Origin of the sequence: Kitasatospora papulosa (assembly GCF_000717245.1) — a bacterium.
Lineage (GTDB): Bacteria > Actinomycetota > Actinomycetes > Streptomycetales > Streptomycetaceae > Streptomyces > Streptomyces papulosus.
This window is the reverse complement of the sequence record NZ_JNYQ01000003.1, coordinates 514,428-569,654: the sequence shown is the minus strand read 5'-3', so window position 1 is coordinate 569,654 and position 55,227 is coordinate 514,428. Positions and strand designations below refer to the sequence as shown.

General features: G+C 71.9%; 58 protein-coding genes (2 of these 58 running past the window's edge). 31 read left to right on the top strand and 27 right to left on the bottom strand.

Annotated features, from left to right (window positions below):
* The 3 genes from IA22_RS0111025 to IA22_RS0111015 all read left to right on the top strand — a co-directional run.
* Positions 1 to 239: the 3' portion of a hypothetical protein gene (locus tag IA22_RS0111025; RefSeq protein WP_234318549.1), read on the top strand. The gene continues 253 nt to the left of window position 1, outside the view; the window shows 239 of its 492 coding nt (coding positions 254-492); the start codon falls outside the window, past its left edge; its stop codon occupies positions 237 to 239.
* Positions 240 to 454: 215 nt separating this feature from the next.
* Positions 455 to 1,966 (top strand): FUSC family protein, encoded by a 1,512-nt coding sequence (locus IA22_RS0111020; RefSeq protein ID WP_030123498.1) that lies wholly within the window; start codon positions 455 to 457, stop codon positions 1,964 to 1,966.
* Between the two features lie 90 nt (positions 1,967 to 2,056).
* Positions 2,057 to 3,127: a lactonase family protein gene (locus IA22_RS0111015; RefSeq protein WP_030123497.1), complete on the top strand. Its 1,071-nt coding sequence runs from the start codon at positions 2,057 to 2,059 to the stop codon at positions 3,125 to 3,127.
* A gap of 99 nt (positions 3,128 to 3,226) precedes the next feature.
* On the opposite strand, the gene IA22_RS0111010 is transcribed toward IA22_RS0111015, so the two are convergent.
* Complete coding sequence (locus IA22_RS0111010; RefSeq protein ID WP_106973247.1) at positions 3,227 to 4,150, bottom strand: sirohydrochlorin chelatase; 924 nt, start codon at positions 4,148 to 4,150, stop codon at positions 3,227 to 3,229.
* Between the two features lie 138 nt (positions 4,151 to 4,288).
* Positions 4,289 to 5,281, bottom strand: coding sequence for an N-acetylglucosamine kinase (locus IA22_RS0111005; RefSeq protein WP_030123495.1), 993 nt, complete (start codon positions 5,279 to 5,281; stop codon positions 4,289 to 4,291).
* A gap of 189 nt (positions 5,282 to 5,470) precedes the next feature.
* On the opposite strand from IA22_RS0111005, the gene IA22_RS0111000 reads away from it, so the two are divergent.
* The 4 genes from IA22_RS0111000 (at position 5,471) to IA22_RS0110985 (ending at position 9,806) form a co-directional block, all read left to right on the top strand.
* A complete protein-coding gene (locus tag IA22_RS0111000) occupies positions 5,471 to 6,148 on the top strand; it encodes a uracil-DNA glycosylase (protein WP_030123494.1) in 678 nt (225 codons plus the stop codon).
* Between the two features lie 401 nt (positions 6,149 to 6,549).
* Entirely contained in the window at positions 6,550 to 7,770 is a 1,221-nt protein-coding gene (locus IA22_RS0110995) for a saccharopine dehydrogenase family protein (protein ID WP_030123493.1), read from the top strand.
* A gap of 124 nt (positions 7,771 to 7,894) precedes the next feature.
* Positions 7,895 to 9,388 carry an APC family permease gene (locus IA22_RS0110990; protein ID WP_030123492.1) on the top strand — a complete coding sequence of 498 codons (1,494 nt, stop codon included), beginning with the start codon at positions 7,895 to 7,897 and terminating at the stop codon, positions 9,386 to 9,388.
* 1 nt (position 9,389) lies between these two features.
* On the top strand, positions 9,390 to 9,806 hold the full coding sequence (locus IA22_RS0110985) for a universal stress protein (protein ID WP_014157723.1): 417 nt from the start codon (positions 9,390 to 9,392) through the stop codon (positions 9,804 to 9,806).
* Positions 9,807 to 9,889: 83 nt separating this feature from the next.
* Here the strand turns inward: IA22_RS0110985 and IA22_RS0110980 are convergent, their stop codons facing one another.
* From IA22_RS0110980 to IA22_RS0110970, 3 genes are all read right to left on the bottom strand, one after another.
* Entirely contained in the window at positions 9,890 to 10,975 is a 1,086-nt protein-coding gene (locus IA22_RS0110980; RefSeq protein ID WP_030123491.1) for a WD40/YVTN/BNR-like repeat-containing protein, read from the bottom strand.
* Between the two features lie 151 nt (positions 10,976 to 11,126).
* The gene (locus tag IA22_RS0110975; RefSeq protein ID WP_015576086.1) at positions 11,127 to 11,666 is read right to left on the bottom strand and encodes a GNAT family N-acetyltransferase; all 540 of its coding nucleotides are present in this window, start codon (positions 11,664 to 11,666) and stop codon (positions 11,127 to 11,129) included.
* Positions 11,667 to 11,674: 8 nt separating this feature from the next.
* On the bottom strand, positions 11,675 to 12,736 hold the full coding sequence (locus IA22_RS0110970; RefSeq protein ID WP_014157726.1) for a LacI family DNA-binding transcriptional regulator: 1,062 nt from the start codon (positions 12,734 to 12,736) through the stop codon (positions 11,675 to 11,677).
* A gap of 215 nt (positions 12,737 to 12,951) precedes the next feature.
* On the opposite strand from IA22_RS0110970, the gene IA22_RS0110965 reads away from it, so the two are divergent.
* The 8 genes from IA22_RS0110965 to IA22_RS0110925 all read left to right on the top strand — a co-directional run bounded on the left by IA22_RS0110965 (position 12,952) and on the right by IA22_RS0110925 (position 21,624).
* Positions 12,952 to 14,196: an extracellular solute-binding protein gene (locus IA22_RS0110965; protein WP_030123489.1), complete on the top strand. Its 1,245-nt coding sequence runs from the start codon at positions 12,952 to 12,954 to the stop codon at positions 14,194 to 14,196.
* 2 nt (positions 14,197 to 14,198) lie between these two features.
* On the top strand, positions 14,199 to 15,128 hold the full coding sequence (locus tag IA22_RS0110960; protein ID WP_015576084.1) for a carbohydrate ABC transporter permease: 930 nt from the start codon (positions 14,199 to 14,201) through the stop codon (positions 15,126 to 15,128).
* Positions 15,129 to 15,132: 4 nt separating this feature from the next.
* The gene (locus tag IA22_RS0110955; protein ID WP_030123488.1) at positions 15,133 to 16,032 is read left to right on the top strand and encodes a carbohydrate ABC transporter permease; all 900 of its coding nucleotides are present in this window, start codon (positions 15,133 to 15,135) and stop codon (positions 16,030 to 16,032) included.
* A gap of 51 nt (positions 16,033 to 16,083) precedes the next feature.
* Positions 16,084 to 18,486 carry a beta-xylosidase/alpha-l-arabinosidase gene (locus tag IA22_RS0110950; protein WP_015576083.1) on the top strand — a complete coding sequence of 801 codons (2,403 nt, stop codon included), beginning with the start codon at positions 16,084 to 16,086 and terminating at the stop codon, positions 18,484 to 18,486.
* 274 nt (positions 18,487 to 18,760) lie between these two features.
* The gene (locus IA22_RS0110940; RefSeq protein ID WP_030123487.1) at positions 18,761 to 19,180 is read left to right on the top strand and encodes a hypothetical protein; all 420 of its coding nucleotides are present in this window, start codon (positions 18,761 to 18,763) and stop codon (positions 19,178 to 19,180) included.
* 132 nt (positions 19,181 to 19,312) lie between these two features.
* Positions 19,313 to 20,413, top strand: coding sequence for an NADH:flavin oxidoreductase/NADH oxidase (locus IA22_RS0110935; protein ID WP_014157732.1), 1,101 nt, complete (start codon positions 19,313 to 19,315; stop codon positions 20,411 to 20,413).
* 29 nt (positions 20,414 to 20,442) lie between these two features.
* Positions 20,443 to 21,171, top strand: a complete 729-nt coding sequence (locus IA22_RS0110930; protein ID WP_014157733.1) for a class I SAM-dependent methyltransferase — start codon at positions 20,443 to 20,445, stop codon at positions 21,169 to 21,171.
* 21 nt (positions 21,172 to 21,192) lie between these two features.
* Complete coding sequence (locus IA22_RS0110925) at positions 21,193 to 21,624, top strand: ArsR/SmtB family transcription factor (protein ID WP_202432886.1); 432 nt, start codon at positions 21,193 to 21,195, stop codon at positions 21,622 to 21,624.
* Here IA22_RS0110925 and IA22_RS0110920 read toward each other — a convergent pair.
* Together IA22_RS0110920 and IA22_RS0110915 are read right to left on the bottom strand one after the other, a co-directional pair.
* A complete protein-coding gene (locus tag IA22_RS0110920) occupies positions 21,589 to 22,962 on the bottom strand; it encodes an FAD-dependent oxidoreductase (protein WP_015576080.1) in 1,374 nt (457 codons plus the stop codon). The genes IA22_RS0110925 and IA22_RS0110920 overlap by 36 nt on opposite strands.
* Positions 22,963 to 23,065: 103 nt before the next feature.
* Complete coding sequence (locus IA22_RS0110915) at positions 23,066 to 23,722, bottom strand: DUF305 domain-containing protein (protein WP_030123486.1); 657 nt, start codon at positions 23,720 to 23,722, stop codon at positions 23,066 to 23,068.
* A gap of 181 nt (positions 23,723 to 23,903) precedes the next feature.
* Between IA22_RS0110915 and IA22_RS0110910 the strand changes: the two genes are divergently transcribed.
* Complete coding sequence (locus IA22_RS0110910; RefSeq protein ID WP_014157737.1) at positions 23,904 to 25,394, top strand: LVIVD repeat-containing protein; 1,491 nt, start codon at positions 23,904 to 23,906, stop codon at positions 25,392 to 25,394.
* Positions 25,395 to 25,576: 182 nt separating this feature from the next.
* Here IA22_RS0110910 and IA22_RS0110905 read toward each other — a convergent pair whose 3' ends face one another.
* From IA22_RS0110905 to IA22_RS0110890, 4 genes are all read right to left on the bottom strand, one after another.
* Positions 25,577 to 25,756: a hypothetical protein gene (locus IA22_RS0110905; protein WP_030123485.1), complete on the bottom strand. Its 180-nt coding sequence runs from the start codon at positions 25,754 to 25,756 to the stop codon at positions 25,577 to 25,579.
* 142 nt (positions 25,757 to 25,898) lie between these two features.
* A complete protein-coding gene (locus IA22_RS0110900; protein ID WP_014157739.1) occupies positions 25,899 to 26,594 on the bottom strand; it encodes a phosphatase PAP2 family protein in 696 nt (231 codons plus the stop codon).
* A 34-nt stretch (positions 26,595 to 26,628) separates the two neighbouring features.
* On the bottom strand, positions 26,629 to 27,564 hold the full coding sequence (locus IA22_RS0110895) for a M56 family metallopeptidase (protein ID WP_014157740.1): 936 nt from the start codon (positions 27,562 to 27,564) through the stop codon (positions 26,629 to 26,631).
* A gap of 87 nt (positions 27,565 to 27,651) precedes the next feature.
* Positions 27,652 to 28,239 carry a DUF5134 domain-containing protein gene (locus IA22_RS0110890; RefSeq protein ID WP_030123484.1) on the bottom strand — a complete coding sequence of 196 codons (588 nt, stop codon included), beginning with the start codon at positions 28,237 to 28,239 and terminating at the stop codon, positions 27,652 to 27,654.
* Positions 28,240 to 28,413: 174 nt separating this feature from the next.
* On the opposite strand from IA22_RS0110890, the gene IA22_RS0110885 reads away from it, so the two are divergent.
* A complete protein-coding gene (locus tag IA22_RS0110885; protein WP_030123483.1) occupies positions 28,414 to 28,962 on the top strand; it encodes a GNAT family N-acetyltransferase in 549 nt (182 codons plus the stop codon).
* 39 nt (positions 28,963 to 29,001) lie between these two features.
* Here the strand turns inward: IA22_RS0110885 and IA22_RS0110880 are convergent, their stop codons facing one another.
* The gene (locus tag IA22_RS0110880) at positions 29,002 to 29,652 is read right to left on the bottom strand and encodes a glycerophosphodiester phosphodiesterase (protein ID WP_030123482.1); all 651 of its coding nucleotides are present in this window, start codon (positions 29,650 to 29,652) and stop codon (positions 29,002 to 29,004) included.
* Between the two features lie 280 nt (positions 29,653 to 29,932).
* Between IA22_RS0110880 and IA22_RS0110875 the strand changes: the two genes are divergently transcribed.
* From IA22_RS0110875 to IA22_RS0110865, 3 genes are read left to right on the top strand one after another with little or no spacing between them, the layout of a single operon-like run.
* Positions 29,933 to 31,330 (top strand): DUF6421 family protein, encoded by a 1,398-nt coding sequence (locus IA22_RS0110875; RefSeq protein ID WP_015576074.1) that lies wholly within the window; start codon positions 29,933 to 29,935, stop codon positions 31,328 to 31,330.
* 26 nt (positions 31,331 to 31,356) lie between these two features.
* Positions 31,357 to 32,121 carry an SDR family NAD(P)-dependent oxidoreductase gene (locus tag IA22_RS0110870; RefSeq protein ID WP_014157745.1) on the top strand — a complete coding sequence of 255 codons (765 nt, stop codon included), beginning with the start codon at positions 31,357 to 31,359 and terminating at the stop codon, positions 32,119 to 32,121.
* A complete protein-coding gene (locus tag IA22_RS0110865; RefSeq protein WP_014157746.1) occupies positions 32,100 to 33,182 on the top strand; it encodes a threonine aldolase family protein in 1,083 nt (360 codons plus the stop codon). Before IA22_RS0110870 ends, IA22_RS0110865 begins: the two co-directional genes overlap by 22 nt.
* A gap of 163 nt (positions 33,183 to 33,345) precedes the next feature.
* On the opposite strand, the gene IA22_RS0110860 is transcribed toward IA22_RS0110865, so the two are convergent.
* The gene (locus tag IA22_RS0110860) at positions 33,346 to 34,068 is read right to left on the bottom strand and encodes a lysophospholipid acyltransferase family protein (protein WP_014157747.1); all 723 of its coding nucleotides are present in this window, start codon (positions 34,066 to 34,068) and stop codon (positions 33,346 to 33,348) included.
* A gap of 219 nt (positions 34,069 to 34,287) precedes the next feature.
* On the opposite strand from IA22_RS0110860, the gene IA22_RS0110855 reads away from it, so the two are divergent.
* From IA22_RS0110855 to IA22_RS0110835, 5 genes are all read left to right on the top strand, one after another.
* On the top strand, positions 34,288 to 34,614 hold the full coding sequence (locus IA22_RS0110855) for a TlpA family protein disulfide reductase (protein WP_015576073.1): 327 nt from the start codon (positions 34,288 to 34,290) through the stop codon (positions 34,612 to 34,614).
* A 196-nt stretch (positions 34,615 to 34,810) separates the two neighbouring features.
* Complete coding sequence (locus IA22_RS0110850) at positions 34,811 to 35,317, top strand: flavin reductase family protein (RefSeq protein WP_014157749.1); 507 nt, start codon at positions 34,811 to 34,813, stop codon at positions 35,315 to 35,317.
* Between the two features lie 201 nt (positions 35,318 to 35,518).
* Entirely contained in the window at positions 35,519 to 36,304 is a 786-nt protein-coding gene (locus IA22_RS0110845) for an electron transfer flavoprotein subunit beta/FixA family protein (protein ID WP_014157750.1), read from the top strand.
* Positions 36,305 to 36,362: 58 nt separating this feature from the next.
* On the top strand, positions 36,363 to 37,325 hold the full coding sequence (locus IA22_RS0110840; RefSeq protein ID WP_014157751.1) for an electron transfer flavoprotein subunit alpha/FixB family protein: 963 nt from the start codon (positions 36,363 to 36,365) through the stop codon (positions 37,323 to 37,325).
* A gap of 170 nt (positions 37,326 to 37,495) precedes the next feature.
* Entirely contained in the window at positions 37,496 to 38,794 is a 1,299-nt protein-coding gene (locus IA22_RS0110835) for a DUF6986 family protein (RefSeq protein WP_030123481.1), read from the top strand.
* 7 nt (positions 38,795 to 38,801) lie between these two features.
* On the opposite strand, the gene IA22_RS0110830 is transcribed toward IA22_RS0110835, so the two are convergent.
* Positions 38,802 to 39,830, bottom strand: coding sequence for a LacI family DNA-binding transcriptional regulator (locus tag IA22_RS0110830; protein WP_030123480.1), 1,029 nt, complete (start codon positions 39,828 to 39,830; stop codon positions 38,802 to 38,804).
* 183 nt (positions 39,831 to 40,013) lie between these two features.
* On the opposite strand from IA22_RS0110830, the gene IA22_RS0110825 reads away from it, so the two are divergent.
* Positions 40,014 to 40,982, top strand: coding sequence for an ROK family protein (locus IA22_RS0110825; RefSeq protein ID WP_030123479.1), 969 nt, complete (start codon positions 40,014 to 40,016; stop codon positions 40,980 to 40,982).
* A gap of 156 nt (positions 40,983 to 41,138) precedes the next feature.
* On the top strand, positions 41,139 to 42,182 hold the full coding sequence (locus IA22_RS0110820; protein WP_014157755.1) for an NUDIX domain-containing protein: 1,044 nt from the start codon (positions 41,139 to 41,141) through the stop codon (positions 42,180 to 42,182).
* A gap of 226 nt (positions 42,183 to 42,408) precedes the next feature.
* Here IA22_RS0110820 and IA22_RS0110815 read toward each other — a convergent pair whose 3' ends face one another.
* Entirely contained in the window at positions 42,409 to 43,773 is a 1,365-nt protein-coding gene (locus IA22_RS0110815; protein ID WP_030123478.1) for a dipeptidase, read from the bottom strand.
* Positions 43,774 to 43,967: 194 nt separating this feature from the next.
* Between IA22_RS0110815 and IA22_RS0110810 the strand changes: the two genes are divergently transcribed.
* Entirely contained in the window at positions 43,968 to 45,233 is a 1,266-nt protein-coding gene (locus tag IA22_RS0110810; protein WP_030123477.1) for a geranylgeranyl reductase family protein, read from the top strand.
* Here IA22_RS0110810 and IA22_RS0110805 read toward each other — a convergent pair.
* A complete protein-coding gene (locus IA22_RS0110805; RefSeq protein ID WP_014157758.1) occupies positions 45,217 to 45,672 on the bottom strand; it encodes a nitroreductase/quinone reductase family protein in 456 nt (151 codons plus the stop codon). The genes IA22_RS0110810 and IA22_RS0110805 overlap by 17 nt on opposite strands.
* Positions 45,673 to 45,799: 127 nt before the next feature.
* Between IA22_RS0110805 and IA22_RS0110800 the strand changes: the two genes are divergently transcribed.
* Positions 45,800 to 46,528 (top strand): TetR/AcrR family transcriptional regulator, encoded by a 729-nt coding sequence (locus tag IA22_RS0110800; protein ID WP_030123476.1) that lies wholly within the window; start codon positions 45,800 to 45,802, stop codon positions 46,526 to 46,528.
* 87 nt (positions 46,529 to 46,615) lie between these two features.
* On the opposite strand, the gene IA22_RS0110795 is transcribed toward IA22_RS0110800, so the two are convergent.
* The 5 genes from IA22_RS0110795 to IA22_RS0110775 all read right to left on the bottom strand — a co-directional run bounded on the left by IA22_RS0110795 (position 46,616) and on the right by IA22_RS0110775 (position 49,030).
* Positions 46,616 to 46,912 carry a DUF6332 family protein gene (locus IA22_RS0110795; protein WP_030123475.1) on the bottom strand — a complete coding sequence of 99 codons (297 nt, stop codon included), beginning with the start codon at positions 46,910 to 46,912 and terminating at the stop codon, positions 46,616 to 46,618.
* A 97-nt stretch (positions 46,913 to 47,009) separates the two neighbouring features.
* A complete protein-coding gene (locus tag IA22_RS38225; protein WP_030123474.1) occupies positions 47,010 to 47,198 on the bottom strand; it encodes a hypothetical protein in 189 nt (62 codons plus the stop codon).
* A 14-nt stretch (positions 47,199 to 47,212) separates the two neighbouring features.
* A complete protein-coding gene (locus IA22_RS38220) occupies positions 47,213 to 47,335 on the bottom strand; it encodes a hypothetical protein (RefSeq protein ID WP_318259834.1) in 123 nt (40 codons plus the stop codon).
* A gap of 23 nt (positions 47,336 to 47,358) precedes the next feature.
* Positions 47,359 to 47,727, bottom strand: a complete 369-nt coding sequence (locus tag IA22_RS0110780) for an SCO4225 family membrane protein (protein WP_030123473.1) — start codon at positions 47,725 to 47,727, stop codon at positions 47,359 to 47,361.
* A 79-nt stretch (positions 47,728 to 47,806) separates the two neighbouring features.
* Positions 47,807 to 49,030, bottom strand: a complete 1,224-nt coding sequence (locus tag IA22_RS0110775; RefSeq protein ID WP_030123472.1) for an MFS transporter — start codon at positions 49,028 to 49,030, stop codon at positions 47,807 to 47,809.
* 121 nt (positions 49,031 to 49,151) lie between these two features.
* Here IA22_RS0110775 and IA22_RS0110770 point away from each other — a divergent pair, with 121 nt between their 5' ends.
* A complete protein-coding gene (locus IA22_RS0110770) occupies positions 49,152 to 50,366 on the top strand; it encodes an ROK family protein (RefSeq protein WP_015576064.1) in 1,215 nt (404 codons plus the stop codon).
* A gap of 45 nt (positions 50,367 to 50,411) precedes the next feature.
* Here IA22_RS0110770 and IA22_RS0110765 read toward each other — a convergent pair whose 3' ends face one another.
* The 5 genes from IA22_RS0110765 to IA22_RS0110745 form a co-directional block, all read right to left on the bottom strand.
* The gene (locus tag IA22_RS0110765) at positions 50,412 to 51,302 is read right to left on the bottom strand and encodes a phosphotriesterase family protein (protein ID WP_030123471.1); all 891 of its coding nucleotides are present in this window, start codon (positions 51,300 to 51,302) and stop codon (positions 50,412 to 50,414) included.
* Entirely contained in the window at positions 51,299 to 51,880 is a 582-nt protein-coding gene (locus IA22_RS0110760; protein ID WP_030123470.1) for a DUF4865 family protein, read from the bottom strand. Before IA22_RS0110760 ends, IA22_RS0110765 begins: the two co-directional genes overlap by 4 nt.
* A gap of 31 nt (positions 51,881 to 51,911) precedes the next feature.
* On the bottom strand, positions 51,912 to 52,502 hold the full coding sequence (locus IA22_RS0110755) for a TetR/AcrR family transcriptional regulator (RefSeq protein WP_030123468.1): 591 nt from the start codon (positions 52,500 to 52,502) through the stop codon (positions 51,912 to 51,914).
* Positions 52,503 to 52,664: 162 nt separating this feature from the next.
* Positions 52,665 to 53,192 (bottom strand): ATP-binding protein, encoded by a 528-nt coding sequence (locus tag IA22_RS0110750; RefSeq protein WP_179831144.1) that lies wholly within the window; start codon positions 53,190 to 53,192, stop codon positions 52,665 to 52,667.
* Between the two features lie 214 nt (positions 53,193 to 53,406).
* Positions 53,407 to 53,694: a hypothetical protein gene (locus tag IA22_RS0110745; protein WP_030123465.1), complete on the bottom strand. Its 288-nt coding sequence runs from the start codon at positions 53,692 to 53,694 to the stop codon at positions 53,407 to 53,409.
* 320 nt (positions 53,695 to 54,014) lie between these two features.
* On the opposite strand from IA22_RS0110745, the gene cds1 reads away from it, so the two are divergent.
* Positions 54,015 to 55,148: an L-cysteine desulfhydrase Cds1 gene (gene cds1 / locus IA22_RS0110740; protein WP_014157769.1), complete on the top strand. Its 1,134-nt coding sequence runs from the start codon at positions 54,015 to 54,017 to the stop codon at positions 55,146 to 55,148.
* 28 nt (positions 55,149 to 55,176) lie between these two features.
* On the opposite strand, the gene IA22_RS0110735 is transcribed toward cds1, so the two are convergent.
* Positions 55,177 to 55,227 carry the final stretch of an SRPBCC family protein gene (locus tag IA22_RS0110735; RefSeq protein ID WP_014157770.1) on the bottom strand. Its footprint extends 384 nt past the window's final position, so the window shows 51 of its 435 coding nt (coding positions 385-435); its start codon lies beyond the right edge, outside the window; it ends in the stop codon at positions 55,177 to 55,179.

Genomic DNA, 55,227 nt, shown 5'->3' with positions numbered 1-55,227 from the left:
GCAAGCGCTCCGGCGCCCCTGCCGGGCCGGCGGCCGCGGTGGTTCCGCCGGCCCGCGCGGAGGCCCGGGACCGGCCGCGACACGTGATTCCCGCCCGCACCGCGCCGCCGCGCCGCGCGGGAGTGCCCCTCCGGCCCCAGCCGCGGCGCACCTACGACATGCGCACCGTCTGCGCGACGGGTCAGGGGGTCGCGTCCTCCGAGGTCGTCGATCTGTGCCGGACGGCGTACGGGCGCTGACGGACGCGCGGGGCGGCCCACTCGCCCGGCGGGGAACGCGCGGCCGGCCCCGGCCATTGGCCGATCCCTGGCTCGCGTGTGCGCGAATCCGCTGTACCAATGGCACAGTCCTGCGGGCATCTGTTGAGCCAGGGGTCGGCGTCGTGGTGTGATGACACGGTCGATGGCGCTGCGGATTCCGTGGCGCCCTTTTTCGTGTGAAGGGGCGGGAAACTGTGCTGAAGAGGGCGTTCGTGGCACCGGATCCGGGGTGGCTGCGGCTGCGCCACGCGACCAGGGCCGTCCTCGGTATCGGGCTGGCCGTGATCGTGTGCGGGCTGGCCGGGCACTCGCTCGTCGGCGCCGTCACCGGTGGCCTCGCGGCGCTGCTGGCCCTCTTCACCGTGACCGATCCCACCGTGCGCGGGCAGGCGGTCACGACGGCGCTGCTGCCGGTCGTGGGGCTCCCCGTCCTCGCCCTCGCCGCCGTGCTGCACGATGTCCCCGTGGCCCGCGATCTCGCGTTCCTCGCGGTCATGGGCGCGGGTGTGTACGCCAGGCGCTGGGGGCCGCGAGGTCACTCGCTCGGGGTGTTCGCGTTCATGGCGTTCTTCATCACGCAGTTCCTCCACACCCTGCCGGGGCAACTGCCCGAGCTGTACGCCGCCGTCCTGCTCTCCCTGCTCGCCGCCTCCGCCGTCCGCTTCGGGCTCTGGTGCTACGAGCGACGGCTGCCCGCCGCCCCCGTCCTCGCACCGGCTGCCGCTCGCGGGCTGGCCCGGGCGACCACCCGGCAGGCCGTCCAGGCGATGGTGGGAGGGGCTCTGGCGCTGCTCGCGGGCCAGTTCCTCTCCGGCGAGCGCTGGTACTGGGCCGTGGGCGCCACCTGGTGGGTCTTCGTCAACACCACGTCGCGCGGCGAGACCCTGGTCCGGAGTTTCCGCCGCGTCCTCGGGACGCTGGCGGGCATCCCCGTCGGGCTGCTCGTCATCGCGCCGCTGCACGGCTCGGCGCTGCCCTCGGCGGTCCTGGTGGCGCTCGGCGTCTTCGGGATCTTCTACACGGCCGCCGTCTCCTACACCTGGATGATGTTCTCGGTGACGGTCCTGGCGGGGACGTTGTACGGGCTGCTCGGCGTGCTCGACCCGGCGCTGCTCGCGCTGCGCCTCGTGGAGACCGGCGCCGGGGCGCTCGGCGCCACGGTGGCGGTGCTCCTCGTCCTGCCGGTCACGACACACGCCACGACGGACGCCTGGATCCAGCGCGCCCTTCGCTGCGTGCACGCCTGCACCGCCGAGGCCACCGCCCGGCTCGCCGGTTCGCCGACCGCCGACCCCGCCCCCCGTGTCGCCGAGCTGGAGGCGCTGCTCGGACGGGTGCGGCTGTCGCTCGGCCCCCTCGTACATCCGCTGAGCCCCTTCCGCGCCCGCCGGGCCCGGGCCGGACAGGTTCTCGCGCTGCTCGACGTCTGCGTACGGGAGGTGCGCGGGCTGGCCTCCGTCGCGGCGGACCCGGAGGCGTCGCACGACGCCCGGCTGGCCGCCGCCTGCTGGCGTGTGGAGGCATCGGTGGAGACGCTGACGTCGCGGGTGCGCAGGTACCGCGCGGCGGCCGCCGTCGAAGGCGCCCTCGCGCCCGTCCATGTCGCCGAACCCGCGCTGGCCCACCTCCACAGTCTGGAGAGGGCGCTCGCGGAGCTTGCCGCGCCCCTGCACAGCTCCCCGCGTTCTCCGCTGGTCGGCGCCTGACCCGGTCGTCCGTTTCCGGCCCGGCCCGTAAACCGCTGCCTGCTACCGTCGGCCGGGAAGATCGGGACGGACGTGAAGAGGGGTAGCGCGATGAGCGCCGACCACGCACAGCGGGCATTCATAGGATCGTTCACGTCGGCGGGCGGCCGCGGTGTCACCGTCGCCGCCGTCGACCGGGACACGGGCGCGCTGTCACTCCTCGCGTCCACGGACGCCGTGGCCGATCCGTCCTTCCTCGCGGTCGGCCGCGCTCCGGGGGCGGACACGACCGTGCTCTACGCGGTGAGCGAGACCTCGGACGGTGCCGTCGCGGCGTTCGGGGTGGACGACGACGGCACGCCGCGGCTGATCGGTGAGGTGCGGCCGGTCGACGGGAGCAGTCCCACTCATCTGTCCCTCGCCGCCGGTCACCTGCTCACGGCCAACTACGGTTCCGGCGGTGTCACCGTGCTGCCTCTACGGGAGGACGGTTCACCCGGTCCGGCCGCCGGGCGGCTGGCCCACGAGGGGCACGGCCCCGACGAGGGCCGCCAGTCGGGCCCGCACGCGCACCAGGTCCTGGCCGACCCCTCGGGGACGTGGGTGCTGAGCGTGGACCTCGGTACGGACTCCGTACGTGTCTGCGCCCTCGACCCCGGCACCGGCTCCCTGCGGCTGCACACCGAGACGGCTCTCCGGCCGGGTACCGGGCCCCGCCATCTCGCCTTTCACCCTGCCGGGGGACACCTGTACGTCCTGAACGAGCTGGAGCCGACCGTCACCGTGTGCCGCTGGGGCGCCGCGGAGGGTGTCCTCGAACCGCTCGGCGAGACGCCGGTGCTGCCGCACGACCACGACGAGGGCGACGCCCCGCGGACGTACCCGTCGGAGGTGGTGGTCTCGCACGACGGCCGGTTCCTGTGGACGGCCAACCGCGGGCACGACAGCATCTCGGTCCTGACCCTCGACGAGACGGCCGAGAAAGCCGTCCTGGCGGCGGCCGTGGGCTGCGGCGGACGCTGGCCCCGCGACCTCACCCTCGACCCCACGGGCCAGTGGCTGTACGCCGCCAACGAGCACTCGGGGAACGTCAGCTGGTTCGCCGTGGACGCGGAGACGGGCATCCCGGTCCACGCGGGGTCCGTCGAGGTCCCGGCCGCCTCCTGCGTGGTCCTGGCCTGACGGCGTCGGACACGACGGATTTCCTCCGGTACGCCGACGGGGCGCGGACAGGTTCTGCCTGTCCGCGCCCCGTCGGCGTACCGGAGGCCGCGGCGCACGTCAGTGCGCCTGCGCCCCCTGCGGAGTCGCCGGGGTGATCCCCAGGGTCGTCGCGTACAGCGAGAGGACGAGCTTGCCGATGGCCGGGTAGGCGCCGAGGGGCTCGGCGGTCGCGCAGCCGGCCTCCTTGGCCGCGGCGTCCAGGAGCGCGGCGTCGATCTCGGGGCCCACCAGGTACGGCGCGAGCGCGAGCTGGGTGGAGCCGGAGTCCTGGAGCTGTGCCGCGATCGAGGCGACCGAGCCCTCCACGTCCAGGGCCGCGGCCATCACCGGCACGGCGAGACGGGCGGCCAGCAGCATTCCGGTGATGCCGGCGGCCTGCACGGCCTCCTCGCCGCCCACCGTGGCCAGCACGATGCCGTCGGCGGCGGTGGCCACGGTGAAGAGCCTCGCGCGGTCGGCGCGGGCCAGACCTGCCTCCGAGAGGCGCACGTGCAGCGCCTCGGCGAGCAGCGGGTGCGGACCCAGCACATCGGTCAGCTCGGCCTGTGTGCCGCTGTCCATGACCGTCTGCCGTATCCGCCGGATCATCGCGCTGTCCGGGCCGGCGAGCAGCGGCACCACGACGGCGGACGGGCCCGAGGGCTCGGCGACCTCACGGCCCGCGGCGGTGGCCTGCTCGTAGCGCGCGGTGCGCTCGGCTGCGGCATGGGTGAGTACGGAGGCAAGGGTGGGATATTCGGCGTCGTCGCCGTCGAGATAACCGATCTGCGCGTTCAGGCCGGGCAGTTCGGAACGGGCGATGCTGATGACTTCCTCGGCCAGGCTGCGCGAGGCCGGGGAAGGGGTACCGGGAAGGGCGAGAACGAGCGCGGCGGCGCCCTCAGGTGCGACCACGGGCTCCGGGCGGCGGTGCCGTCCGGACTGGCGAGGTCGCGGCATTCGTACAGGCAGGCCGGAAGCGGGCCCAGTGGGGGTGCTCATGGCGCCGCATGCTACTGGTTTTGGGTGCCCCCCTGTTCGGGGAGGGGGCGGTCAGGCGTTATCTGTCCGTATATGTCTGTTGGGCGGCATGGATGGTGACTGGCCTGCTCTGTCCCGACAGCCGAGCGGTCGAATCGCCTACGTTACTCCCGGTACGAACAGCAGGGTCGGGTGGTGCGGCAGTCGCAGCCCCGGGCCGGCGAGGCTCCGGGCGATCTCCAGGGCGCCGTGCAGCGGGTCGCTCTCCGCCGGGACCACGCGCGCGTGCGGAACCTGCCGGGCCAGCTCCCCGCGCAACGGCCCGAGGAGGGGCTCGCCCATGCGGAACAGCCCACCGGTCAGAGCTACTTCGCAGCCGTCGGTACCGGAGCCGGTGGGGCCTGGGCACACCGCGGCCGCCGCCTCCGCGATGTGCGCCGCCGCCTCCCGCAGGATCCTGGCCGCGACCTCGTCACCGGCGGCACAGGCCCCTACCTCCGGGGCGAAGGAGGCCAGCAGCGCGGGGCGGTCCGTGCGCGGGTACAGGAGACCCGGCAGCCCGGTCGCCGGACCGAGGACCGCCTCGAGCCGGGCCAGCAGCGCCGGCGAACCACCGCGCCGTCCGTCGTGGGCCCGCATCGCGGCATCGAGCCCGGCCCGGCCGATCCAGGCGCCGCCACCGCTGTCCCCCAGGAGGTGGCCCCAGCCGTCCGCCCTGCGCCACGCGGTCAGGTCGGTGCCGAGCGCGATCATGCCCGTGCCGCCCGCGACGACCGCTCCGGGCCGACCGCCCAGGGCTCCGGCGTACGCCGTCACGGCGTCTGCGGCCAGGGCCACCCGCCGTACGCCCAGCGAGTCGGCGAAGGCCTTCGGTAGCTCGGCCCGCAACCGGTCGCCGAGGGTCGCCATTCCGGCCGCTCCGACGGCCGCGGCGTCGACGACCGCTCCGGGGCCGGCCTCCACCAGCAGTCCGCCGGTAGCGGGCAGCACCTGTTCCAGGAGATGTCCGGCGTCGATGCCGTCCGCACCCGTCCGCACCGGCTCGGCGCAGACGGTGGTGAAGGCCGCGCGTCCCGTGTCCGCCGGTGCGAGCGCCACCCGCAGCCCGGAGCCGCCCGAGTCGATGCCGAGGACGAACCTGCCGGCGCTCACGGCAGCCACCGCCGTACCCGGCCGACGCGGATCACGGGTCCCGTTGTCGGCGGACGAACGCCTGCGCGCCTCATGCGTGGTCTCCGGGGGAGTGGGGGGACTGACGACGACCGGCACCCTACCGCCCGGTTCCGCCCGGTGGGGGCCTCATGATCACTCGGGGCCGTGTGGGCCGGTAGAGTGACGCTCGTGGCAGCGCGACCGTTGAGCGAACTTGTGGAGCCCGGCTGGGCGAAGGCGTTGGAGCCCGTTGCGGGCCGCATCGCCGAGATGGGCAACTTCCTGCGTGCGGAGATCGGGGCGGGCCGTACCTATGTTCCGGCGGGGACGAACGTGCTGCGCGCCTTCCAGCAGCCCTTCGACGACGTACGTGTCCTGATCGTCGGTCAGGACCCTTACCCGACACCGGGAATGGCCATCGGGCTCAGTTTCGCGGTGGCGCCCGACGTCCGGCGGCTGCCGGGCAGCCTGGAGAACATCTTCAGGGAGCTGCACTCCGACCTCGGTCTTCCCCGGCCGTCCAACGGGGACCTGACACCGTGGACGCGGCAGGGAGTGCTCCTGCTCAACAGGGCGCTGACCACGGCACCGGGCAAGCCCGCGGCCCATCGCGGCAAGGGCTGGGAGGGAGTGACCGAACAGGCCATCCGAGCCCTGGTGGCACGGGGCAAGCCCATGGTCTCGGTGCTGTGGGGACGGGACGCACGCAACATCCGGCCGCTCCTCGGCGATCTGCCCGCCGTCGAGTCCGCCCATCCGTCGCCGATGTCGGCGGACCGGGGCTTCTTCGGTTCGCGCCCCTTCAGTCGTGCCAACGACTACCTGGAGCGTGCGGGGGAGAAGCCGGTGGACTGGCGTCTGCCGTGAGCGGTGCCGCGCGGAACGTGACGCAAGCCCGTGCCGCGCGGAACCGGACACATCCCGGGCTCCCGGCCCGGCGTCTCGCATAGGTCCCCGCTCCAGGGGCAGAAGACCCCTTGACCCGAGCTCCTGAGGCACACCCCCTCCCGTGTCTCCGCGAGCACCCGGCCCCACCGGCACCCCCCCCGCCGGTGGGGCCGGCCTCTTCTCCGGCGGCGCGACGATCCCGGACCGCCCGGGCCGGGAGTCCGTACGGGTGGCGGTGCCCGGCGCGGATGGACCGGACGCGGGACACCGCCCCGACGAGTCGTCCACCGCAGGGCGGCGCGGCTGTTAGCGTCCCCACTCCACCGGACCGGCCGGGCGGCCCCGTCGCCGCGGCGGAAGCAGCAGAGGAGTGGTGTCCCATGCGTGTCCTCCTGGTCGGCGCAGGGGGCGTGGGTACGGCGATCACCCGGATCGCGGCCCGTCGCCCCTTCTTCGATTACATGGCGGTCGCCGACTACGACATGGCCCGGGCGGAGAGCGCCGTCGCGGCGCTCGGGGAGAGCGGCGCCCGCTTCGGCGCACTGCGGCTGGACGCCTCGGATCCGGCGGCCGTGCGCGCCGCCCTGGAGGAGCACCGCTGCGACGTGCTGCTCAACGCCACCGATCCCCGGTTCGTCATGCCCCTGTTCGAGGCGGCCCTCGCCCACCGCGTGCACTATCTCGACATGGCCATGTCCCTGTCCCGGCCCCATCCGTCCCGCCCCTACCAGGAGTGCGGTGTCAAACTCGGGGACGCGCAGTTCGACCGGTCCGCCGACTGGGAGGCCGCCGGACGGCTCGCGCTGGTCGGGATGGGGGTGGAGCCCGGCCTGTCGGACGTGTTCGCCCGCTACGCCTCCGACGACCTGTTCGACGAGATCGATGAGATCGGAATCCGTGACGGCGCCGATCTGACGGTGGACGGCTACGACTTCGCGCCGTCCTTCAACATCTGGACGACCATCGAGGAGTGCCTGAACCCGCCGGTCGTCTACGAGAAGGGGCGGGGCTGGTTCACCACCGAGCCCTTCAGTGATCCGGAGGTCTTCGACTTCCCGGAGGGCATCGGGCCCGTCGAGTGCGTCAACGTCGAGCACGAGGAGGTGCTGCTCGTCCCGCGTCGGCTCGACGCCCGGCGCGTCACGTTCAAGTACGGGCTGGGCGACGAGTTCATCGGGGTGCTGCGCACACTCCACAAGCTGGGCCTCGACCGTACGGAACCGGTGTCGGTGAAGAGCGGTGCCGGCGACGTCATGGTCTCGCCCCGCGACGTCGTGGCGGCATGTCTGCCCGACCCGGCCGGACTCGGGGAGCGCATGCACGGGAAGACGTGCGCGGGCACCTGGGTGAAGGGCGTCAAGGACGGGAGGCCCCGAGAGGTCTACCTGTACCACGTGGTCGACAACCAGTGGTCGATGCGCGAGTACGGCTCCCAGGCCGTGGTCTGGCAGACGGCGATCAACCCCGTCGCCGCCCTCGAACTCCTCGCCGGCGGTGTCTGGGGCGGCAGCGGGGTGCTGGGGCCGGAGGCCATGCCTCCCCGGCCGTTCCTCGACCTGCTGACCGAGTACGGAACTCCGTGGGGCATGCGCGAGCAGTGACGCCGGCCGCGTGCGTCCGGCCCGGAGCGGCCGGCACCGGACGTGCGCACCGGAACCGGCCTCCCTAGCATGTGGAAGGAAATATTCCGCCTTTACTTCAGGCCTGTGACCCGAGCGAGGGAGCATGGCAGAGGACCGTGCCGGATCAGCGCCGCCGGCTAGCTTGAAGCCGGACGCGATCGGTTTCGTCGACGCGCTGGTCATCGGACTGAACGCCACGTCCCCCGCCTACTCCGTGGCCGCGGTGATCGGTCCGATCGTCGCCCTCGTGGGCATCTACGCACCCGGGGTCCTCTTCGCGTCCTTCGTGCCGATGCTCTTCATCGCCTCGGCCTTCTACTACCTGAACAAGGCCGACCAGGACTGCGGGACGACGTTCTCCTGGGTGACGCGGGCCATGGGGCCGTGGGCCGGATGGCTCGGCGGCTGGGCGATCGCGATGACCGGTGTGCTCGTGGTGGGCTCGCTGGCGGACATCGCCGTCAGCTTCGGGCTCCTCGCCGTCGGACTCGACAGCTGGGCGGAGAACACCTTTGTCCGCCAACTGCTCACCGTGCTGCTGATCGTGGTGATGACCGGTCTGTGTGTCATCGGGACCGAGCTGTCCGCCAAGGTCCAGAACGTCCTGATCCTGGCCCAGGTGGCGTTCCTCCTGGTGTTCGTGATCGTCGCCCTCTACCGCGTCTACGCGGGCACGACGTCGTTCGACTCCGTCAGACCCTCGGCCGAGTGGCTCAACCCCTTCGGGGCGGGCGGCGCGGCGCTGACGAGTGGTCTGCTGCTGGGTGTGTTCATCTACTGGGGCTGGGAGTCGGCCGTCAACCTCACCGAGGAGGTCGAGGACTCCGCGAGCGCCCCCGGGAAGGCCGGCGTGTGGTCGACGGTCATCCTGCTGGTGACCTACCTGTCCGTCGGCTTCGCGGTCGTCGCGTTCGCCGGAACCGCGTACCTGGCGGAGAACGCGGGGGAGGAGGAGTTCATCTTCGCCCTGCTCGCCCGCGAGGTCATGGGGGGCTGGGACTGGATCGTGCTGCTCGCGGTCGCGACGTCGGCGCTCGCCTCGACGCAGACCACCATCATCCCCGCGTCGCGCACCGCGCTCTCCATGGCCCGGCGCCGTGCGCTCCCCGCTCACTTCGCCCGGATCAGCCCACGGTTCCGCACACCGGACGTGAGTACGTGGTGGGTGGCCGCCATCGCCATCGCCTGGTATCTCGTCGTCAGCCAGATCAGCGAGAACGCCCTCTTCGACTCGCTGACCGCGCTGTCCCTGCTCATCGCGTTCTACTACGCGCTCACGGGGGTGGCCTGCGCGGTCTACTACCGCCGCCATCTGACGGAGAGCATGCGAAACTTCCTCCTCATCGGCCTCGGCCCCGTGGTCGGCGCCGGTCTGCTGACCTGGCTGCTCGTCCGGTCGATCATGGACATGTCCGACCCGGCGAACTCCTACAGCGGAACCTCCTGGTTCGGGCTCGGCCCACCGCTCGTCATCGGTATCTGCATCAGCCTCATGGGCGTGGTGATCATGGTCGTGCTGCGCTTCCGCACGCCGTCGTTCTGGCACGAACGCCGAGGTGTCGTCGACCCCGGCCTCGTGCACGGCAAGGAGTCCTGAGATGTCCGTGGTCCTCGGCTACGACGAGTCCCCGGGTGCCGCGCGTGCCCTGCGGGTGGCGATCGACGTGGCCGCCGCGTTCGACGAGCGGCTGGTCCTCGTCTACGGAGCGGCGCCCCCCGGCCCCACCGGCGAGGAGTACCGGGCCCACTACGAGGCCATCGCCCAGGCCGGGCGCGCGGGACTGGAGCACGGCGTCGCCTCTGCCGAGGCGGCAGGCGTGTCCGCCACGGTCGAGGTCATCGACCTGAGCCCGGCCCAGGCCCTGATCGAAGCCGCCTCGCGGTACGGGGCCAGGGTCATCGTGGTGGGCAGCTGGGGCGAGAGCCCGATCCGGGGGGCGCTGCTCGGCTCCACCCCGCACAAGCTCCTGCACCTGTCGACCGTGCCGGTGCTCTGCGTACCGACCGAGGCGTGAGGCGCGGAGGGGCGGGCCGGGCCGGGTGCGCCGGTCCTCCGACCGCGGTGCTCGCCCCGCCGGCCGGCCTGCGCCCCGCCTCGTCAGCCGATCACCGCCGCCCGCACGCACAGCACGTCGGGCAGGTGCGAGAGGAGCTGCTGCCAGCTGTCGCCGTCGTCCGCGCTCGCGTACACCTCGCCGTTGCGGTTGCCGAAGTAGACGCCGGCCGGGTCGGCGTCGTCCGTGCAGAGTCCGTCGCGCAGCACCGTGCCGTAGTGGTCGCCGTCCGGAAGGCCGCGGGTCAGCGGCTCCCAGGTCCCGCCCGCGTCCCGTGTGCGGTAGACGCGGCAGCGATGGCCGGCCGGGACGCGGTCGGCGTCGGCGTTGATCGGGAAGACGTAGCAGGTGTCCGCGCGGTGCGGGTGCGCCGCGGCGGCGAAGCCGAAGTCCGACGGCAGGCCGGCGCCGATGTCCTTCCAGCGCTTCCCGGCGTCGTCGCTGCGGAACACGCCCCAGTGGTTCTGCAGGTAGAGACGGTCGGGGTCGGCGGCGTCCCGGGTGACCTTGTGGACGCACTGGCCGAACTCGGGATCGGGGTCCGGCAGGAACACGGCGGAGACGCCCTTGTTGGACGGGTCCCAGCGCTCCCCGCCGTCCTCGGTGCGGAACACGCCCGCCGTGGACACGGCCACGGTCACCGCCCGGGCGTCCCTCGGGTCGGTCAGGATCGTGTGGAGGCCCTCACCGCCCCCGCCCGGAACCCACCTGGAACGGGTCGGGTGCTCCCAGAGCGGTCTGACCAGCTCGAAGGACTCGCCGCGGTCGTCCGACCTGAAGAGCGCGGCCGGTTCGGTCCCCGCGTAGACGACGTCGGGGGCCTCCGGGCCCGCGGGGTGCAGCTGCCAGACCCGCTCCAGCGACGCGTCGGTGAACCGCGGGAACCTCACCGCGGGTTGCTTCGGCTCCACCCAGCTCGCGCCCAGGTCGTCCGAGTGGAAGACGGACGGGCCCCAGTGCGCGCTGTCCCCGCCGACCAGGAGCCGGGGTGTCGCGCCGCGGGTGTCGATCGCGATCGAGTAGATCGCCTGGGCGTTGAAGTGCGGATCACCGAACTCCCACTGCCCGCCGCGCCTGCGGCCGAGGAAGAGCCCCTTGCGGGTGCCCACGGTGAGCAGTACGTCGGTCATGACAGGACCTCCCGAGACGCCTTTGTGCCGGACACGGGTCAGTCTGCACCCCGCCACTGACAACGGTCCGCAGCGACGGCACCGGCCCGGGCCGGTGCCGTCGCTGCGGGGTACCGGCCGTGCGGGGCGCCTCGTCCGCGGGGCCGGGGACTCACCGGCCCGGCGCCTCCTCCGGGGCGGTTTCGCCGCGTGACCGGGTCAGCAGCCGGGTGGTGCTCCCGTCGGCCTCCGTGAGGTCCCGCACCCACCGGAAGCCGATGCGGCGCAGCAGCCGCGACGAGGCGTCGTTCTCCGCGGCGACCGTGGCGTGCACGGCCCGCAGGCCGAGCGGGCCGAATCCGTAGCCGACCAGAGCCGTGGCGAGCTCCGTGCCGAGCCCCCTGCCCCAGAGGGCGGGGGCGAGCGCGTAGACGATCTCGTGACCGCCCGACTCCCGCGTCGGTTTGATCTCGGCGTGACCGACGATCCCCGGCGCGGTACGGAGGCGCACCGCCCATACGTCGAACCGCTCCCGCGGGTACACGTCGGTGAAGATCCGCCGGAACAGCGCGCGGTCCTCGGCCGCGGCGGAGACACCGTCCCCCATCCAGCGGGAGACGCGCCCGTCCTGGAACAGTGCGACGAACTCCTCCTCGTCGGCCGGGACGTACGTGGTCAGCTCCAGCCGTTCCGTGAGCAGGCGGGGAGTCATACCGCGTCCTACCGCTGTGCCGGCGGAGCGGTGCTGCTGCGGACCACCAGGCTGGTCGCCAGGTCCACGCGGGTGGTCGCGGGCTGCCTGCCGCGGCCGAGGTCCAGGACCAGCCGGGCCGCGGTCTCCGCCATCTCTATGAGCGGCTGGCGCACCGTGGTGAGGGGCGGACCGATCCAGCGGGTGAGGGGCAGGTCGTCGAAGCCGACCACGCTGAGGTCCTCCGGGATGCGCAGCCCCAGCTCGCGCGCCGCCTCGTAGACACCGAGTGCCTGGAGGTCGTTCCCGGCGAAGACCGCCGTCGGCGGTTCGGGCAGCCGCAGCAGTTCCAGGGCCGCCGTGTAGCCGTCCTCGTGGTTGAACTCGCCCTCCCGGACCAGCTCGGGATCCATCGGCACACCGGAGGTCTCCAGGGCGGCGCGGTAGCCGTCCAGGCGCGCGCGGCTGCACATCATGCGGGCCGGCCCGCCGATGATGCCGACGCGCCGGTGCCCCAGTCCCGTCAGATGCCGGGTGGCCGCGAGCCCGCCCTGCCAGTTGGCCGCCCCGACCGACGGGATGTCGTCCCCCGGGTCGCCCGCCGGATCGACGACCACGAAGGGGATGGAGCGGCTGGTCAACTGGGCGCGCTGGGCCGCGTCGAGGTCCGAGAGCACCAGGATCACCCCGGCCGGGCGACGGGCCAGGACACCGTCCACCCACGTCTGTCCGGGGGTGAGCCGGCCCGCGCTCTCCGAGAGGACCAGACTGAGGCCCTCCTCCCTGGCGACGTTCTCGACGCCCCGGACGACCTCCATGGCCCAGGCGCTGTCCAGCTCGTGGAAGACCAGGTCGATGAGCTGGGACTGCTGGGAGGCGCCACGCCTGCGGCGGTAGCCGTGGCGCAGCAACAGTTCCTCCACCCTCGTGCGTGTACCGGGGGCGACGTCGGCGCGGCCGTTCAGCACCTTCGAAACTGTCGGAGCCGAAACTCCGGCCGCTCGGGCGATCTCCGCCAGCGTGGCGGTGCTCTCCGACGGCTCGTCGACGGACGCCTTCTCCTGTGGGGGCTGGACCTTTGCAGGGCTCATGCATGAATCGTAGCCCCCCGGACGCCCTGGGAACGCGTGTGGACAGGGTTCATAAAACCTTGCTCCTGCCCCCTTGACGGGTCCGAAACGCGACCGTACGGTTCCGGCAACATTCGAAAGGCAAGCCGAAACATTCGACAGAGGGTGCGGTCATGCGGTCGGGGATATTCACTCAGGGCACACGTACGACGAGATGGGCCGCGGCGGGTGCGGCAATGGTCATGGCCGGAGTGCTGGCCGGCTGCGGATCGGGAAGCGGCGGGAGCGACAGCGGCACCCTCACCGCCTACGTGTACGGGGATGACGCCGTCAAGGTTCAGCAGGCCGCGGTCGACACCTTCAACAAGACCTCGAAGGTCAAGGTGAAGCTGGTGTCGGTCCCCGGCACCGACTACGTCAACAAGCTGCGCAGCGCGATGGGTTCGCCCAGCGCCCCCGACGTCTTCTTCAACTGGGGCGGCGGTTCCATCAAGCCGTACGTCGACTCCGGGGACCTGGTGGACCTGACGTCCACGATCGAGAACGACGCCACCCTCAAGGACGGCTTCCTCCCGTCGATCATGACCGCGGGCGGTCTCGAGGGGAAGGTCTACGGGGTACCCATGCGCGGCATGCAGCCCGTGATGCTCTTCTACAACAAGGCCCTCTTCGCCGAGCACAAGATCGAGCCGCCCAGGACCTGGGAGGAGCTCCAGGCCGCCATCAAGACCTTCAAGGACGCCGGAATCACCCCGTTCGCACTCGGCGGGTCCGACAAGTGGCCCGAACTGATGTGGATGGAGTACCTGCTGGACCGGATCGGCGGCCCCGAGGTGTTCCGGAAGATCCAGGACGGCGACACCCAGGGATGGGGCGACCCGGCGGTGCTCAAGACGGCTCGGACCGTCAAGGAGCTGATCGACGATGGCGCGTTCGGCAAGAACTTCAACTCGGTCGACTACGGCAACGGCGGCGCCCCGACCCTGCTGAACAAGGGCAAGGCCGCCATGCACCTCATGGGCTCGTGGGAGTACTCGACCCAGCTGGGCAAGGCTCCCGAGTTCGCGAAGAAGGACCTCGGCTGGACCGCCTTCCCGACGGTCGCCGGCGGAGTGGGGGATCCCGCGAACGTGGTGGGCAACCCCACCAACTACTGGTCGGTCAACGCCCGGACCAAGCACAAGGACACCGCCGTCGCGTTCCTGAAGACGATGGCGTCGCAGACCTACGCCCAGGCCCTCGTCGACAACGGTGACGTCCCCACCACCTCCGGCGCCGCCTCGATGCTGAGCGGTTCCCCCAACCCGCAGTTCGCCACCGACCAGTACGACATGGTGCGGAAGGCCCCGAGCTTCACCCTGTCGTGGGACCAGGCACTCGAAGCCCAGTACGCCACGCCGCTGCTCACGGAGATCAGCAAGCTGTTCGCCGGCAAGACCACCCCCGAGCAGTTCGTCGAAGCGATGAAGGCCGCGAAGTAACCATGCCGCACCCCACTCCGGTCGCGAAGAGGCGGGGAGCCGGAAAGGCGGCCGTCGGCGACGTCGGCCGCCCGCCGGTCGCCTGGGCCGTCCCGGGCATCCTCTTCTTCGCCGTCTTCGCGATCGTCCCCCTGGCGATCGCCGTCTACCTCTCCTTCTGCACCTGGGACGGGCTCGACTCCCCGACCCTGACAGGGCTGGACAACTGGACCCGGCTCTTCAAGGACTCCGAGTTCGGCCAGGCCGCCTGGCTGAGCCTCCTGCTCACCACGATCAGCTGGCTCTTCCAGACCCCGGTGGCCCTGCTGCTGGGCGTGTGGGCGGCGGGCCGTCAGCGCGGCCGGGCGTTCCTGTCCGCGATCTTCTTCATCCCGCTGCTGCTGTCCACCACCGCGATCGCGATGCTGTTCCACGCCCTGCTCGACCCGAACTTCGGTGTGGTCCGGACGATCGGACCCTGGCTCGGCATCGATCCCAACGTCATGGGCTCGTCCACCGGCGCCCTGCTCGTGGTCGCCTTCGTCGGCGGCTGGCAGTTCATGCCCTTCCACACGCTGATCTACCAGGGGGGCGCCCGGCAGATCCCGGAAGTCCTCTACCAGGCGGCCTCGATCGACGGCGCGGGCCTCGTGCGGCAGTTCCTCCACATCACGCTGCCGCAGCTGCGCCACACGATGACGACCTCGTCCGTCCTGATGATCGTCGGCTCGCTGACCTACTTCGACACGGTGCTCATCATGACCAAGGGCGGTCCCGGCACGGACACGACGATCCTGCCCTACCTGATGTACCGGACCGGCTTCCAGACCTACGACCTCGGCTACGCGGCGGCCGTCGCCACCGCACTCGTCGTGGTGGCCACCAGTATCTCGCTGCTCATGGTCCGCCTCAGCGGCTTCGGGTCCATGCGGTCCACCCGGGAAGGTATGTGACGAGATGTCGATCGACACCCGCCCCTCCGCGGCACGGCACCGCACGGTACCGGCCGCCCCGCGTCGTGGCCGCCCGGCCCGCCGGCGCAGGCCCCTGGGCAACCCGGTGGCCGGCTTCGGCTCGCTGATCTGGCTCCTCGTCGTCCTGGTGCCGCTCTACACCCTGGTCTCCGCGTCGCTGATGCGTCAGGACGAGGCGCTGAACGGCGACCCGCTGGCGCTCCCCACGGACCCGACGTTCGAGAACTACCGCACCGTGCTGGACAGCGGCTTCCTCACGCTGATCGGGAACACCGCGATCGTGGCCGTGGCCACGGTGGCCATCGTGCTGGTGCTCTCGGTCCCGGTGGCCTACGTGGGGGTGCGCACCCGCAGCCGCCTCTCGTCCCTCGCCTTCCGTACCTTCCTGCTCGGCGTGGCGATCCCGGCGCAGGCGGTGATCGTCCCGCTCTACCTGATGATCGGAAAGCTGGGGCTGTACGACACCCTGTGGGCGATCGTCCTGCCCACCGCGGCCTTCGCGATGCCCGTCGCGGTCCTCGTGCTCAGCGGCACGATGCGTGACGTCTCCGAGGAGATGTACGAGGCGATGGCCCTCGACGGCGCCTCGCCCGTACGCATGCTGTGGCAACTGGCGGTTCCGCTCTCCAGAGCGGGGATCAGCACCGTCGCGATCTTCTCCGCGCTGCAGGCGTGGAACGGCTTCCTGTTCCCGCTGATCCTCACGCAGTCGGAGGAGCGGCGTGTACTGACACTCGGACTGTTCAACTTCATGAGCCAGTTCGGAGTGAACATCCCCGCGGTACTGGCAGCGATCGTCCTCTCCGTCATACCCATCTTCGCCGTGTACCTCGTGGCCCGGCGGGCGCTGATCAACGGACTGATGGGGGTGGGCGGCAAGTAGCACACCGACGCCGCCCCGCACCACAGCACTCATGAGAGGAACCCTGCCGCCATGGCAATCCACCCTGCCCCGCAGGCCCGCCGGTCCGATCCGTCCCCCGTCGTCGACGGCCCGTGGCGTGACCCCTCGCTCGACCCCGAGGTGAGGGTGGCCGACCTGGCGGCCCGGATGACGCTCGAGGAGAAGGCCGCCCAGCTGTACGGAATCTGGGTGGGCGCCGATGCCGAGGGCGACGGTGTCGCACCGCACCAGAACGACATGGTCGACCCGGTCGACCTCGAGGACATCACCACCCGCGGACTCGGCCAGCTCACCCGTCCGTTCGGCTCCGCCCCGGTGGACCCGGGAGTCGGCGCCGTCTCGCTGGCCCGCGCCCAGGCCAGGATCGTGGAGGCGGGCCGGTTCGGCGTGCCGGCGCTCGCCCACGAGGAGTGCCTGGCCGGCTTCACCGCCTGGGGCGCCACCGCCTACCCGGTGCCGCTCGCCTGGGGGGCGGCCTGGGACCCGGAGCTGGTCGCCGAGATGGCGCACCGCATCGGCAGCGACATGCGGTCCGTGGGTGTCCACCAAGGGCTCGCCCCCGTCCTGGACGTGGTGCGTGACCTGCGCTGGGGCCGCGTCGAGGAGACCATCGGCGAGGACCCCTACCTGGTCGCGACCATCGGCACGGCGTACGTCCGCGGACTGGAGTCCTCCGGGGTCGTCGCCACGCTCAAGCACTTCGCGGGCTACTCCGCGTCGGCCGGCGCACGCAACCTCTCGCCGGTCCGGGCCGGGGCCCGGGAGATGGCCGACGTGATCCTCCCGCCGTTCGAGATGGCGGTCCGCGAGGGCGGCCCCCGCTCGGTGATGCACTCGTACGCCGAGATCGACGGAGTGCCCGTCGCCGCCGACCCCGCCCTGCTCACCGGTCTCCTCAGGGACACCTGGGGCTTCACCGGCACGGTCGTCGCCGACTACTTCGGCATCGGCTTCCTGGAGACCCTCCACCGGGTGGCCGAGAACCGCGGCGACGCCGCCCGCCTCGCCCTGACGGCAGGGGTGGACGTCGAGCTGCCCACCGTACGCAGCTACGGGGACGAACTGGTCGCAGCCGTACGTGCCGGACTCGTGGCCGAGGAGCTGGTCGACCGTGCCCTGCGCAGGGTCCTGCTGCAGAAGTGCGAGCTCGGCCTGCTCGATCCGGACCGGGAGACCCTGCCCGCCGCGCTCGACGGAGTGGACCCCGAGCGGGCGCGCGGCACCGTGGACCTCGACCCTCCGCGCAACCGTGCCCTGGCCCGGCTGCTCGCCGAACGCTCCTGCGTCCTGCTGTCCAACCCCGGTGGTGCGCTCCCGCTGGCCGGCACCGGGCGGATCGCGGTCGTGGGCCCGCGCGCCGACGACCCGCTGGCCATGCTCGGCTGCTACTCCTTCCCGAGCCACGTCGGGGTCCAGCACCCCGACGCGCCCATGGGCATCGTCGTACCGACGGTGCTGGAAGCACTCCGGGAGGAGTTCCCCGGCGGGGACGTCGGCCACGCGCAGGGCTGCGAGGTGGACGGCACGGACGCCTCCGGGATCGAGGACGCCGCGGCGCTGGCCGCCGGCGCGGACGTCTGTGTGGCCGTGCTCGGGGACCGGGCCGGACTGTTCGGCCGCGGAACCTCCGGCGAGGGCTGCGACGCCGCAGACCTGGCACTGCCCGGTCTGCAGGGCGACCTCCTGGACGCGTTGCTCGCGACCGGGACCCCGGTGGTCCTGGTGCTGCTCACGGGGCGTACGTACGCCCTCGGAGGGTGGGCGGACCGGCTGGCCGGCTGTGTGCAGGCGTTCTTCCCCGGGGAGGAGGGCGGACCCGCCCTCGCCGGCGTGCTCTCGGGGCGGGTCAACCCCTCCGGCCGTCTGCCCCTGGGCGTGCCCAGGGATCCCGGCGGTCAGCCGTGGACGTATCTGCAGCCGCCGCTCGGCCGCGCCAACGGGGTCAGCAACCTGGACCCGACCCCGCTCCACCCCTTCGGCCACGGGCTCTCGTACACCTCGTTCGCCTGGGAGGCCGACGCGGACGCGCCGGCCGAGCTGCCCACCGACGGGGAGACCGACCTCGCGATCACGGTCCGCAACACCGGCGACCGTGACGGCGCCGAAGTGGTCCAGCTCTACGTCCACGACCCCGTCGCCCAGACCACGCGCCCCGAGGTCCGGCTGATCGGGTACGCCCGGGTGCCGCTCGCGGCGGGGGAGTCCCGCAGGGTGGGATTCCGCTTCCACGCCGACCTGGCGTCGTTCACCGGGGCCGGGGGGCGCCGGATCGTCGAGCCCGGTGGCCTGGAGCTGCGCTTCGCCACCTCCAGTGACATCGCGGACGTCAAGCACACCGTACGACTGCGCCTCACCGGGCCCGAGCGGACCGTCGACCACCGGCGCCGCATGGTGTGCGACGTCTCCGTCGGCGCGCCGGCCGTACGGAGGTGAGCGCGGGGGCGGCGCGCCCCCGGCCCGCCCGGCTCTCCGCAAGGGGTGCCGGGCGGAGCCGAAACTTTCGAAGAGAACCCCGGTGACGGAAGCCTGCCGGACCGGTCCGGTCACCGTGCGGGCGCACCTCGATTCCGGAGGGACGGCCCGGCCGTGGTACTCCAGAACCTCGTGGTGGACACCGGCGGCCCCGGTCATCCGGGTCCGGTGCCGCCGGAGAGCTTCCGGGCCAGCTGAGCCGAGCTGACCGGGGCGGGACGAGGAGGCGGCAGGCATGGGCATCGAGATCAGGGACCCCGAGGGGCGCGGCGCGACGCTGGAGGTGACTCCCGGGCCGGTGGAAGGGCCTCTCCAGGTCGGCCTGCTGATCGGAGGTCCTTCGGCGCCCACCGCTTGGTCCTGCACCCCGGCGGCCGCCAGGGAACTCGCCGCGGCCCTCGTCGCGGCGGCCGGCGAGGCGGAGAGCGCCCGGGAGTCGGAGCCCGTCACCGTCGAAGCCCGCGACCTCCTGCGCGGCGACGTACGGGACGGGGACCGGCTGATGACGGTGGAGGCGGTCAGGGCGGACGGGGCGAACGTCCAGGTGACCTGGACATCCGGAGCCGGACGCAGCTGGAGCCAGGTGTACGAGGCCGACGCCGCCATCCGGCTGCGGCGCAGGCTGCGCCATGGGAGGCGGCAGGCCGATTCATAGTTCGACGAACGCCGTAGTACGGCGGGTGTCGTAGTACGGCGTCTTTCGTAGTACGGTGATGCTCGTACGAAGTGACGGTCCGGCGCGCCGGACCGTCGCGCCCCGTCGCTTCCCGTGGAATCGGAGCCCCTTGTGAGCGCACTGTTCGAGCCCTACGTCCTGAGGTCGCTGACCGTTCCCAACCGCGTCTGGATGGCGCCGATGTGCCAGTACAGTGCCGCGGCGTCCGGTCCCGACACGGGAGCGGCCAACGACTGGCACTTCGCCCACTACGCGTCGCGCGCCGCCGGCGGAACCGGCCTCGTGCTCGTCGAGGCGACCGCCGTCAGCCCCGAGGGCCGGATCAGCGCCGCGGACCTGGGCATCTGGAACGACCGCCAGGTGGACGCCTTCCGTCGCATCACCGCCTTCCTCGAAGGCCAGGGAACCGTGCCGGGCATCCAGCTCGCCCACGCCGGGCGGAAGGCGTCGACCGGTCGCCCCTGGCAGGGCGGCGGCCCCGTCCCCACCGACCACCCCGAGGGCTGGCAGCCCGTCGCCCCGAGCCCTCTCGCATACGACGAGGGCCACACGGTGCCCGACGAGCTCAGCACCGAGGACATCCAGCAGGTCGTGCGCCAGTTCGCCGACGCGGCCCGCCGGGCGCTCGACGCGGGATTCCGGGTCGCCGAGATCCACGGGGCGCACGGCTATCTGATCGGTCAGTTCCTCTCCCCGCACAGCAACCACCGCACCGACGCCTACGGCGGCTCCTTCGAGAACCGCGTTCGCCTCGCGCTGGAGGTCGTGGACGCCGTGCGCGCGGTCTGGCCCGAGGAACTGCCCCTGTTCTTCCGCATCTCCGCCACCGACTGGCTGACCGAGAACGCCGACGATCCCCGCGAGGGATGGACCGGCGACGACACCGTCCGCCTCGCACGTGAGCTGCTCGCGCACGGCGTCGACCTGCTGGACGTCTCGACCGGAGGGCTCGCGCCCAAGGCGCGGATCCCGGTGGAGCCGGGCTACCAGGTGCCGTTCGCAGAGCGCGTGCGCAAGGAGACGGGCCTCCCGGTCGCCGCCGTGGGGCTGATCACCGACCCCGTTCAGGCGGAGAAGATCCTCGCGGACGGCAGCGCCGACGCCGTCCTGCTCGGCCGTGAACTGCTGCGCGATCCCTACTTCGCCCGCAACGCCGCACGTGCGCTCGGTGGTGACGTCAGGGCGCCCGAAGCGTACGGCTACGCGGTGTGACGCGGCGTCCGTGGGTACGCTGAGCGGCGATGTTCACTCCTCAGGGCCCCACGCTGCGCGAGCTGGCCGTACAGGCGCTCTCCTCGACCATGCGGGGATACGACCTGCTCGCACCGAAGTTCGACCGCACGCCCTACCGGACCCCGGACCGGGTGCTCGAAGCCGTCGGCGACGCGGTGCGGCCCCTCGGGCCGTTCGACCGGGGCCTGGACGTCTGCTGCGGCACCGGGGCGGGCGTCGGCGTGCTGCGCGGGCTCTGCAGGGAGCGGGCGACCGGCGTCGACTTCAGCGCCGGCATGCTCGACGTCGCCCGGGCCGGGCTCACCGGGGCCACCGGAGGCCCGCCGGTGGACTGGGTCCGGGCGGACGCCCTGGCCCTGCCGTTCACCCGCGCCTTCGACCTGGCCCTCAGCTTCGGGGCGTTCGGCCATTTCCTGCCGGAGGAGCGCCCCGGCCTGTTCGGCCAGGTCCATGCCGCGCTCCGGCCGGGCGGACTGTTCGTCTTCCCGGTGGGCGCCCCGCCCGCGGTGGGGTCCCGCGCGTACTGGTCGCTGCTCGGCTTCGACCTGGCCATGCGGGCGCGCAACGCGCTGTGGCGCCCGCCCTTCGTGATGTACTACCGCACCTTCCCGCTCGCCGGGGTGGTGGACGACCTCGTGGGGACCGGATTCACGGTGCGGCTGCTGCCGCTGGAGGAGTTCGGCCGGAGGCCTGACGGAAGCCCTCGCGTCCGGCTCGTGGTGGCGGCCCGTCCATAAAACTACGACGACTCTCGTACAATGGAGTCCCCGGTCCGAACTGGAGCCACCGTGACGACGAACGCCTCTCGCGTGCTCGCCCACCCCTCGCGCGACGAGATCCGCGTCGAGGGCGTGCTCCACGCGCTGGCCGATCCCATCAGGCTGCGGATCGTGCTCCAGCTGGCCGCAGCGGCCGACGAACAGGCCTGCTCCCACTTCGATCTCCCGGTGTCCAAGTCCACCACCACGCACCATTTCAGGGTGCTCCGCGAGAACGGCGTCATCACCCAGTTCTACCGGGGCACGGCCAAACTGAGCTGCGTACGGACCGAGGACCTGGACGCGCTCTTCCCCGGCCTGCTCGACAGCGTCCTGCGCGGAGCGGACCTGCAGGCCCGGCGCCTCGGCGGCGCCGACGCGTCCTCCGTGGCGCTGTCAGGGACCGCCGCGGGCCGCGTCGAGCAGCCCTGACCAGTCGGGGATCTTCACCCGCCCGCGCCCCAGCGAGCGCCCCAGTGCGGATTCCGCGCGCTCGATGGAGAGCCATCCGTCCCACTCCACCGGCCGCAGCCCCTGGTCCCGGAGAACAGCCAGCGGATCGGCGGGGACCTCCCGCCCGAGGAGAAGCGGCGCGTCCTCGACCAGGGAGGCGACCGTCTCCTTGGCACACGACCTGTTCGAACCGATCACCCCGGTGGGGCCGCGCTTGATCCACCCGGCGACGTACTCCCCGGGAGACGTCCTGCCGTCCCTGACCACCCGGCCCGCCACATGGGGCACGGTGCCGTGCACGGGGTCGAAGGGCAGCCCCGGCAGAGGCGTCCCCCGGTATCCCACGGCGCGCAGGACCAACTGCGCCTCGATGTCCTCGTACTCCCCGGTGTCCCGCACGCCCCCGGAACCGTCCGGAGCCGTCCGTGCGAACCGCACCCCCGCCACCCTGCCCTGCCTCTCCAGCAGTTCGACCGGACGCAGGAAGAACCGCAGGCGGATGCGGCGCTCCCCGTCGGCCGTCGCGTGCGGCGGGGCCCCCGCCCACCCGCGCAGCACGTCCAGGTTGCGCCGCACCACGGCGGGCGGCGGTTCCCCGGCGCCCGCCGCCGAGGCGGCGTAGGCCGGGTCGAGCGCCAGCTCCGCCCCGTCCACGACGATCCGTGCCCGGGGGAGCGCACCGAGCTCGCGCAGCTCCTTGGTGGTGAACCTGGCCGCCGACGGGCCGCGCCTGCCGACGAGGTGGACCTCCCGCACCCGGCTCGCCCCCAGCATGTCGAGAGCGGCCCGCGGCACGTCCGTGCCCCGCAGTTCCGCGGCACCGCGCGCGAGCATCCGGGCGACGTCGACCGCCACGTTGCCGACCCCGATCACCACGACGGAGCGGGCCAGGAGGGCGAAGTCCCCGGCGGCCGCGTCCGGGTGGGCGCTGTACCAGGAGACGAACTCCGTGGCGGAGAAACTTCCCGGCAGCCCCTCCCCGGGAACGGAGAGCGGCCGGTCGGCCGCCGCCCCGACGCAGTAGACCACCGCGTGGTACAGCTCCTTGAGCCGGGCGGGTGACACCCCGCCGGCCCCGCCCGCCTCGACATGGCCGGCGAAGGTGATCCGGTCGTCCTCCAGGACCGTCCGGAGACTGCTCTGCAGCGACTTGATCTTCTCGTGGTCCGGGGCCACGCCGTAGCGGACCAGACCGTACGGCGTGGGCAGCCGGTCCAGTACGTGCACCCGCACCTCGGGCACCCGCGACTGCCGCAGCAACTCCTGGGCCGTGTAGACCCCGCTGGGACCCGAACCGACGACGGCGACACGGAGCACGGCGCACCTCCTCCCGCAGGCTCCCTCCAGCATGGCACCGCCGGGACGGGGCGTGCAGAGGCGCGCGGGCCCGGCACCGCGGCCCCGCGGGGTTCTCCCGGTCTCAGGTCATCAGCCCGCGCATCCGGTCGATCTCCACGGTCTGCTGGGCGACGACGTCGTTGGCCATCTCCTCCACCAGGACGTTGTTGCCGTCGGCCAGGGCCTCGGTCGCCATGGTGACCGCACCCTGGTGGTGCGTGATCATCAGCTCGAGGAACATCCGGTCGAAGGCCTTCCCCCGTGCGGCACCCAGCTCCTCGATCTGCTGCTCGGTGGCCATGCCCGGCATCGCGGAGTGGTCGTGCGACTCCTCGCGCTTGTCCCCGCCGTTGTTCTTCAGCCAGCCCTCCATCGCGCCGATCTCCGGCTTCTGGGCAGCCGATATGCGCTCGGCGAGCCGTTCGACCGACGAGGAGGCCGCCCGGCCGGGCACGAGAGCGGTCAGCACCAGGGCCTGTTCGTGATGTTCGATCATCATGCGTGCGTAGCGGAAGTCGGCGGAGTTGGGTGTGTCGGTCCCGGCGGCCTTGACGGCCTCCTCGGCCGACAGCGTCCTGGCCGGCTCGCCGGGCTTGCCGGGCGCCACGATCGCAGGGCCCTCGTCCGTCCCGGCCTTCGCCTCGGCGCCACCCCCGTCGCACCCGCTCAGCGCGAGAACAGCGGCCACGACCGTGGCCAGGAGAGCGGCCGAGCGGGCGGGCGCGGTCCGACGGGACATCAACACGGCGACCTCCATGGGCACATGAATGTGTTGCAGACCGTCCTAACACCTACCACCGGCCAAAGATCAAAAACTTTCATTACGTCTCTGTTGCCATCTGTTGGTGTGTACATGAGAGGGACGATACTGCCGGGGTCCGATAGCCGTTCTTCGACGAACGGAAACAAGGGAGGACGCAGTGACCTCGTTGCACACCACCAGCGTGCGGCGCAGACGTCTGGGTGTGGCGGCAGCCGCGGCCGGGCTCATCGCCACGCTGTTCACGGCCGGACCCGCGGCCGCGACACCCGATCCGGGCGACACCGCCACCACACGCAGCGGTGTTTCCGTGAGTGAGCAGGCGGAAGCCAGAGCCGCCATCGAGAGCGGCGAGATACCCGGGGTGGACGAGATCGTCCACAGCGCGAACATCGAGCACCTCACGAACGTCCCCAAGGACGCGCTCCAGGGGCTCAACACGGACCTGGCCTTCCAGGGCAGCTACGCCTACGCCGGGAACTACGACGGCTTCCGGATCTTCGACATCCGCAACCCGAAGAAGCCGAGGACCGTGGCCCAGGTCCTGTGCCCCGGTTCCCAGAACGACATCTCGGTCTCGGGGAACCTGCTCTTCCTGTCGACCGACTCCTCGCGCAGTGACAACTCGTGTGCCAGCACCACCCAGCCGGCCACGGAGAAGTCCTCCTGGGAGGGCATGAAGGTCTTCGACATCAGCGACAAGCGCAACCCGAAGTACGTCGCGGCCGTCGAGACCGCGTGTGGTTCGCACACCCACACGATCATCCCGGAGCGCAAGAACGTCTACGTGTACGTCTCGTCGTACTCGCCGAACGAGACGTTCCCGGACTGCCAGCCGCCGCACGACGGTATCTCCGTCATCAAGGTGCCGCGGAACGCCCCCGAGGACTCCCGGATCGTCAACTTCCCGGTGCTCTTCCCGGACGGCGGCAACCCGGGCGCGCCGACCAACCCCGGCGTCTCGAAGACCACCGGATGCCACGACATCACCGTTCTGCCGTCGAAGGACCTGGCGGCAGGCGCGTGCATGGGTGACGGTCTGCTGTTCTCCATCAAGGACCCGGAGAACCCGAAGATCATCGACCGTGTCCAGGACAACGTGAACTTCGCGTTCTGGCACTCCGCGACCTTCAACCAGGACGCCGACAAGGTCGTGTTCACCGACGAGCTCGGCGGCGGCGGCGCGGCCACCTGCAACGACGAGATCGGCCCGAACCGCGGGGCCGACGGCGTCTACGACATCAAGGGCCGGGGCGACCACCGCAAGCTGGTCTTCCGCAGCTACTTCAAGATCGACCGCCCGCAGGCGGACACCGAGGTCTGTGTCGCGCACAACGGCTCGATCATCCCGGTCAAGGGCCGCGACATCATGGTCCAGGCCTGGTACCAGGGCGGGGTCTCCGTGTGGGACTTCACCGACTCCTCGAAGCCCGAGGAGATCGCCTACTTCGAGCGCGGTCCGGTCTCCACGGACGCGGTCACCACGGCCGGCCCGTGGTCGGCGTACTACTACAACGGCTACATCTACTCCAACGACATCGCCAAGGGCTTCGACGTCCTGAAGCTCGACGACCGGCGGACCGACCCGGCGAAGAAGGTGCGGCTGCCGGAGCTCAACGTGCAGACGCAGCCGGACTACTTCGACCGCTGATCCAGGGTTTCGCCCGAGCGGCGAGTGCCAGGGTTCGCACGCAGTGACGAGAAGTGCCCCGCCGGGGAGGTCGACACCCGGCGGGGCACGTCCGTCTCATCGACCCGCGGGCGGGGCGAGGACACGCCGCAGCACCGATTCCGGCGATGCGGGGGATCAGCCGGACGCGGCGGACCGGTCGCTCAGGCGGCCGGCCGCACGCTCGTACCCGAGGCAGCCGCCCACTCCACCAGCAGGAGCTGGTACTCCGTCTCGTCCTCCGGGGACAGCAGCCCGCCCGCACGCTGCCAGAGCGTGCGGATCTGTTCGTTGACCTCGGAAGCGGTGCGTGGGGTGGCAGACGTGTTCGGGTACGGGGACATGTCCACCAAACTAAACCCCTGCCGGGCCGCCGGACCCCCACGAGCGCAGGGATATCGCTCACACCCTCTCCCGGAATTCTTCACGAACAGCGGAATCCCGGTGTCCCCGACGGCGCGCAGCCACGCGTCGGCCGCGGTGAAGCTACGAGCGGCTCCCCTCGTCACCGGACCGCCGCCGGGAGCGACGGGCGTATCCGTCGTAGCCGGCCACGGAGAGTGCGACCACGGTGCCGCCCAGCAGCACTCCGCCCACCACGTCGCTCAACCAGTGCACGCCCAGGTAGACGCGTGTGAAGGCCACGCCGGCCACCGAGATCACGGCGAGCACCAGCGCACCCCACACCACGGCCTGCTGCGCCCCGTGCAGACGCAGCAGCCACATCAGCAGCCCACAGGTCACCACGGCGGTCATGACGTGCCCCGAGGGGAAGGCCGCGTAGTGCGCCGAGTCCACCGGGTCGAGCCACCGGGGCCGCTCCCTGCCCACGGCGGCCTTCAGCCCCTGCTGGACGAGTGTGGCGAGCAGACTGGTCGCGGCCACCCACCCGGCGAGCAGCCGTGACCCGCGCCACCACAGAGCGATGACGACGACCGCCGTCAGGACGCGCATGGTCCAGGGGTCCCACACCCAGTCCGTCAGTACCCGGTTGACGTGGACCAGCCCCGGTTCGCTCACCGCGTTGCGGTGCAGGGACTCGGCCACCGTGGTGTCCAGCGACATCAGGGGCGACCAGCGGACCGTGACCAGCACGAGCAGGACGAGGGACAGGGAGGCGCCGACGAGGCCGGTGATCAGGAGGAGGGACCGGGGCCGCGGGGGGAGGGGAGGGGAGTGCATGGGGACGATCCTCGTCCACGAGCCGTGCGGGAAGCTATCCCAGAGCGCTGAGTCCCGGCACGAATGCCACGAGCAGCGGGACCACCGGTACCAGGGCCGCTGCCGCGGTCAGCCGCAGCCGGCGCCCCGCGGTGAGCCGCTCCACCGGCGTGAGCAGGCGGTTCACCCTGAAGGGCATCTGGGCGCCGGACGCGGGCGCGGGCCCGAACACACCACGGTCCTCGTTGAGTTCGACCAGGGCGAGCGCGATCGTCAGACGGCCGAAGCGCCGTGACGCCACGTCGTCCGCGGCCAGTTCGACGAGCTGGTGCATCTCGTCCCGGAAGGCGGCGAACACCGGAACCTGCGGGAAGCCCGTCGCGAGCGCGTCCGAGCAGTGCAGGAGCCAGTCGTGGCGGGCCTGCGCGTGTCCCTGCTCGTGGGCCAGCACGGCATCGAGCTGACGCCCCTTCAGCCGGCCGAGTGCCGCTGTCGTGACGACCAGTTGGGGAGCCGCGCCCGGCAGCCACCACGCGTCGGGCCGTTCGCCCTCCAGCACCACGAGCCGTCCGCCGCCGGCTTCCTCGCCCGGCATCAGCGGGGCGCGGACCAGCAGTTCGGTACGCCGCTGCCTGCGGCGGGTCCGGGCCCGGTGGATCTCGCGCACCAGCATGGCGGCCGTCCACACTCCGCCGAGCGCGAGCAGGACCGCGATGACCGCCGACCACGGCCCGTAGGCCCCGAGGGCGTACGCCTCGACCACGGCGTGCGGCGCGGGCGCGAAGACATGGCCGCGGACCGCCTGCCATGCGGCAGCCGCGCTGAAGGTCATGGACAGCCCGAACGACAGCAGGACGCCCGCGACCACGCACTGCCACACCCACAGGGCCACGACCGGCTCACGCTCGGGCCATCGGGCCCTCGCCATCAGGCCCGGGGCCACGACGGCGGCCAGTGCACCGAGCAGCAGCAGCGCGAGGGAGACCAACATGGGCGTCAGCCTATGAGTGCCGTGGTGTCCAGGGGTATGGCCGCGCGCGGCAAGTGACGTACGACACGAGGTGCGGGGGCGTCGGTCTCACAGGGTGAGCAGCATGGCGAACATGGCTATCCCCATGGTCAGCCTGCACGCAAGCGTGAGCTCCGGGCGCGCGTCCCACACCGGGCCCGCGGTGCCGCCGGCCGTCGGCACACCGACCGGTGACGGCGTCGGGACCAGCCGTCCGGCCGAACTCAGGACGTACAGCGCGTAGTAGACGAGGAGGACTCCCGTGAGCGCGGGGACGCCTCCGGCGGGTTGTGCCCCGTGGCCCAGGTGGCCGCCCCCCGAGGCGTGTGCGGCGCTGGGCGCCATGGCCACGGCCATGTAGACCATCGCGAGGGAGCCGACCACATGGTGCAGATGTCGGCCGCCCCGCCTCGCCCGCACGACCGCGTGCAGGGCCGCGGCGCCGAACACCACGGCGTAGGCGACCCACGTCCACTCCGGGAGCGTGAACAGGGCCGGGGGCACCGCCATCGCGGCCATCCCGAACCCCATCAGCGCCTCGGCGCGGGCCGATGCGCGCTCCCGCTCGGTGCCGTGACGGGTCCGCAGCAGGCAGTACGCCCCGGTGGCCGCGCACAGCCCCATGAGCAGCCAGCCGGACAGCGCCGGTCCGTGCACGGTGCACCTCCCCCTACGGCGGATCATGCCGAAGTGATCGATGCCCCGTGGCGGCTACTCCTACCGGGGCGCATTGGGGTACTGGGGGAGCGCGGCAGGGACTGCGGGGGCGGTCGAGGGGCGGGCTAGTCTCGGGACGGCACCATCGGCAGCACACCATCGGAGAAGAGCCTCATGGACATCGCACCGGCCACGGCACGGGTAGAACCGACCTTCCGCGACGCGGTCGAGGACGACGTGCCCGCCCTGGTACGCCTCGTCGAGTCCGCCTACCGCGGCGATGCGAGCCGGGCCGGATGGACCACCGAGGCGGACATCCTCCAGGGACAGCGCACCGACGCCGAAGGGGTGCGTCAGGTGCTCGCGGCCCCCTCGGGCAAGGTCCTCGTCGCCGAGCGGGACGGCGAGCCGGTCGCCTGCTGCCAGCTCGAACACCGCGGAAAGGCGGCCTACTTCGGCATGTTCGCGGTCCGGCCGGAGCTGCAGGGCGCCGGTCTGGGCAAGGTGATCATCGCCGAGGCGGAGCGCACGGCCCGCGAGGACTGGGGCGTGGACGAGATGCACATGACGGTGATCTCGGTCCGCGAGGAACTGATCGCCTGGTACGAGCGACGTGGCTACCGCCGTACGGGAGAGCTCACACCCTTCCCGTACGGCGACGAGCGCTTCGGTGTCCCGCAGCGCGACGACCTCGTGTTCGAGCTGCTGGTCAAGGAGCTGTAGAGCGCGACGGAAGGTGGCGCGGACCGGGTCCCGCGCGTCTCAGGCGGTGAAGCGGCCGGCGCGTCGGATCTCCGGGTAGTCGGTCGTCGCCCCGTCCAGACCCAGTGCGCGGGCGAGGCGCAGGTGGTCCTGGGTGTTGACCACCCAGCCGATCACCTTCAGGCCCTCCGCGTGCGCCTGCTCGACCACGTCGAGGGTGAGGCGGCGGATGTTCAGGGCGAGCGTCGCCGCGCCGGCCTCCTTGGCCCGGTCGACCACGTCCGACTCCCAGCGGCTGGCGATGAGCACGGTCCGCACCCCCGGGACCAGCTGAGCGATCTCGGCCACGGCCTCGTCGTGGAACGAGGACACCTCGACCCTGCCGGCCAGGTCGCGGCGCAGCATCACCTCGGCGAGCGCCCGCGCGGCCGCCACGTCCTTGATCTCGGCCTGGACGGGCGAGCCGACGGCGTCGAGCACCTCCTCGAAGACGGGCACCCTCTCGCCCTGCCCCGCGTCGAGCTCGCGGAGCTCCGCCATCGTCTTCTCGGCGATCAGCCCCCGCCCGTCCGTCGTCCGGTCCACCGCGGCGTCGTGCATCACGGCGAGCGCGCCGTCCTTGCTCAGATGGAGATCCAGTTCCACGGCGTCCATGCCCGCCTGCTCGGCGTGCACGAACGAGCGCAGCGTGTTCTCCGGCTCGACGCCCATGACCCCGCGATGACCGATGGTGAGAAAAGTCAAGGCACTCCCGCTTCCGTCCGTCGTGTTCGCCTCGCGTGCGGCTCCTACCCCCAGGGAACCAGTTCGCAAGCACAGGACGGCCTTCGCCCTGCCTTCCCGGCGGAAGAAGGGGTCACGTGAAGGTGTGACAGGAAAAATAACGGTGAAGATAAGGGGTGGCAGGATAATTTTCTGCCCCCCACTTGTCCGAAGGAACCGAGCATGGATACGGTTACTTGACGCAAGGTTCTCCTGTGAAGGAAGTGCTATGACGGAAATTCTTGAGCATGCCAACGCCACCGGCGCGATAGCTGCTGCCCAACGGGTCGTTGAGCACCCGGCATGGCCCGTGCTCAAGAGTGCCGTGGAAGAGCTCCGCCCCTGGCAGTCCGAGGACGGCTCCATCGACTTCGACGCCGAGGGCGCACCGTCCGCCGCGACGGCCCGGGAGGTCGTCGAACGCGTGGTCACCGCGGTCGAGCGGCTCTCCCCGCTGCTCCCGCACGACGACGCCTACCACCGCGCGCTCGTCGCCGACCTGCGCCGCTGGGTAGCGGACGGCTTCGGCGTACCGGACTTCCTCGACTCCCTCCTCGCCTTCCAGCCCGCCGCGAACCGCGCGGACGGCCTCCAGCACCTCGTCGTGTTCGCGATGTACACGCAGAACGGCAACCCCGACCGCAATCTTGAGGCCGTCGTGCTGCGTATGGTCTGGCCCGACTGGCTCGCCGACCTCGAGGCCACGCGGTACGACAACCCCCTGTTCTGCGGGATCACCTTCGAGGACTTCACCTCGGGCTACGACACCAACTCGGCTGTGCTCTTCCCCGAGACCATCGCGGTGCGCGAGGCGCCCGAGCGCTTCAGCTGGGGCGGGATCTTCTGCGACCGGGAGGCCGCCCGCTTCCGCCGGGTGACCGAGGCGTCAGTCGACCTGCTGGGCCTCGACCTCCCCGACGACATCCGCGAGATGCTCGGCGACCAGAAGCGCTGCGAGCAGGCCTTCGTGCTCTGGGACATGGTCCACGACCGCACCCACAGCCACGGCGACCTCCCGTTCGACCCCTTCATGATCAAGCAGCGCCAGCCGTTCTGGATGTACGGGCTGGAGGAGCTGCGCTGCGATCTCACCGCCTTCAAGGAGGCCGTGAAGCTGGAGGCCGACGGCTTCGGCCAGGGCCGGGACGTGCAGTTCGCCGTGCTCTTCGACCGGATGTTCCGCTTCCCCGTGACGGGCGAGCGCGTGCGCAACTACGACGGCCTCGGGGGTCAGCTGCTCTTCGCCTACCTCCACAAGCACGACGTGGTGCGCTGGACCGACAACACGCTGAAGATCGACTGGACCCGCGCCCCCGAGGTCACCAACCAGCTGTGCGGTGAGATCGAGAAGCTCTACCGCGACGGCATCGACCGGCCGAAGATCGTGCACTGGTTCGCGGCGTACGACCTGGTCGCGAGCTATCTCGCACCCCATCCGGGGTCGCGCTGGGCCAAGGGCCCGGACGCCCTGGACCTGGACCAGCCGCCGCGCAAGCTCGTCGACGACGTGCTTCCGGACGAGTTTCCCCTGAGCATGTTCTATGAGGCGCTCTCGAAGAAGCTGAAGCATGTGATCGCCTCCACCAAGGGGATCACCGCGGCGGACGCCGGGCGGGCAGCTGCGTGAGCGCGGGTTCTGAGGAGGCGGTGGCGATGAACGGAACGGACAGGGCCGACAGCGGCGTGCTCGAGGGCGCGGTGATCGCGGTGGCCGGGGCGGCGGGGCCGGCGGGCCGAGCCACCCTGCTGAGGCTCGCCGAGGCGGGTGCGACCGTCGTGGCCTCCGACGCCAACCCCGAGCGGCTGGTGGAGGCGGTCGACGCCGCGCGGTACGCACACGGCGGAGCGACCGTCACGGGCGACACGGTCGATCTCCTGGATCCCGCTGCCGCGCGGGAGTGGGCGCTTAAGACGGAGAAGGAGTTCGGCCGCGTGGACGGCCTGGTCCACCTCGTCGGAGGCTGGCGGGGCGGCTCCGGCTTCGCGGACACCAGCCTCGCCGACTGGGACTTCCTGGAGAAGCTGCTGATCCGTACCGTCCAGTCCACCTCGCTGGCCTTCCAGGAGGTCCTCCAGCGCAGTGACCGGGGCCGGTACGTGCTGATCAGCGCGTCCGGGGCCAGCAACCCCACCGCCGGCAACGCGGCCTACGCCGCGTCCAAGGCCGCCGCGGAGGCATGGACGCTCGCCCTCGCCGACGCCTTCCGCAAGGCGGGGGGCGACGCGGGTCCGACATCGGCTGCTGCGATCCTGGTCGTCAAGGCTCTGGTGCACGACGCGATGCGCGCCGAGCGCCCGAACGCCAAGTTCGCGGGCTTCACGGACGTCACGGAGCTGGCCGAGGCCATCGCCGGCGTCTGGGACCGGCCCGCCGGAGAAGTGAACGGAAAACGTCTGTGGCTGACCCCGCAACCGTAAGGACCGACGCGCGACGCCATCACGATCCGCAGGTGCGCGGCTTCGCGAGCGACAACTACGCGGGCGTGCACCCGGAGGTCCTCGCGGCCGTCGCCCTCGCCAACGGCGGCCATCAGGTCGCCTACGGAGAGGACGACTACACGGGCCACCTCCAGCGCGTCATGCACAGCCACTTCGGCCCCACCGCCGAGGCCTTCCCGGTCTTCAACGGCACCGGAGCCAACGTGGTGGCGCTCCAGGCGCTGACCGACCGCTGGGGTGCCGTGATCTGTGCCGAGTCCGCCCACATCAACGTGGACGAGGGCGGCGCGCCGGAGCGGGTGGGCGGTCTGAAGCTGCTCACCGTCCCGACCCCGGACGGCAAGCTCACCCCGGAGCTCATCGACCGTGAGGCGTACGGCTGGGACGACGAGCACCGTGCGATGCCGCAGGTCGTCTCGATCACCCAGAACACCGAGCTCGGCACCGTCTACACGCCCGCGGAGATCCGCGCCATCTGCGACCACGCCCACGGGCAGGGCATGAAGGTGCACCTCGACGGCGCCCGGATAGCCAACGCCGCCGCGTCGCTGGACGTGCCCATGCGCACGTTCACCAACACGGTCGGGGTCGATGTCCTCTCCTTCGGCGGCACCAAGAACGGCGCGCTCTTCGGAGAGGCCGTCGTCGTCCTGAACCCCGACGCGGTGCGCGCGATGAAGCACCTGCGGAAGCTGTCGATGCAACTGGCCTCCAAGATGCGCTTCGTCTCGGTCCAGCTCGAGGCGCTGCTCGCCGGCGACCTGTGGCTGCGCAACGCGCGGCACGCCAACGCCATGGCCCAGCGGCTCGCGGAAGGGGTCCGGGCGGTGGACGGGGTGGAGATCCTCCACCCCGTGCAGGCCAACGCCGTCTTCGCGCGGCTGCCCCACGAGGTCACCGAGCGCCTGCAGAAGCGGTTCCGCTTCTACTTCTGGGACGAGAAGGCCGGCGACGTCCGCTGGATGTGCGCCTTCGACACCCAGGAGGACGACGTCGACGCCTTCGTGCTGGCGCTCAAGGAGGAGATGGCGCGGCGGTAGCAGCCGCACGTCCACGCGGTCGGCCGGAACGTATCGCTCCCGGTCGACCGCGTCGTCGTGCCGTCGTACGCGACACCGTGGATCCCGCGCGGTCCCGGTCGCCCACGGGGCCGACCGGGACCGGGGTGTGACGCTTCGGCCGCCCGCCCGCCGGTGGGACGCGTCAGCCGTGCTCACGCACCTCGGCGGGCGTCGGAGCCGTGCCCCCGAGGTGCGCCGGTACCCACCAGGTGTCGGACGCGTCCTTGGGGCGCACGGGGTAGGCCCGCTGAGCGGCCTCGAGGAGCTCCTGCACACGCTCACGCAGACGGCGGGTGATCGCCCCGGCGTACTGGTCGGCGGGTGCCTCCACCGCCTCGCCCACGCGGATGGTGATCGGGGTGTGGCTGCGCCGGAAATTACGCGGACGCCCCTTGGTCCACAGCCGCTGGGTGCCCCACAGCGCCATCGGGATCAGCGGTACGCCGGCCTCCTGCGCCAGCCGCGCGGCGCCGGACTTGAAACTCTTCAAGGTGAAGGACTGCGAGATGGTCGCCTCGGGGAACACGCCGACGATCTCTCCCGCGCGCAACGAGGCGAGCGCGTGCGCGTAGGCGTCCTCGCCCTGGTTGCGGTCGACGGGGATGTGCTTCATTCCGCGCATCAGCGGACCGGACACCTTGTGGCGGAAGACCGAATCCTTGGCCATGAAGCGGACGAGCCGCTTCTGGGGAAGGGCGCCGAGTCCGGTGAAGATGAAGTCCAGATAGCTGATGTGGTTGCTGACCAGAACCGCGCCACCGGTCTTCGGGATGTGCTCCGAACCCTGGGTGTCGATCTTCAGGTCGAGCGCCTTGAACAGCGTGCGAGCGGCGCCGATGACCGGCCGATAGACGAGTTCTGCCATCTGGATGAAGACCCTTCTTCAATGCCTGGGGAGGGTTCTCCCGGCGGAAGTTACGCAGCCGTAGGTTTTCGGCATTGGGGCGATCGTGCCCCATGTGCGACGCCGTGGCCAGCCCCAAAGGGCCCGGGGCGAGAGATTCTCGTCACGTGAATCCTCCGGGAATGTTCTGTGGCCGCAGGGCGCTGACCCCTTGCGCGGAGATCCGAGAGGGAGGACGACATGGACGGGCGGACGACCGGTGGCACGCTGAGTGCCGCCCAACTCGGCGAGGAGCTGGGGGATCGGGCCACTCTGGTGCAGTTCTCCAGCGCGTTCTGCCAGCCGTGCCGCGCCACCAGGCGCACGCTGGCGGAGGTGGCCGGGATGGTGGAGGGGGTCGCGCACATCGAGATCGACGCCGAGGCGCATCTCACGCTCGTGCGCCGCCTCGGGATCAGCCGGACGCCCACGGTGCTGGTGCTCGACGCCGACGGGCGCATCATCCGCAGGGCGGCGGGGCAGCCCCGTACGGTGGATGTCGTCGCCGCGTTGGGGCAGGCGATGTGACGGACCGTGACGCATCTCCCACATGACGGGACGCACTTGACTGTGTACGCCACGCATCGTCAGTCTGACGTTATGCCGCCAGAACTCCTTCTCTTCGGCCGGGTCCACGTCGACCTCGTGCGCCACGCGAGTGCGCGCTGTCCGGGTGTCTGAAGAAACCGCGGACCCCGTACGCCTCTCGCAGAAGGACTTCTCCATGACGGCCTCACCTGATCTCCGCACCGTCCGGTCGGCTGCGCCCGAACTCCTGCGTTCCGTCTTCCGCCAGCACGCCGCCGGTGTCGCCGTGATCACCGCGGCCGGCGCGCGTCCGGCCGGCTTCACCGCGACCTCGCTCAACTCCGTCGCCGCCGAGCCGCCCCTGATCTCCTTCGGGGTGGGCACCTCGTCCTCCAGCTGGCCCGTGGTCGAGGCGGCGGAGCACGTGGGCGTGCACATACTCGGTGAGGACCAGCAGGAGCTCGCCGCGACGTTCGCCCGCAGCGGCGCCGACCGCTTCGGCCCGTCCACCGACTGGCGCAGCGGCCCCGAGGGGGTGCCGTTGCTCGGCGGGGTGGTGGCCTGGCTGGTCTGCCGGGTGGTGGCCCGGATCCCGGCGGGTGACCACCGCATCGTGATCGCCGAGGTCGTGGCCGGTGACCCTTCGCGCGGCGGTCGGCCGCTGGTCTACCACCAAGGCCGTTTCACCGCTCTGCGAGACTGAGGGCGAGCAAGTCGGCGGCGGAATGGGACCCGTTGGCTACGTCACAGTTCCAAGCGCTTGCTTATGGGTAACGTACTGGGTGTACTGGCGAGTAATATTCGACCGGGAGCTCGGTCGTCCCGACCGGAAACCGCCCGATGAGGCGCCTATGCTGCGTGCAACAAGGCAGCCCAGAAATGACGATGCAGTAGGAGAGTCGGCGTGAGCTTGAGGATCGTTGTCTGTGTGAAGTACGTGCCCGACGCCACCGGCGACCGGCACTTCGCCGATGACCTGACCCTGGACCGTGACGACGTCGACGGTCTGCTGTCGGAGCTCGACGAGTACGCGGTCGAGCAGGCGCTGCAGATCGCCGACGAGGCGGACGACGCGGAGATCACCGTGCTCACGGTGGGCCCCGAGGACGCCAAGGACGCGCTGCGCAAGGCGCTGTCGATGGGCGCCGACAAGGCCGTCCACGTCGAGGACGACGACCTGCACGGCACCGACGTCATCGGCACCTCCCTGGTGCTCGCCAAGGCCGTGGAGAAGACCGGTTACGACCTGGTCATCTGCGGCATGGCCTCGACGGACGGCACCATGGGCGTGCTCCCGGCGCTGCTCGCGGAGCGCCTCGGCGTCCCGCAGGTCACGCTGCTCTCCGAGGTCTCGGTCGAGGGCGGCGCCGTCAAGGGCCGTCGCGACGGCGACACCGCGAGCGAGCAGCTCGAGGCGTCCCTGCCGGCCGTGGTCTCCGTGACCGACCAGTCGGGCGAGGCCCGTTACCCGTCGTTCAAGGGCATCATGGCGGCGAAGAAGAAGCCGGTGGAGTCCCTGGACCTCGAGGACCTGGAGATCGAGGCGGACGAGGTCGGTCTGGGCGGCTCCTGGACCGCGGTCGACTCCGCGGCCGAGCGTCCCGCCCGCACGGCGGGCACGATCGTCAAGGACGAGGGCGAGGGCGGCAAGCAGCTGGCCGAGTTCCTTGCGGGCCAGAAGTTCATCTGAGCCCCGACTGTCCCCTCAACCGCCCCGCACTCCCTCGCACGCAGGAGATTGAAGTCCCATGGCTGAAGTTCTCGTCTATGTCGACCACGTGGACGGTGCCGTCCGCAAGCCCACCCTGGAGCTGCTGACGCTCGCCCGCCGCATCGGCGAGCCGGTCGCCGTCGCCCTCGGCAACGGCGCCGCCGACACCGCCGCCGCGCTCGCCGAGCACGGCGCGGTCAAGGTGCTGACCGCCGACGCCCCGGAGTTCGCCGACTACCTCGTCGTACCGAAGGTCGACGCGCTCCAGGCCGCGTACGACGCCGTGTCCCCGGCCGCGGTGCTGCTGCCGTCCTCGGCCGAGGCCAAGGAGATCGCCGCCCGCCTCGCGCTCCGCATCGGTTCCGGCATCATCACCGACGCCGTGGACCTGGAGGCCGGCGACCAGGGTCCTGTCGCCACGCAGTCCGCGTTCGCCGCTTCCTACACCACCAAGTCCCGTGTCTCCAAGGGTACTCCGGTCATCACGGTCAAGCCGAACTCGGCCGCCGTCGAGGCCGCCCCCGCCGCTGGGGCCGTCGAGGCCCTCACGGTCTCCTTCTCCGCCACGGCCACCGGCACCAAGGTCCTCTCCCGCACCCCGCGCGAGTCGACCGGGCGCCCGGAGCTGACCGAGGCCGCGATCGTCGTCTCCGGCGGCCGCGGCGTCAACGGCGCCGAGAACTTCGCGATCATCGAGGCCCTCGCCGACTCGCTCGGTGCGGCCGTCGGTGCCTCGCGTGCCGCGGTCGACGCCGGCTGGTACCCGCACACCAACCAGGTCGGTCAGACCGGCAAGTCGGTCTCGCCGCAGCTGTACATCGCCTCGGGCATCTCGGGCGCGATCCAGCACCGGGCCGGTATGCAGACCTCGAAGACCATCGTCGCGGTGAACAAGGACGCCGAGGCGCCGATCTTCGACCTCGTCGACTACGGCGTGGTCGGCGACCTCTTCGCCGTCGTCCCGCAGCTCACCGACGAGGTCAAGTCCCGCAAGGGCTGACCCGGCAGGAGTCCTGCCCGTACGAAGCCCGGGGCCGCGCGGTGTTCTCACCGCGCGGCCCCGGGCTGTTTCCGATCACCATTGACGCAGGGACTGCGGGGCTTATAACTTCACTATGCGGATGAAAGATTCCGGGAAGTGGAATTACTGAATACGTGGAGGGCACGCACATGGGTCAGCAGGAGACGGTGGCGACGAGCCTCGCCGGCACGGTCGGTCAGGAGATCGGCGCCTCCCTCGCGTCGGTGGACGCCGAACTCGCCCGCCGGTACCCGGGTGATCCCGGGACGCGCCAGCCCGTCCACACCGTCTATGTGCCCGCCGACGCCTTCACCGCCACCACCCTGCGCACGTGGGGGGACCGGGCGCTCGCGGCGCTCGACGAGCACGCTCCCGACGCCTCCGCGCTCGCCGAGGTCCTGGGGATCCCGCAGGAGCTCGCGGAGCCCGTCCACGACCGCGTACGCGCCAAGCTGGAGCGCGAGCCGGTCGAGGACCTGCGCATCGACTTCGAGGACGGCTACGGGCCGCGCCCCGACGCCGAGGAGGACGAGGCCGCGGCCCGGGCCGCACGTCTGGTGGCCGAGGCGTACGCCGACGGGACGGCCGCCCCGTACATGGGCATCCGGATGAAGTGCATGGAAGCCGCCGTGCGCGACCGGGGCATCCGCACCACGGACGTCTTCCTCACCGGGCTCATGCGGGCCGGCGGCCTGCCCGAAGGCCTCGTCCTGACGCTGCCCAAGGTGACGTACCCCGAACAGGTCACCGCTTTCGTGCGGCTGCTCGAAGCCTTCGAGGAGACGCACGGTCTGCCCGCGGGGCGCCTCGGTTTCGAGATCCAGATCGAGACCAGCCAGTCCATCCTGGCCGCGGACGGCACCGCGGCTGTCGCCCGGATGATCGACGCCGCCCGGGGCCGCGCCACCGGCCTGCACTACGGGACGTTCGACTACAGCGCCTGCGTCGGGGTCAGCCCCGCCTACCAGGCCAGTGACCACCCCGCGGCCGACCACGCCAAGGCGGTCATGCAGGTCGCCGCCGCGGGCACCGGTGTCCGGGTCTGCGACGGCTCCACGAACGTGCTCCCGGTCGGCCCGACCCGCCAGGTCCACGACGCCTGGCGCCTGCACCACGGGCTCACCCGCCGCGCCCTGGCCCGTGCCTACTACCAGGGCTGGGACATGCACCCGGGGCATCTGCCCACCCGCTACGCCGCCGTCTACAGCTTCTACCGCGAGGGCCTCGGCCAGGCCGCGTCCCGGCTCGCCGCCTACGTGGCCAAGGCCGGCGGGGACGTCATGGACGAGCCCGCCACCGCCAAGGCGCTCAGCGGCTATCTGCTCCGGGGCATCGACTGCGGGGCGCTGGACACCGCGGAGGTCGAGGCACTGACCGGTCTGACCCGGGCCGACCTGGACGGGTTCGCCTCCCCGCGCCGCGGCGGGCTGACCGTGACGGCCCCTTAGGCGGCGGTCACGCGGGCGGGATCTCGCCCGAGCCGCGCGGGATCAGCCGCGTCGGCAGCTCCACCCGCGCGGGGGCGTGAGCCGCGCCGTCGAGGCGGCGGAACAAATGTTCCGCCGCCGTGCGGCCCACCGTCGCGGCGTCCTGCGAGATCACCGTGATGCCGAGCAGGTCGGCCAGCTCGATGTCGTCGAAGCCCACCAGGGCGATCCGGCGCGGGCACTCGGCGAGTACGCGTACGACGGTGACGGTCACCCGGTTGTTCCCCGCGAAGAGCGCGGTCACCGGCTCCGGCCCGGTCAGCATCGCCTCGGCCGCGGCCCTGACCCGGGCGGGGTCGGTCGGACCGAGGGAGACCCAGGCGTCCTGGACCGCGATTCCGGCATCGGTCATGGCGGCGTGGTACCCACGCAGCCGCTCCGTGGCCGTGTGGATGCGCGGCTGGTCGCCGATGAAGCCGATCCTGTGGTGGCCGTGCGCGACGAGATGGGCGACGCCGGCACGTGCCCCGCCGAAGCTGTCCGAGAGGACCATGTCCGCGTCGACCCGGCCCGCCGGGCGGTCGACGAACACGGTGGCGATCCCCGCCTTCATCTCGGGCTCCAGATAGCGGTGGTCGTCCCCGGCCGGGATGACGATGAGGCCGTCCACCCGGCGGGCGCACAACGCCAGCACGAGCTCCTGCTCGCGCTCCGGGTCCTCGGCGCTCGAACCGTTGATGAGCAGGGCCCCGTGAGCGCGTGCCACCTCCTCCACGGCACGGCTCAACGGGCCGTAGAAGGGGTCCGCGAGATCCTCCAGGACCAGGCCGATGGACGCGGTGCGGCCCTTGCGCAGAACGCGTGCGCTGTCGTTGCGGCGGAAGCCGAGTGCCTCGATGGCCTCCTGGACGCGACGCTCGGTGTCGGGCGTCACTCCGGGCTCGCTGTTCACCACGCGTGAGACCGTCTTGAGGCCTACTCCGGCACGGGCGGCCACGTCCTTCATGGTCGGCCTGTTGCCGTAGCGGGACTCGGAAGGGCGGGCGGTCTCGGCCACGGTGCGCTGTCCTGTCGTCGGGAACGGGGCGTTCCGCCCCTCGCCGTCGGTGCCGGTGAGGGGCCGGGAGCTGTGGCGTCGAGCATAGGCCCTGGACAACGTTGTCAAGAGAATGGAGACTAGGAGGACCATCTGATTGAAGTCGCAGGTCCTGCCCCTCAGCCTTCCGGAGAGTCCACACCGATGCATACCGACCTCGTCGCCGCGCTCGACATCGGCGGTACCAAGATCGCCGGGGCGTTGGTGGACGGCGGCGGATCCCTCCTCGTACGGGCGCAGCGCCCGACGCCGGCCCGCGAGGGTGCCGAGGCCGTGATGGGTGCGGTGAACGACGTCCTGGCGGAGCTGGCCGCCTCGCCGCTGTGGCACCGCGCGCGTGCGGTCGGCATCGGCAGCGCGGGGCCCGTGGACGCCTCGGCCGGCACGGTGAGCCCGGTGAACGTCCCTGGCTGGCGCGGGTTTCCGCTGGTGGACCGGGTGGCCGCGGCGACCGGCGGACTGCCGGTCACGCTCGTCGGTGACGGGGTCGCGATGACCGCCGCCGAACACTGGCTGGGCGCCGCACGCGGCTATGACAACGCCCTGTGCATGGTCGTCTCCACAGGGGTCGGCGGAGGTCTCGTACTCGGTGGCAAGCTGCACCCGGGTCCCTCCGGCAACGCCGGTCACATCGGTCACATCAGTGTGGACCTGGACGGCGACCCGTGCCCCTGCGGTGCGCGCGGCTGTGTCGAACGCATCGCCAGCGGGCCCAACATCGCGCGCCGTGCTCTGGAGAACGGCTGGCGCCCCGGTGCGGACGGCGACACCACGGCCGCCGCCGTGGCCGCCGCCGCGCGTGCGGGGGACCCGGTCGCGGCCGCCTCCTTCGAGCGGGCCGCCCAGGCGCTCGCAGCCGGGATCGCCGCCACCGCGACCCTGGCCGACCTCGACATCGCGGTGATCGGCGGGGGAGTGGCCGGCGCCGGAGAGGTGCTCTTCGCACCCCTGCGCGCGTCCTTGCGCGACTACGCCACGCTCTCCTTCGTCCAGGGGCTCACCGTGACCTCCGCCGTGATGGGCGCCGACGCGGGCCTGGTCGGGGCGGCGGCCGCGGCCTCGACCGTCCGCCGCGGTGCCTCCAACGGCGTGCGGGCGGTCGCCGCCCCGTAGGGCGGCCCCGCACGGTCTTCACGGCGGCGTACCCGCCCGGTCCCCCTGCCCGACGAGCGCCCCGGCGGACACGCCGGCGCAACCGTATGACCCCCGCGGGTTTCCGGAGCGGGGTGTTGCGGGCAAGCCACAGGGGGCTACGGAAGAGGGGGAACCGTGATCGTCTGGATCAACGGTGCGTTCAGTGCGGGCAAGACCGGCGCCGCCTGCGAACTGGTCGATCTGATCCCGAACAGCACCTTGTACGACCCCGGGCTGACGGGCGCGGAGCTGCGCCGGCTGCTGCCCCAGAAGAGGCTCGCCGAGGTGACCGACTTCCAGGACCTGCCGATATGGCGGCGCCTCGTGGTCGACACCGCCGCGGCGCTTCTCGCCGAACTCCCCGGTGTGCTCATCGTCCCGATGACGCTGCTGAGACAGGACTACCGCGACGAGATCTTCGGCGGACTCGCCTCGCGGCGCATACCGGTGCGGCATGTACTGCTCTCACCTGAGGAAACGATCCTGCGGAGGCGGATCGCCGAGCGTGAGGAGTACCCCGGCGATCCCGAGCACAGTGAGCGGATCCGGCAGTGGGCGTACGAGCACATCGAGCCCTACCGGGCGGCGCTCGGGTGGATGTCGCAGGACGCCCACACGATCGACACCAGCGAGCTCACCCCGGGCGAGACGGCCGAGCGGATCGCCGAGGCGCTGCGCACGGGCGAGGCCAAGGAGTGCGGCATAGTGCAGACACCCGAACCACGGGCGGAGACCGTCGCGTCGGGGGTGCTGCTCTTCGACGAGCAGGACCGGGTGCTGCTCGTCGATCCCACCTACAAGCCCGGCTGGGAGTTCCCCGGCGGCGTGGTGGAACCCGGCGAGGCCCCGGCCCAGGCGGGTATACGGGAGGTCGCCGAGGAGATCGGGCTCCACCTGGACACGGTGCCGAAGCTCCTGGTGGTCGACTGGGAGGCACCCAAGCCGCCCGCGTACGGAGGCCTCCGCTTCCTGTTCGACGGCGGCCGTCTGCGCGGTGAGGAGGCGGCGACGCTGCTGCTGCCGGGGTCGGAGCTGCGCGGCTGGCGGTTCGTCACCGAGGAGGAGGCGGCGGGGATGCTCCCGCCGACGCGCTTCGAGCGGCTCCGCCGGGCACTGCGGGCCCGTGAGCGGTCCACCGTGCTCAACCTGGAGGCCGGGGTGCCCGTGGGCGGCCCGTAGCGCCGTCCGTCAGCTCACCGGACCGGACGGCCTCTCTCCGGGCCCCCGGTGCCGGCCCGTCAGGGACCGGCACCAGCGGCCCGGAGATGCCGGGATCGCAGAGGAACACGCCGGGGCCCGGACGCCCCGCCGCGCATGACCGCCCTCGGCGGGCCGCACGCCGCCCGGGAATCCGCTCCGGGCGACGCCGGCTCCGCACGTACTCCGGGAGCCCTGCCACGGGCTCTCAGCCCTTCTTGGACTCCGCGTAGTTCCGCAGGAACAGTGCCTCGGTCACTGAGAGGCGTTCGAGCTCCTCGGGGGAGACGCTCTCGTTCACGGCGTGGATCTGCGCCTCGGGCTCGCTCAGCCCGATGAGCAGGATCTCCGCCTGCGGGTACAGGGCCGCCAGGGTGTTGCACAGGGGGATGGAGCCGCCCATGCCGGAGGCCTGCATCTCCTCGCCCGGGTAGGCGAGCCGCATGGCCTCGGCCATCGACGTGTAGGCGGGGCTGGTGACGTCTGCGCGGAAGGGCTGCCCCTGGCCGACCTGTTCGACGGAGACCCGCGCTCCCCAGGGTGCGTGGGACTCCAGGTGGGCGGTCAGCAGCTTCGTGGCTTCCGCGGCGTCCTGGCCCGGCGGAACACGCAGGCTGATCTGGGCCCGGGCACTCGCCTGCAGCGACGGGGTGGCGCCGACGACCGGCGGGCAGTCGATGCCGATGACCGTGACCGCGGGGCGCGCCCAGATGCGGTCCGCGACCGTCCCCGTGCCGATCAGCCCGACACCGTCGAGCACCTTGGCGTCCGTGCGGAACTCGCCCTCCGGGTACTGCAGTCCGTCCCACTCCGCGTCGGTCGCGAGACCGTCGACCGTCGTCGTGCCGTCCTCCGCGCGCAGGGACGCCAGCAGCTGGATCATCGCGGCCAGGGCGTCCGGGGCGGCGCCGCCGAACTGCCCCGAGTGCAGGTTCCCCTCGAGGGTGTCCAGTTGCACCCGCAGCATGGTCATGCCCCGCAGCGTGGCGGTGACGGTGGGGAGTCCGACACGGAAGTTGCCGGTGTCGCCGATGACGATCGTGTCGGCGGCCAGCAGATCCGGGTGGGCCTCGGCGTAGCGTTCGAGGCCGCCCGTGCCCTGCTCCTCGGAGCCTTCCGCGATCACCTTGACGGAGACCGGGACGCCGCCGTTCGCCTTGAGGGCGCGCAGCGCGAGCAGGTGCATGATGAACCCGCCCTTGCAGTCCGCGGCACCCCGGCCGAACCAGCGCCCGTCGCGCTCGGTGAGCTCGAACGGCGGGGAGAGCCAGGCGGACTCGTCCAGCGGAGGCTGCACGTCGTAGTGCGCGTAGAGCAGCACCGTGGGAGCCCCGGCGGGGCCGGGGAGGAAGCCGTACACCGACTGGGTTCCGTCGGGGGTGTCGAGCAGGGCGACGTCCTGGAAGTCCTCGGCACGCAGCGCGTCGGCGACCCAGCCGGCCGCCGCCTCGCACTCGCTCCGGGGGAACTGCGCGGGGTCCGCCACCGACCGGAAGGCCACCAGCTCGGCGAGCTCCGTCTTCGCGCGGGGCATCAGCGAGGCGACGGTCTCGGAAATCGGACGGGCGGTCATGGGCACGCTCCTCGTGGGTGCGACGTTAGGACTGTGGCGCGCTGTTCACGCGGCCGGAGGCGACGCCGTGGTGACGGTGTCGTGTGTCCGGCGAATTCATGGCTGATCCTCCCACAGCGGAGTTCGGCCGTGGCGCGCCGTAGGATGCCGTGAGCAGTTGGGGCCACTGGTCGGATCGGGAGCAGAAGCACATCGTGAGCAGCGAGAACGCAGACGCCGGACGTGAGCCGGATGAGTCGTCGTCGGTACCGCAGGAGTCCTCGGTCTGGGACGTCGTCGTGGTCGGCGCGGGCCCGGCCGGAGCTTCCGCGGCGTACGCGGCGGCCGTCGCAGGCCGTCGGGTGCTGTTGCTGGAGAAGGCGGAGATCCCCCGCTACAAGACCTGCGGCGGCGGAATCATCGGGTTCTCACGGGATTCCCTGCCCCCCGGGTTCGAACTGCCTCTGAAGGACCGGATCCACGCGGTCACCTTCTCGCTCAACGGGAAGCTGGCGCGGACCCGCAAGTCCAAGCGGATGCTCTTCGGGCTGATCAACCGGCCGGAGTTCGACGCCGGTCTGGTCGAGGAGGCCCAGAAGGCGGGCGCCGAGCTGCGCACGGGCGTGACGGTGACGCGGGTCGAGCAGCACGGCACCGCCGTGCCGGACCGGCGCACGGTCGCCGTGGTGCTGTCCGGCGGTGAGACGGTGCTCGCACGCGCCGTCGTCGGCGCGGACGGGAGCGCGGGCCGGATAGGGGCTCACGTCGGTGTGAAGCTCGACCAGGTGGACCTCGGACTCGAGGCGGAGATCCCCGTCCCGGAGACGGTCGCCGAGGACTGGGCGGGCCGGGTGCTCATCGACTGGGGCCCGATGCCCGGGAGTTACGGATGGGTCTTCCCCAAGGGCGACACCCTGACCGTCGGAGTGATCTCGGCGCGTGGTGACGGGGCCGGGACCAAGCGGTACCTGGAGGACTTCGTGGGCCGGCTGGGCCTCGCCGGGTTCGAGCCGACGATCTCCTCCGGTCATCTGACCCGTTGCCGGAGCGAGGACTCGCCGCTCTCCCGCGGAAGGGTCGTGGTCTGCGGCGACGCCGCCGGGCTGCTGGAGCCCTGGACCAGGGAGGGCATCTCCTTCGCCCTGCGGTCCGGGCGGCTCGCGGGTGAGTGGGCGGTACGCATCGCGGAGTCGCACGACGCCGTCGACGCACGGCGGCAGGCACTCAACTACGCGTTCGCGATCAAGGCGGGGCTGGGCGTGGAGATGAGCGTCGGACGGCGCATGCTCAGGCTCTTCGAGCGGCGCCCCGGGCTCCTGCACGCGGTGCTGACGGGCTTCCGCCCCGCCTGGAACGCCTTCGCGGGCATCACCCGGGGCACGACGTCGCTCGCGGAACTGGTCCGCTCGCATCCGCTGGCCCAGCGCGCGCTGCACGCGATGGACCGTCAGGGGGCGGAGCGGGTCAGCCCTCGACCGTGATCCGGAAGACGGGGTGGTCGGGGCAGGCGGCCAGGAGTTCGGCGTCGGTCGACTTCACCGTGACACCCTGGAAGTACTGGTTGACCTCCCAGCCCCAGCGCTTCAGATAGGCACGCAGGATCCGCACCTTCTGTGCGTCGTCCGCGATCTCCGCGGCGGTGAAGGTGTGGACCTTCCGGCCCACCTTGAGCTCCCCGCCTCCGGCCACGCGCATGTTGCGGACCCACTGGGAGTGGCCGCGGGCGGACACCAGGTACCGTTCGCCGCCGTGGTGATGGGGGTTCACGGGGATGCGCTGCATCCGGCCGCTGGTGCGGCCCCGGACGGACATCTCCGCGGAGCCGAGGAGGCTGACGCCGTGGCGGGCGAGCCATCCGACGACCCCGTTCATCCGCTGCGCGAAGGTGCCTGCCTGGAGGTAGTACGGCTGCTGCGACATGGTGGCTCCCGCCGTTCGGAGAGCAGTGCTCTCGCTTGAGAGCAGTGTGCACGAGTGCGGTGCGCCAAAGCAAGAGCACTGCTCTCTTTCGTGTGCGGTGCTCTGGGTGCGTGGCAGACTGAGCACCATGAGCACCGTGCGAGGAGCCAGGGAACGTGCCCGCGTCGAAGTCACCGCGGCGATCAAGGACGAGGCGAGGAACCAGCTCGCGGCCGAAGGCGCCGCGAAGCTCTCCCTGCGCGCCGTGGCCCGGGAGCTCGGCATGGCCTCCTCCGCGCTCTACCGCTACTTCCCCAGCCGGGACGACCTGCTGACGGCTCTCATCGTCGACGCCTACGACGCCGTGGGCGAGGCCGCGGAAACGGCCTGGGCGGGTGCCCGTGACGCGGCGGCGACCCACCCCGCCCGCTGGGTGGCGGTCGCCTGCGCGGTACGGGACCGGGCACTCGCCCACCCCCACGAGTACGCGCTGATCTACGGCTCGCCCGTCCCCGGCTACACCGCTCCGCCGGACACCGTCGGTCCCGCCTCCCGTGTGGGGCAGGTCCTCATCGGTGTCGTACGCGCCGCCCACCTCGCCGAGGGTGTCGCCGTCCCTCCGCTGACCGACGGACTGCGCCCCGAGGCCGCACGTATGGCGGCCGACCTGGCCGCCGACCTTCCACCGGCTGTCGTGGTGGCCCTCGTCTCCGCGTGGGCGCAGCTGTCCGGGCTGATCTCCTTCGAACTCTTCGGCCAGTTCGACCGGGTCGTCGAGGACCGTGAGCAGTTCTTCCGGCACTCCGTTCACGAACTCGGGCGCTCGGTGGGCCTGCTCGACGGCCGGCCCGCAGGCGACGGCCGCACGAGCGGCTGACAGGGGGCGGCCGGGACCCTGCCCGCCGTCCTGCCGCGCCCCGGTCGAGCCGGGTGGCCGCACCAGGGCGCAACGCGTCCTACCGGCTCACGAGTCGAGGTTCGTGCGCCCCGGGCGGCTCGGCCGGACGGGCGGCGGACGTCGCTCCCCGGCCGTTCGGGGAAACCGCCACAGCACATGGACGACCCGGACGACGAACGCCGCTGCCCCGAGTGCGGCCCCGGTGCGCGACAGCACTCGTTCGGCGACATTCGGCAGGTCGATGAGCAGGGCGGGGAGGAAGATCCCGGCGAACGTCACCACCGCCACCACGGCTCCGCTGACGAGCGCGTAGCCGATCTCGACGGTCATCGCGTCCCGCTCCGCCTGAGTGCGTCGTGACATGTCCGGAGTGTCACAGGGGGACGGCTCCGCGGCAAGCACCCCTTCCCGCTCCCCGACCCGGATCCGTGTGCTCCACGCACTCGTGCGCGCGCATCCGTCACCTACGCGTGAGCCGGAGAGGGGCGGCCCGGTGCGCCGGGCGAGGTGCGGCGAGGCCCGCCGGGTGTCCGTGCCGGGCGCCGCTGCCCGACCGCTTCCCGGTCGCGTCCAGCGCCGGCTCGTCGGCCGCCTCGCGGCAGGTGCGGCTCTCGTCCACGACCATTCCCGTCGCCCAGCGGTGCACCATGCCGGTGTGCCGGATCAGGTCGCGTACCCGCCAGCCCGGGCAGTCGGCACCAGGGCCTCGGGCCCCGCCTCGCGGGCGGCGGAGGCGAGTGCGAGGCCTTCCGCGCCGAAGGCGTCCAGGTGCTCGGAGACCTCCACGCCTCGATTGTGCCGGAGCCGCTTCAGACGCCCTGCGGATGTGCCGAGCGGCCCCGGTGGGGGCCCCGCACCAGCCGGGAGAACCCGCCGAGCGCGCAGGCCTGTACGAGTACCGACACCACGAGCGCGAGATGGACGAACCAGGCGGGGCCTCCGGCGTCCGCACCGGCCATCGAGCTGCCGAGGAGGAAGGCGAACACGGTCGGCGCGGCGAGGAAGAACAGCCAGACGCCGGCGAACGAGGCGTCGTCGTGGGACACGAACAGCGTGTCCACCGCGACGAACACCGCGACCGCGAGGACGAGGCCGAGGTAGATCCGTGAGGCCGTGTTGCCGAAGGTCAGTCGTGCCGACGCGCGCAGGTGCCGCGCGATCGCATCCCGGTGGCTCATGTCCGCTCCCCGTCGATGGCTGGTGCTTCCATGGTGCTCCGGAGCGTCCGGCGGCGCCTGGGTACGCCTACTCAATCGCTCAGTTGTTCGTCGCGTTGCGGGCCGAGTAACCCAGTACGGCCGCAGTGGCGGCGAGCACGGTCACCGTGCTGAGGGCGACCGGGAGGGACGTCCAGTCGGCCAGGAAGCCGATCACCGGCGGCCCCAGGAGCATTCCGCCGTAGCCCAGGGTCGAGGCGGCGGCCACCCCGCTGGGCCCGGCCAGCGCGCCCGCCCGGCCGACCGCGACGGGAAATATGTTGGCCAGGCCCAGACCGGCCACCGCGAAGCCGAGCAGCGCGAGCCAGAGGACCGGAGCCAGGGCGCCGAGCAGCATCCCCGCCGCCGCCGTCGCCCCGCCCGTCACCAGCGTGCGGGTCTGACCGAAGCGTTCCAGGAGTGTGGTGCCGCTGAGCCTGCCGACGGCCATCGTCAGCGCGAACAGCGAGTATCCGGCGGCCGCGAGGCCGGGGGAGGCGTCCAGGTCCTGACCGAGGTGCAGTGCGCCCCACTCGGCCAGTGCCCCCTCGCCGTAGGCCGTGCACAGGGCGATCACACCGAACAGGACCACGATCCGGCGTGCCCGGGTGCTCATCCCCTTCGACGGCTCGGAGCCGTTCGCCGCACGCTGCTCCGACGGAGGCGCCGCGGGGCCACCGCGCAGGAGTACGGGGCCGGTCACCGCGGTGACGACGAGCCCGATGCCGGTCAGGGCGGCGAGGTGCGTCGCGGGCGGGAGGCCGCCCGCGACCAGACCGCCGAGACCCGCGCCCGCCATGCCGCCGAAGCTGAACGCGGCGTGGAAGCCCGGCATCACCGGGCGCCGCAGAGCAATCACCAGATCGACGGCCGCGCTGTTCATCGACACGTTCATACCGCCGTACGCGGCACCGAAGAGCAGGAGTACGAGACCGAGCGTGAGGGCCGAACCCGTCTGCGCGGGAAGGGCGATGCTCAGCGACAGCAGCACCCCGCAGACCACGGTGACCGTGTGGCTTCCGTAGCGCCGGCAGAGCCTCCCGGTGAGCATCATCGTGATCACCGCGCCCGCGGAGACGCCGAGCAGGGCGAGCCCGAGGGTGAAGGCCGTGGCCCCCGCCTGGTGCTTGATGGCCGGGATGCGGACCACCCAGCCGGCGAAGAGGAAGCCGTCGAGGGCGAAGAAGACGGTCAGGGCGGTACGGAGGCGGGCAGGCGGAAGCGGGGCGGCGTCCTCGCCCGGTTCCCCCGACGGGGTCGTCCGCAGTTTGTTTACGCGCGGCACAAAGTGAGCATAGGGTGGCTCCGACAGTGTGCGCAAGGCCGCCGTCCCGGTGACGAGCAGGTGAACGGTGCGGGGTGCACAAGCGTCGGCGACACCCTCGGATCGTGGGAGACTCGCCCCCATGAACGGCAAGTCGACCAGTACGCGGACGAAGTTGGAGAGGGGCCGCAGCGCGCTCGGGCCCGCCCTGGAGCTCGTGCACACGGGCCGCGCCCCCACCCGTGCCGTACTGACCTCCGAACTCGGTGTCACCCGCGCCACGGCGGGTGCGGTGGCCGCGGAGCTGGAGGCCCTCGGGCTCATCAAGGTCGACTCCAGTCCGGGCTCCGCGGCCGGTTCGCAGGGCCGGCCGTCCCACCGGCTGTCCGTCCGGGACAGCGGGCCCGTGGCTCTCGCCGCCCAGGTCCACTCCGACGGCTTCCGTGCCGCGCTGGTGGGGCTGGGGGGCCGGATCGTGGCCACCGCGCCCGGCTGCGTCGCCGTCATGGCCGATCCCGCCCAGGTCCTCGGCGAGGTCGTCGAGGCCGGGGCCCAACTCCTGCGCGAGAGCGGGCTCCGCTGTGTCGGCGCCGGTCTCGCGGTGCCCTCCGCCGTCGCCGAACCCGAGGGCACGGCGCTCAATCCGCTGCACATCGCCTGGCCTGCCGGCGCACCGGTCCGCGAGATCTTCTCCGCCTGTGTACGCGCGGCGGGCATCCCCGGCCCCGCGTTCACCGCCAACGACGTCAACCTCGCCGCCCTGGCCGAGCACCGCCACGGCGCGGGGCGCGGCGCACAGCACCTGCTCTGTGTCGCCACCGGCCACCGGGGGGTGGGCGGCGCACTCGTTCTGGACGGCCGCCTCCACAGCGGGAGTTCGGGGCTCGCCCTGGAGGTCGGGCACCTCACGGTGAACCCCGAGGGCCGCCCCTGCCACTGCGGCGGACGAGGCTGCCTCGACGTCGAGACCGACCCCCTCGCCTTCCTCACCGCGGCCCGCAGGGAGCCCGGCCCCGAGGAGTCCCTGCTCAAGCAGTCGGGCGACCTGCTGCGCTCGGAGTACGGGGACTCCGACGTGCGTGCCGCCGCGGAGGAACTGATCGACCGTCTCGGCCTCGGACTCGCCGGGCTGGTCAACATCCTCAACCCGGACCGCATCATCCTGGGCGGCCTGCACCGCGATCTGCTGCAGGCCGACCCCGAACGGCTGCGGGCCGTCGTCGCCGACCGCAGTCTGTGGGGCCGCAGCGGCAGCGTGCCCATCCTCTCGTGCACGCTGGACCACAACAGCCTGGTGGGCGCAGCCGAGATGGCCTGGCAGCCCGTGCTCGACGACCCGCTGGCCGCGCTGACCTGACCGGCGGGCCGGGGGAGGGGGCCGCCGGTCGGCGAGCGACCCCGTTCAGGGGGCGGCCAGGGCGAACGCCCGTGCCGGATTGGCGACGAGCACCGCCTCCAGCGCGTCGTCACCGAGGGACCGCACCAGACGCGGGCGCAGACGCCGCAACAGGTACGGCATCCCCGGCGTCTCCGGCACCGTGGTGTCGCCGCCGAGCAGCACCTGCCCGCCGAACCCGGCCTCCGTGAGCGAGGCCAGCTGCTCGGGCAGCCGCCAGTCCGTGGCGTGGTGGGCCCGGGAAGGCCCGTCGAACGCGAGGAAGGCACCCGCCCGCGCGACGTCGAGCTGCGCGACGGCGTCGGGGAACCGTCCCAGGTGGCCGAGGATCACCCGCCTCGGTTCCACCCCCAGCTCTCCGCACAGCAGATCCAGCACGTCCGTCGCGGCGGTTCCCAGCTCCAGATGGACGGCGATCGGAGCCCCCGTCCGGTGGTGGGCGCCGGCGGCCGCCACCATCGTGCGCCGCGCGTGGGCGTCGACGCCGTGGAACGCGCCGGCCACCTTGATCAGGCCCGCTCGCACCCCGGAGCCGCCGATCCCGTCCGTGATCTCCGAGACGAACAGATCCTCCAGCCCCGGCATGATCCGGCCGAGCAGTTCCGGCGCGTAGTGGGCCGCGCGGTGCAGCCCGGTCGCGGCGACGATCCGCGTCCCGCCCTGCCGGGACAGGGCGGCCAGGTCCTCCGGCCGCCTGCCCATCCCGTACGGGGTCCACTGGACGACCGTGCGGCCGCCCAGCTCGTGGAACTCACGCAGCCGGTCGCGCGCGTCGGCCGGGTCGTCCAGCTCCTGTCCGGGCAGCGCCGGGGTGCGGATGAAGAGGTGGTCGTGCGCGTCGCAGACCCCCAGCTCCCCGGCCGGGACGTCCCCCAGCACCGTACGGACCCGGGTCACCGCCGCTGCCCCTGCCCCAGCCGGCCGCGTTCCGGCGCGGACAGGTGCAGCACCTCGTAGCGGTCTCCCGGTACCGGCGACGGCTCCTGCTCCCAGAGGCTGAAGTGGAGCAGCTCCCAGTGGCGGGGATCGACGGCCAGCGCCGTGGCGACGGCCCCGGGGGTCCCCGCCAGCCGGTGGCTCTCCTCCAGCGCCGCCTCCATCGCGGCAGCCGGCCGCACGCCGTGCGCGATCCGCTCGCGCCGGCGGACCGCCGTGCGCGGTGGTGCCTGCGGGGAGGCCCCCTCCCGGTAGGAGAGCCCGGTCCAGTGCTGCACCTCGGGGCGGCCGAAGTCGTCGACGACGCCCTGGAATCCCGGGCCCCGGAGGAAGGAGGTCATGCCCTCGGGGGCCGACCACAGGTACAGCGGGGCGTACTGGTTGACCGGTGAGGTCCCACCGCGTTCCCGGACGAGGTACGCCTTCAGGCCGAGGCCGGGGAAGTCGTCGAGGAGGTGGCCCCTGGTCGCGACCCTCTCACGGATGATCTCCATGTCGTAGTCGGCGGGCAGGGTGATCTCGTACTGCATGGCGTGCATCGCGTCTCCTCGGGCTGTGTGCCTGCCGTTCTCAGGCCTTGACGGCCGGTGCGGCGGGGGCGAGCAGGGAGAGCAGTCCCCGGACCGCGGAGTCGAAGGCGGCCGTCGATCCGGACGCGCGGGCCAGGACGTAACCACCCTGGACCGTCGCCACGACGGCGGCCGCCACCTCCCCGGGCACCAGGCCGGGGGTGAGATCGCCCCGGTCCAGGCCCTCCTGGAGGATCTCGGCCAGCCTTCCCCGCAGCCAGCCGATCGTCTCGTCCACCGGGGCCCGCAGCGCGTCGCTGGCGATCACCTCGGGGTCCATCGTCAGCCGGCCCACCGGGCAGCCCTTCATGACGTCGCGCTCGCGCAGCAGATAGGCCTCGATCCGCTCGTACGCGGATCCGGGGCCGTCCAGCAGATGCCCGGCGGTCCCCCTCATCTCCGCGGCGGTACGGGTGACGGCGGCGAGCGCCAGATCGGGCTTGCCCGCGAAGTGGTGGTACATGCTGCCCTGGCCCGCGCCCGCCCGCTGTTGGATCGCCTTGGGGCTGGTACCCACGTAGCCGCGCTCCCACAGGAGTTCCTGGGTGGCCTCGATCAACCGCTCCGGAGTGCTCATGACAGCACTGTACATACCAGTAGGTACAGAAGTCCCGGATTTGACGTACCGAGCGGCACCTCCGGGCGGAGCGGCAGTCACGAAGGAGCGCCCGGACCGGGAGTGGACGGGCCGGAGCGCGCCGGTCACGGGTGGACCGACGCGCTCCGGGTGCGCCGTGTGCGGTGCGCGGCACCGTCAGCCGACGACGGCCGACCTGGTCCGGGTCCGGGCCGCCGACGCCTCCAGCGGCCCGGCGGCATCCGGCCCGAACGGGCCGTCGGTCGTCGACCCGTACACCGGGAGAGGGTGCAGTGCGGCGGTGGTGGAGGAGGGCGCGGACAGGGTGAACCAGATGACCTTCCCCGCGTCGTCACTCGGTCGTACGCCCCAGCTCTCGCTGACCGCGGCGATCATCGCCAGCCCGCGCCCGGAGGTGGCGGACGAATCGGCGAAGCCCATGGTCGGCAGCCGGGGGTCGTGGTCGTGGACGGAGACCGTCAGCCGGTCGAGCAGCAGCTCCACCTCGACGGTGCATGATTTGTCCGGCTGTGCGTGCCGGTGGACATTGGTCAGCAGTTCCGTGACGCCGAGCGCTGCATGGTCGATCAGAGGATCGAGATGCCAGTAGCGCAGTTGCGCCGAGATTATTCTGCGGACCTGACCGATCCGCGACGGCAGGGCCTGGAGCTCCACCGCGCAGTGCCTGCTTGGCTCGCTGATCACGGCTGCGACTCCCCGAAAGAGGTCCGGAAGAAGACGAAGGAACGGATCCAGCAGATGGCTGACTGCTGTTTCTGGTCATGCGTGGTCCGCCCTGCGTGGCTCCCGGCGGGGGCGGCTTCCGCTGTCACCGCCGGTGCACCTTCAGTGACGTGTGACCAGCGTGACTCAGGGGGTTGGGCTCCGCAACTCGCGGTGCCCGTGACGGACCGCAGCGTCAGATGCGCCGCACCGCGGCACTCCGCAGTGCGTCCAGGAACCTGCGGACCGGTGCGGCCCCGCCGGGCCTGCGGTTGCGCTGGCCCATGGTCAGCCGGTACCGCACCCCGTTGATGCGGGCTATCGCCGAGTCGGCCGCGAGGAACCACGGCTTCCCGGCACTCACGGTCGTCACCGGGGCACTGGCGATCTCCCGCCCGTTGCTCGTCAGCAGCACGATCCTGCCGTCCTTGACGATCACTTGGCCGGCTCGGGTCAGCGACCGCGCCCACCGCTGGATTCTCACGTCGCTCGCGCGGAACTCCGCCGCGCCGAACTCCGGCCCCCCGTACTCCGGCGCCCCGAAATCCGCAGCACTGAACTCTGTCTCGGCCACTTCGCCCCCCTTGTACCGGCTTCTGCAAGTCTGCCCGCGGACAGGGCCCCGCACCAGGCCCCCTCACCGATTTCGGCGGGGACCGGGATCCGTTCCCGCCCCCGGGGGCGGGAAGCTCGAACACCTGGGCCAAGGAAGGGCTATGGACCGCCAAAGCAATTGTTTGTGCAGGTGGGGGGAATATCGTGGGTGCCTCACGCAGGAACGCCGTCACCCGAAGGAGACCCCTGATGGACACCGGTGAGCACGCACCCGGCGGCGACGTCATGGACACCGTGGACGTCGACCGGAGCGACCCGGACTACCGGGCCTGGCTCAAGGAGGCCGTGCGCAAGGTCCAGGCGGACGCCAACCGTTCGGCCGACACCCATCTCCTGCGCTTCCCGCTGCCGGAACACTGGGGCATCGACCTCTACCTGAAGGACGAGTCGACGCACCCGACGGGCAGTCTCAAACACCGGCTGGCCCGCTCGTTGTTCCTCTACGGACTCTGCAACGGCTGGATCCGGCGCGGCAAGCCGGTCATCGAGGCGTCCAGCGGCTCGACCGCCGTCTCGGAGGCGTACTTCGCGAAGCTGATCGGTGTGCCGTTCGTCGCGGTGATGCCCCGGACCACCAGCCCCGAGAAGTGCCGCCTGATCGAATTCCACGGCGGCCAGTGCCACTTCGTCGACGACTCCCGCCGGCTGTACGAGGAGTCGGCGGCCCTCGCGGCCGAGACCGGCGGGCACTACATGGATCAGTTCACCTACGCGGAACGCGCCACCGACTGGCGGGGCAACAACAACATCGCCGAATCCATCTACCAGCAGCTGCGCCTGGAGCGCTACCCCGAGCCGGCCTGGATCGTGGCCACCGCCGGAACCGGCGGAACCTCCGCGACCATCGGGCGTTACGTCCGCTACATGCAGCACGACACCCGGATCTGCGTACCCGACCCGGAGAACTCCTGCTTCTTCGACGGATGGACCCGCGACGACCAGCTGGCGACCGCCGACTGCGGCTCACGCATCGAAGGCATCGGCAGGCCGCGGATGGAGCCGAGCTTCGTGCCGGGGGCCATCGACCGGATGATGAAGGTGCCCGACGCCGCCAGCGTCGCCGCGGTCCGGGTGCTCGAACGAGCCATCGGCCGCAAGGCGGGCGGCTCGACCGGCACCGGCCTGTGGAGCGCGTTCAGACTCGTGGCCGAGATGGTGGAGAGGGGAAGCACGGGAAGCGTCGTCACGCTCTTCTGCGACCCGGGCGACCGCTACCTCGACAAGTACTACTCGGACGACTGGCTGCGTGAGCAGGGCCTGGACATCCTGCCGTACACCGGGACGATCGAGCACTTCCTGGCCACCGGCACCTGGCCTTCCTGACCCGGCCGGAACTCCCCTGCGGGGGCGCTCAGTCCTCCAGGAGGACGCCGAGCTCCCGGGAGAAGACCCGCCGGCCCGC

Bases quoted from the DNA above. Each gene is read 5' to 3' on its own strand.
- IA22_RS0111015 (WP_030123497.1), top strand. From the start codon at position 2,057: ATGAGCGCCGACCACGCACAGCGGGCATTCATAGGATCGTTCACGTCG.
- IA22_RS0111010 (WP_106973247.1), bottom strand. From the start codon at position 4,150: ATGAGCACCCCCACTGGGCCCGCTTCCGGCCTGCCTGTACGAATGCCG.
- IA22_RS0110995 (WP_030123493.1), top strand. From the start codon at position 6,550: ATGCGTGTCCTCCTGGTCGGCGCAGGGGGCGTGGGTACGGCGATCACC.
- IA22_RS0110990 (WP_030123492.1), top strand. From the start codon at position 7,895: ATGGCAGAGGACCGTGCCGGATCAGCGCCGCCGGCTAGCTTGAAGCCG.
- IA22_RS0110985 (WP_014157723.1), top strand. From the start codon at position 9,390: ATGTCCGTGGTCCTCGGCTACGACGAGTCCCCGGGTGCCGCGCGTGCC.
- IA22_RS0110980 (WP_030123491.1), bottom strand. From the start codon at position 10,975: ATGACCGACGTACTGCTCACCGTGGGCACCCGCAAGGGGCTCTTCCTC.
- IA22_RS0110975 (WP_015576086.1), bottom strand. From the start codon at position 11,666: ATGACTCCCCGCCTGCTCACGGAACGGCTGGAGCTGACCACGTACGTC.
- IA22_RS0110970 (WP_014157726.1), bottom strand. From the start codon at position 12,736: ATGAGCCCTGCAAAGGTCCAGCCCCCACAGGAGAAGGCGTCCGTCGAC.
- IA22_RS0110965 (WP_030123489.1), top strand. From the start codon at position 12,952: ATGGTCATGGCCGGAGTGCTGGCCGGCTGCGGATCGGGAAGCGGCGGG.
- IA22_RS0110960 (WP_015576084.1), top strand. From the start codon at position 14,199: ATGCCGCACCCCACTCCGGTCGCGAAGAGGCGGGGAGCCGGAAAGGCG.
- IA22_RS0110955 (WP_030123488.1), top strand. From the start codon at position 15,133: ATGTCGATCGACACCCGCCCCTCCGCGGCACGGCACCGCACGGTACCG.
- IA22_RS0110950 (WP_015576083.1), top strand. From the start codon at position 16,084: ATGGCAATCCACCCTGCCCCGCAGGCCCGCCGGTCCGATCCGTCCCCC.
- IA22_RS0110940 (WP_030123487.1), top strand. From the start codon at position 18,761: ATGGGCATCGAGATCAGGGACCCCGAGGGGCGCGGCGCGACGCTGGAG.
- IA22_RS0110930 (WP_014157733.1), top strand. From the start codon at position 20,443: ATGTTCACTCCTCAGGGCCCCACGCTGCGCGAGCTGGCCGTACAGGCG.
- IA22_RS0110925 (WP_202432886.1), top strand. From the start codon at position 21,193: ATGGAGTCCCCGGTCCGAACTGGAGCCACCGTGACGACGAACGCCTCT.
- IA22_RS0110915 (WP_030123486.1), bottom strand. From the start codon at position 23,722: ATGTCCCGTCGGACCGCGCCCGCCCGCTCGGCCGCTCTCCTGGCCACG.
- IA22_RS0110905 (WP_030123485.1), bottom strand. From the start codon at position 25,756: ATGTCCCCGTACCCGAACACGTCTGCCACCCCACGCACCGCTTCCGAG.
- IA22_RS0110900 (WP_014157739.1), bottom strand. From the start codon at position 26,594: ATGCACTCCCCTCCCCTCCCCCCGCGGCCCCGGTCCCTCCTCCTGATC.
- IA22_RS0110895 (WP_014157740.1), bottom strand. From the start codon at position 27,564: ATGTTGGTCTCCCTCGCGCTGCTGCTGCTCGGTGCACTGGCCGCCGTC.
- IA22_RS0110885 (WP_030123483.1), top strand. From the start codon at position 28,414: ATGGACATCGCACCGGCCACGGCACGGGTAGAACCGACCTTCCGCGAC.
- IA22_RS0110880 (WP_030123482.1), bottom strand. From the start codon at position 29,652: ATGGGCGTCGAGCCGGAGAACACGCTGCGCTCGTTCGTGCACGCCGAG.
- IA22_RS0110875 (WP_015576074.1), top strand. From the start codon at position 29,933: ATGACGGAAATTCTTGAGCATGCCAACGCCACCGGCGCGATAGCTGCT.
- IA22_RS0110870 (WP_014157745.1), top strand. From the start codon at position 31,357: ATGAACGGAACGGACAGGGCCGACAGCGGCGTGCTCGAGGGCGCGGTG.
- IA22_RS0110860 (WP_014157747.1), bottom strand. From the start codon at position 34,068: ATGGCAGAACTCGTCTATCGGCCGGTCATCGGCGCCGCTCGCACGCTG.
- IA22_RS0110855 (WP_015576073.1), top strand. From the start codon at position 34,288: ATGGACGGGCGGACGACCGGTGGCACGCTGAGTGCCGCCCAACTCGGC.
- IA22_RS0110850 (WP_014157749.1), top strand. From the start codon at position 34,811: ATGACGGCCTCACCTGATCTCCGCACCGTCCGGTCGGCTGCGCCCGAA.
- IA22_RS0110840 (WP_014157751.1), top strand. From the start codon at position 36,363: ATGGCTGAAGTTCTCGTCTATGTCGACCACGTGGACGGTGCCGTCCGC.
- IA22_RS0110835 (WP_030123481.1), top strand. From the start codon at position 37,496: ATGGGTCAGCAGGAGACGGTGGCGACGAGCCTCGCCGGCACGGTCGGT.
- IA22_RS0110825 (WP_030123479.1), top strand. From the start codon at position 40,014: ATGCATACCGACCTCGTCGCCGCGCTCGACATCGGCGGTACCAAGATC.
- IA22_RS0110815 (WP_030123478.1), bottom strand. From the start codon at position 43,773: ATGACCGCCCGTCCGATTTCCGAGACCGTCGCCTCGCTGATGCCCCGC.
- IA22_RS0110805 (WP_014157758.1), bottom strand. From the start codon at position 45,672: ATGTCGCAGCAGCCGTACTACCTCCAGGCAGGCACCTTCGCGCAGCGG.
- IA22_RS0110800 (WP_030123476.1), top strand. From the start codon at position 45,800: ATGAGCACCGTGCGAGGAGCCAGGGAACGTGCCCGCGTCGAAGTCACC.
- IA22_RS0110795 (WP_030123475.1), bottom strand. From the start codon at position 46,912: ATGTCACGACGCACTCAGGCGGAGCGGGACGCGATGACCGTCGAGATC.
- IA22_RS38225 (WP_030123474.1), bottom strand. From the start codon at position 47,198: ATGGTGCACCGCTGGGCGACGGGAATGGTCGTGGACGAGAGCCGCACC.
- IA22_RS0110780 (WP_030123473.1), bottom strand. From the start codon at position 47,727: ATGAGCCACCGGGATGCGATCGCGCGGCACCTGCGCGCGTCGGCACGA.
- IA22_RS0110770 (WP_015576064.1), top strand. From the start codon at position 49,152: ATGAACGGCAAGTCGACCAGTACGCGGACGAAGTTGGAGAGGGGCCGC.
- IA22_RS0110760 (WP_030123470.1), bottom strand. From the start codon at position 51,880: ATGCACGCCATGCAGTACGAGATCACCCTGCCCGCCGACTACGACATG.
- IA22_RS0110755 (WP_030123468.1), bottom strand. From the start codon at position 52,502: ATGTACAGTGCTGTCATGAGCACTCCGGAGCGGTTGATCGAGGCCACC.
- cds1 (WP_014157769.1), top strand. From the start codon at position 54,015: ATGGACACCGGTGAGCACGCACCCGGCGGCGACGTCATGGACACCGTG.